Here is a 56,566-nt window from a genome sequence, read left to right on the forward strand (position 1 = left end):
ATGTTGCGCAACGCTGCGGGATCGGCTGTCGGGACGCAGGCTGCAACGCGTGCCGCTCATCAGGCTCCCTCGGCTCAGGATATTTTCGCGAACGACATTGCTGTCGCTCCTCCTGTTACCCGTCACGACGCTCAAGGCACCGCGCCTGCTGCACCGGCCGCTGTCTCCGAAGCGCGCGTGAATGTCGCCGACAAGCGCATCATCAACGGCCAGACTGACGTCAACCAGCTGGTGCCGTTCAAATACAAGTGGGCGTGGGAAAAATACCTGTCGGGCTGTGCGAACCACTGGATGCCCCAGGAAATCAACATGTCCCGCGACATCGCGCTCTGGAAAGACCCGAACGGGCTGACCGAAGACGAGCGCCGGATCGTCAAACGTAACCTCGGTTTCTTCGTGACGGCGGACTCGCTTGCCGCGAACAACATCGTGCTGGGCACCTACCGCCACATCACGGCGCCCGAATGCCGCCAGTTCCTGCTGCGCCAGGCGTTCGAAGAGGCGATCCATACCCACGCTTACCAGTACATCGTCGAATCGCTCGGCCTGGACGAAGGCGAGATCTTCAATGCGTATCACGAAGTCTCCTCGATCCGCGCGAAAGACGAATTCCTGATTCCGTACATCCACGTGCTGACCGATCCGGCCTTCAAGACCGGCACGGTTGAGGCCGATCAGACGCTGCTTCGCTCGCTGATCGTGTTCGCCTGTGTGATGGAAGGCCTCTTCTTCTATGTCGGCTTCACGCAGATTCTTGCACTAGGCCGCCAGAACAAGATGACCGGCGCTGCGGAACAGTACCAGTACATCCTGCGTGACGAATCGATGCACTGCAACTTCGGCATCGACCTCATCAACCAGATCAAACTCGAAAACCCGCACCTGTGGACGGTTGAGTTCCGCGCGGAAATCCGCGAAATCTTCAAGCAGGCTGTCGATCTCGAATATCGCTACGCAGAAGACACGATGCCGCGCGGGGTGCTCGGCCTCAATGCGTCGATGTTCAAGAGCTATCTGCGCTTCATCTGCAACCGCCGTTGCCAGCAGATCGGTCTCGATCCGCTGTACCCGAACGAGGAAAACCCGTTCCCGTGGATGAGCGAGATGATCGACCTGAAGAAGGAACGCAACTTCTTTGAGACGCGGGTCATTGAATATCAGACCGGCGGCGCACTCTCCTGGGAGTAACCGGGAACGCGTCGTAGACGAAATCGATGGGGATGCCGCTGGCAGTGGCCGCGGCAGACATGGTTAGGAGCATGATCGCCTGATGCAAAGCGTGCCCGGTGCCTTATCGGCCCACAACGACCACACGTACTTTGCGAACCCTTCAGTGGGATGGGCAAACTTCCCCCCGGAAAAAGCCGCTGGCTCAAGCGCCAGCGGCTCGATCAAGCGATTGCCGGCGTTGAAATCCAACGCCGACTGGATCTGGCGCGCGGTGCCTCGTGGCACGGCGCGCCTTACCGTATTCATTAGCGTAAGCACGCAGCATCTGCGTACGCCGATGAATAGCCCGCTTCGCAGCGCGCGCCGTGAGAAGCGTCAGCGGGAAGCGGGTTTTGACGAAGGGTGTTGTTTGAACTAACTCTCATCTGAACCTGAAGGAGAAAATGATGGCAATGGCAAAGAAAGCTGCGAAGAAAGCGGCTGTGAAGAAGGTTGCAGCCAAGAAGGCTGCTCCGGCGAAGAAAGCTGCACCGGCCAAGAAGGTCGCCGTGAAGAAGGTTGCTGCCAAGAAAGTGGCAGTGAAGAAGGTCGCAGCGAAGAAGGCTGCACCGGCGAAGAAGGTTGCAGCGAAGAAGGTTGCCGCCAAGAAAGTCGCTGTGAAGAAGGTTGCAGCGAAGAAGGCAGCACCGGCGAAGAAGGCCGCAGCGAAGAAGGTTGCTGTTAAGAAGGTCGCTGCGAAGAAGGCCGCGCCGGCCAAGAAGGCTGCACCGGCCAAGAAGGCTGCTGCGAAGAAGGCGCCTGCGAAAAAGGCTGCTGCCAAGAAGGCTGCCCCTGCGAAGAAGGCTGCCGCGAAGAAGGCTGCCGCGAAGAAGGCTGCCCCTGCCAAGAAGGCTGCCCCTGCGAAGAAGGCTGTCGCGAAGAAGGCTGCCCCTGCTCCGGCTGCCCCTGCTGCATCGAGCGCGCCGGCTGCGACGGTGAAGACTGCGTTGAATCCGGCTGCTGCATGGCCGTTTCCGACCGGCAGCCGTCCGTAATAGCTGAAGCGGTCATTCGGCACTTCGCAATGTGCCCGATGATTGGGTAGAACAGGACCCAATCACCGTCCCGTCACCGGTCTCCGGTGGCGGGATTTTTTTCGTCTGCCGGTTCGGCGGGTGTTGGGCCTGCGTTCGTCGAGCGGCCGATGATCGGGCGAGGCTGGACGCAGAGCCGGATCAACCACGACGTTTCCGACGGACGAAAAAAAGCGCATGCACAGGGGAGGGCATGCGCGTGAGGTCGCCGCAACGGCAATCCGTGCCGCGGCGGCTCAGGGGAAACGGATTTAGTGCGTGACGCGTGTCACGCCACCGCTGGAGAGCAGGCGAACGCGATCGCCTGCGCGGAAAATCTCGCCTGTGGCGGTTTGCGTGATGGCACGCATGTCGCCGTTATCGAGTCGCGCGGTAATTTCGACGCCGTCGCGCATGGCTGTGCCGTTTTCTACTGCATTGCCTGCTACCGCACCCGCCAGACCGCCGACGATACCCGTCAGGATCGAGCCACGGCCGCCGCCGATCGCGCTGCCAGCCACCGCCCCCAGCGCACCGCCGCCGATGGCGCCAATGCCGCTCGGCTGGCCGTTATTCGAGCTGATCTTGACCGCCCGTACGCTGTCGACGGTAGCCATCCGGACCGTCTCTTCGCGCTGCGCCTGCGACGCCGTGTAGACGTCCGCGGAGCTGCTGTTATACGCGCATCCAGTCATGATCAGCGAACCGCCGATCACCACTGCGACTGCTACGCGACTCATCGCTTTCATTTCCCGTTGCTCCAATTACGGCAGGTCATATCCAAACGCCTGCTTGAATCGTTCGTTGATTTCCCCGCGCGTCGGCGCGTAGTTTTGCGGCCCCTGATGCTCGATCTTGAGTGCGCCCATCAGGCTGGCCAGGCGGCCGGTTGTCGCCCAGCCCAGGTTCTTCTCCAGCCCGTAAAGCAGGCCGCCACGGAATGCATCGCCGCAACCGGTCGGGTCGAGGACCTGCCTGGCGGTTACCGCTGGAATTTCTTCGATGCCGCCAGCGTGATGAATCTGCGCGCCGTGCTCTCCGCGCGTCACGATCAGCGCATCGACGCGGCTCGCGATTTCCTCAATCGACCAGCCCGTCTTGTTGCTCACAAGTTTGGCTTCGTAATCGTTGACCGCTACGTAAGTGGCAAGTTCAATCATGCGCCGCAGCGACGCGCCGTCGAAGAGCGGCAGTCCCTGGCCCGGATCGAAGATGAACGCCACGCCGGCCGCCGCGAGTTGCTCCGAGTGCTGCACCATGCCGTCGTAGCCGTCCGGCGCGACGATGCCGAGCGTGATGTCCTTCGCCTGATCGGCGCGGTTCAGGTGCGACTGCATCATCGCGCCCGGATGGAACGCGGTGATCTGATTGTTCTCGAGATCGGTCGTGATCATCGCCTGCGCGGAGTACGTGTCCGGCAGAACGCGCACGTGTTCTTTCGACAGGCCGAGGCTGTCGAGCCGGTCGATATAAAGCTGCGCGTCGACGGCGCCGATCGTGGCCATGATGCGGGCGTCGCCGCCCAGCAGATTCAGCGCGTAACCGATGTTGCCGGCGCAGCCGCCGAATTCGCGGCGCATCGTCGGGACGAGAAAGCTCACGTTCAGGATGTGAACCTGCTCAGGCAGGATGTGTTCCCGAAAGCGACCCTCGAAGGTCATGATGTTGTCGTAGGCGAGCGAACCGCAAATGAGGGTGGCCAAGGCGAACGTTCCTGTAAATATCGATGGAAGAAAGGGCGCGGCGGGTTCAGGTCCGATGCATGGCGCCCGATATGTAATGTCCGATGCGAAAGCGCCGCGCAATCGCGCGGCGCGGACTAACGTGCGGCGGGGTTATTTCAGTGCGTTGAGCGCGGCGTCGTAGTTCGGCTCGTTCTTGATTTCGCTGACGAGTTCCGTATGCACGACGTTGTCGTTTTCGTCGATGACGACCACGGCGCGCGCCGTCAGGCCGGTCAGCGGGCCGCTCGTCACGTCGACGCCGTAGGCCTTCGCGAAGTCATGGCCGCGAAACGTCGACGCCGTGACGACGTTCTCGATGCCTTCGGTCGTGCAGAAGCGCGATGCGGCGAACGGCAGATCGCCGGACACGACGATCACAGCTGTGTTCGAGAGCTTCGCGGCTGCTTCGTTGAACTTGCGCGTCGACGTGGCGCAGGTCGGCGTGTCGAGGCTCGGGACGATGTTGAGCACCTTGCGCTTGCCGGCGAAATCCGCCAGCGAAACCGGCTTCAGATCCTTGCCAACGAGCGAGAACGCGGGCGCCTTCTGGCCCACGGACGGGAACGTGCCGGCTACTTCGATCGGGTTGCCACCCAGCGTGACTTGACTCATGTTGTGCTCCGGAAATGTGTCAGGGTTTGACGAGAATCGCGCCCGCTTCAGCCAGGGCGCGCGAGAGGACCGTTACGGATAAAAGATCTGTACGAGGAAATTAGAGGCGACCGCGTCCCCGGTGTCGAGGCGAACGATCATGGTTTGCGTCGTGTGTGGCGGCAGACCGGCCTCGATCGGCGTGCCGGGTGCGACGTAGTCCTTCGGCTGCAGCACGCGGCGCAGCACGACGTTGTTGTGCGTGTCGAGCAGCGTCAGTTCGACCCCGGGATAGGCCAGCGGGACGCCGAAACGGTTACGTAGCGGCATTCTCAGCTCGAGCTGATGCGGGCTGTCGACCTGCCGCAGATCCGACGCACCGAGCTGGAGGCCGTCCAGGTCGCGCGGCGGCGCGATCGTACAGCCCATCTGCGCACAGGCTTGTGCGAACAGCATCTGCGAGCGTGGCCAGTAGAGCATGACGGTTTCGCGCTGCCACCACGCAAGCTGGGCAAGCAGCACGACCAGCAGCACGAGCGCCACGAGCGTCCCGAGGATGCGCCAGCCGAGCCGGCGCGGTTCAGCCGCGCGCTCTTCGCGTACGACGGCAAACGGCTCTGTGCCGCTATCCGGCGTCATGGCGGCGAACGGTTCGGGCGAGGGCGTGCCGAAATGCGGTTCGCTGTCAGGTGGGACCTGGGCAGGGGCCGGCGTGTCCGCCGCGGGCGAACGTGAGAAAGCCGGTTCGATATGCTGCTCGGGAAGCGGTTCGGCTGCAACCGGCCCTTGTGCGACCGGTTCGACCGCGGGCCAGGCTGGCGCCTGACGCCCATTGATCTCATGATCGTGTGTCCGGTCGTGCGCGCTTTCGCCCGAGGCCTGGTGCACGGGTTCGTCAACGATCGGAACGTCGTGTTCCTGTGGGTGATCCGCTCCATTTTCGGCGTTGTGATGCCTGGCTTCGCGCTCCAGCGCCTGCTTCAGCACCGCTGTCGCAGATTCCGAGAGTGGACGGTAGGGGAGATTCTTCGTCGAGTGTTTGAGCCGCTCGTCGATGACGGCGTCCGGTACGGGTGCCCAGGGGTTCCAGGCGTCGGACATGAAGTTGGGTCGGCCTGATGGGCCATGGTGCGTTTCTTCGTCCGATGTTAGCGGCGCAGTGTTCGCCGCCGGGCCGTGCGGCTCGATTTCGTCCGCGGCCAGTCCGGCATCCGTCGTCACGTGCGGCTCGTTCGTGGGAAGCGCAGCCGCTTCGCCCGCTTGTTCACCGGACGTCAGCGTCGATATGACCTCGGGGATGACCGGCTTCGCCGTCGAGAAATCGCCGTTGGGGTCGACTTCGAACAGACTGCTCGAGGCGTCGAAGACTTCCTGGCAATGTCCACAACGCACAAGGCCACGCCGCGACGCGAGATGGGCCGGCTGAAGTCGGAAAACCGTTTCGCAAAAAGGGCAGCGAGTTGCCAGGAGCATATTGAGCCGGGACGCCAAAAGGCTGTTGAATGGACAATACGGCCTATTCTAATGGCTTTCGCGTCTGGTCCCCGTGAGGCAGACCCAGCCTTCGTGTTCGCGCCAGACCGAGATGTCGATCCACCGCTCGTAGACGCGTGCCACTTCTTCCGCCTGCCGCGCGAGAACGCCCGACAGGGCGATCCGGCCGCCAGGTTTTACCTTCGACGACAGCATCGACGCCATCAGTTTCAGCGGATTCGACAGGATATTCGCGACGACGATATCGAACTCGCCGTCCGGGCACTCATCGGGCAGGCCGTAAGTGACTTCCGCACGGTTGCGCTCGCTGTTGTGACGAGCCGATTCAACCGCCTGCGGGTCGATGTCGATGCCGATGACCGGGTTCGCGCCGCACTTCTTCGCGAGAATCGCAAGTATGCCGGAGCCGCAACCGTAATCGAGCACCGATTGATTGGGCTTCACGTTCTGCTCGAGCCATTCCATACAGAGACGCGTCGTCGGATGGCTGCCGGTGCCGAAAGCGAGACCCGGATCGAGTTCGAGAACGAGCGCGTCCGGATCCGGCGCATCGTGCCACGAGGGCACGACCCAGATCCGCTGACCAATCGAGATCGGATCGAACTGCGACTGCGTCAGCCGCACCCAGTCCTGCTCCTCCACTTCGCGCACGGCGAAGGTGGGCGTCGACGCGAGGCCGAGCTGGTTGGCCGCGGCGGCGAGCAGCACCGCCGGGTCATGTTCCGTTGCGAGCAGCGCGATCACGCGTGAGCGCTCCCACGCGGTGCGCTCAGGTATGAGACCGGGCTCGCCGAAGAGCGGCTGCTCGTCGGGTGTGTCCGCATCGGCGTCTTCAACCGACACGGACAGCGCGCCCAGATCGAGCAGCGCGTCGGAGAGATCCTCCGCGTGCGCGCGGTCCAGCTCGACGATCAGTTCCCGGTAGCTCATTCCTTACGCCTCTTCCGGTGCGGCCTGCAGCTTCGCGGCCAGCCGGTTTTCGAGGTAGTGAATGCTCGTGCCGCCCTCGACGAACTTCGCGTCGAGCATCAGCTCGCGATGCAGCGGGATGTTGGTCTGGATGCCTTCGACCACCATTTCCGACAACGCGATGCGCATCCGTTTGATCGCCTGCTCGCGCGTTGCGCCGTAGGCAATCAGCTTGCCGATCATTGAATCATAGTTCGGCGGCACGAAATAGCCGTTGTACACGTGCGAATCGACACGGATGCCCGGGCCGCCCGGCATATGCCATGACGTGAGACGCCCCGGCGACGGGATGAACTTGAACGGATCTTCAGCGTTGATCCGGCATTCGATCGCGTGACCCTTGAAGACGATGTCGCGCTGACGGAACGCGAGCTTTTCGCCGGCCGCAATGCGGATCTGCTCCTGCACGATGTCGACGCCGGTAATCAGTTCGGTCACCGGATGCTCGACCTGCACGCGCGTGTTCATTTCGATGAAGTAGAACTCGCCGTTTTCGTACAGGAATTCGAACGTGCCCGCGCCGAGGTAGCCCATCTTCTTGCAGGCGTCCGCACAGCGGTCGCCGATGCGCTCGATCAGGCGGCGCGCGATGCCCGGCGCCGGCGCTTCTTCGATCACCTTCTGGTGACGGCGCTGCATCGAGCAGTCACGTTCACCGAGCCAGACCGCGTTCTTGAACGAATCGGCCAGTACCTGGATTTCGATGTGCCGCGGGTTCTCCAGGAATTTTTCCATGTAGACCTGCGGGTTGCCGAACGCCCGGCCGGCTTCTTCGCGCGTCATGTTGACCGCGTTGACGAGCGCCGCTTCGGTGTGGACGACGCGCATGCCGCGCCCGCCGCCGCCGCCGGCTGCCTTGATGATCACCGGATAGCCGACCGCGCGGGCGATCTTGACGATTTCCTTCGGATCTTCCGGCAATGCGCCTTCCGAGCCCGGAACGCACGGCACGCCCGTCTTGATCATTGTCTGCTTGGCCGAGACCTTGTCGCCCATCAGGCGGATGGTCTCCGGACGCGGGCCGATGAACACGAAGCCCGACTGTTCGACGCGCTCTGCAAAATCGGCGTTTTCCGACAGGAAGCCGTAGCCGGGGTGAATCGCTTCGGCGTCGGTGACTTCGGCCGCGCTGATCAGCGCAGGCATGTTCAGATAGCTCAGGTTCGAAGGCGCCGGGCCGATACAGACCGCCTCGTCGGCGAGCTTCACATACTTGGCTTCCTTGTCGGCTTCTGAATAGACGACGACCGTCTTGACGCCGAGTTCGCGGCACGCGCGCTGGATACGGAGCGCGATTTCGCCGCGATTGGCAATGAGGATTTTTTCAAACATAGCGGATTTTCGACTCATCAATGGGCGCCGCGGCGCGGGGGTGACCACGACGCAGCGGCTGCCTCAGAGGATCGGTGGCGCACGCCGGGAGAGGCGCACGCGGGCGGCAGAAAAAAGACGCGCCGGTTAGCCGACCACGAAGAGCGGCTGACCGTACTCGACCGCCTGACCGTTTTCGACGAGGATTTCCTTGACCACGCCCGACATGTCGGATTCGATCTCATTCAGGAGCTTCATCGCTTCGATGATGCAGATGGTCTGGCCTTCCTTGACCGTGTCGCCCACCTGGACGAACGGCTCGGCGCCCGGCGACGGCGCGCGATAGAACGTGCCGACCATCGGCGAGGTCACGACGTGGCCCTGCGGTGCGGCCGGAGCCGGCGTGGCGGGCGCGCTGGCGGCGGGTGCTTCGAGCGCGCCGCCCGGTGCCGGAACCGGACCGGAGTACTGCGGTGCATATGAGGTGGACGGCTGCACGTAAACCGGCGGCGCATTCTTGACGATGCGGACCTTGCCTTCGCCTTCGGTGACTTCGAGTTCCGAAATGCCGGACTCGGAGACGAGGTCGATCAGAGTTTTCAGTTTACGTAGATCCATTGGGCATCCCCTTTCAATGCGTGAAGTGCCGGCGGTCGACGCCGACCGGCTCTGAATTGGTGTGTTGGTGTCAGCCGCGCGCTGAGCCGGCGGACAGCCGGTCAAGTGCGAATTCGAGTGCGTACAGATATCCCTTCCAGCCAAGGCCGCAAATCACGCCCTCAGCCTGGTCGGAGAAATACGAATGATGCCGGAACGGTTCGCGACGGTGCACGTTCGACAGATGAATCTCGACGAACGGGATGTCGACCCCCGCGAGTGCATCCCGAATCGCCACGCTGGTGTGCGTGTACACGGCGGGATTGATCAGGATGAAATCGGTTTTTTCGATCCGTGCGGACTGGATGCGATCGACCAGCGCTCCCTCATGGTTGCTCTGGAATGACGCAATTTCGGCGCCGGCGTCCGCTGCGCGATCGGCCAGTGCCTGATCGATCTGCGGCAGGGTCACGCGGCCATAGACCTCAGGTTCCCGGGTGCCGAGAAGATTGAGGTTGGGACCGTGCAGAACCAGCAGTCGCGTCATGGTCGCTTCTTTTTCCGTGGAATTGCGCGAACTTTAGCGCTGATTAGAGAAACTTGTCTAGTTTCCCGGTCGTACAGAGAGATCCGGCGCATCGCGTGCGCCAGATCGACATCAGGATGTTCGGGCAAGTTCGCTCAATCTACGCCGAAAAAAAGCGGTTCGGCGAATAAGTTGCATTCTTCCGGGATATTTCGCTCAGAGCGCGTCGAGCGTACGCTTCAGCTCGGCTGGCTGGATTTGTCCTAATTTTGTCGAAAGAACGGTGCCTTTCGCGTCAATAACGACCGTATAGGGTAGACCGCCTGCCGTGTTGCCGAAAGCTCGTGCGATATCCGCGCCGCCGAAACCGGCGACGTAGACCGGGTAGTCGACCTTCACTTTCTGAAGGAACGCCTTGATGTTTTTGTCCGAGTCGACGCCGAGCCCGACAAACTGGATGCCCTTCTTTGCGTACTCGCGATGAAGCTGCGAGAGCGCTGGCATTTCCTCGACGCACGGTCCGCACCACGAAGCCCAGAAATTGATCACGACCGGATGGCCCTTGAACATCTCGAGCGATTGCGGCTTGCCGTCAGGGTTCGTCACCGCGGCCGTCCACAACCGGGTTACCGCGTCATGCTCCGCAGGTGTGGCGGCATGCGCCGTTTCGGCGTCGTTGTCATGCATGAGCCAATGGCTTGCTGCTGCGCCGCCCGCTGCGGCGATGATGGCTACCGCCAGGCCTGCCAGAATCCGCTTCATCGTTCTCTGTCTGGTTACTAACTGGTTGAAGAAGCCGCGCCGCTGCCGTCGAGCAGCGTCTGGACCGCCTGCGCGTTCGCGCGTGCGAGGCGGCCGCGCGCATCGGCGCGCACAGCGCCGCGCAGATCGTCGGTATCGTATAGCGCGATGTGTACGCCAACCGGGTCCGCGTCGCGCCCTTCGCGCTCCGGCCGCCACATGAAACTCAGCGTCTCGACGTAACCGCGTCCGGCAAAATGGCGCGTCTCGGAGACGTCATACGGGATGTTCGCATTCAGCAGGTAAATGGCGACTTCCTTGGGGTTGTCGCAGAATGCCTGCAGATGCACGTCGGAATGTTCGCCTGCCGTGCCGCCCAGCACGGCGCCTGTCAGATAAGGATTGAACGGCGCGAGGCGCTGCATCCAGTCGAGTGCCACTTCGCGCAGACGGCGCAGTACCTGCGGCTGGCTGTCACCCTGGAACAGCACCTGATATTCGCGGATTTCCTCTTCTATCTGATCGTTGTCGGGCAGCCATTCGCCAGCGACACGCGTTTCCCCGACGACCTGGCGTGCAGCCTTGCGCTTGGCCGTCGAGTAGTCCAACCCGTCTTCGGCGATCATCCTCGCAGCCGCGATCGCGATTTCCTCGCGCACGCGCTGCGGATCGAAATGTGATTTGCGAACCATCCGTCAATCATACTAGAGAATGCCTGGCGGCTATTCTGGGGGGCTGCGGTACGCCGGCGCGCGGGCCTGCAAAGGGCGTCGGTTACAATAGCGTCCTTTGCAGACGGTCGCACAGACCCGTCCTGCGCAATCCTTCCCACGCAAAAAATACGCCCGCGCGGCACGACAGGCTTATGCACATCCACATCCTCGGCATCTGCGGCACCTTCATGGGCGGCCTCGCCGCGCTCGCGCGCACCGCGGGCCATAAGGTGACCGGCTGCGATGCCGGCGTCTATCCGCCGATGAGCACACAGCTCGAGGCGCTCGGCATCGAGCTTATTGAGGGTTACGGCGAGGAGCAGGTCGATCTGAAGCCTGATCTGTTCGTGATCGGCAATGTCGTGTCGCGCGGCAATCCCCTGATGGAAGCGATCCTCGATCGCGGCCTGCCGTACACATCCGGTCCCCAATGGCTCGGCGAGCACGTGCTAAACGGCAAATGGGTGCTTGCAGTGGCCGGTACGCACGGCAAGACCACGACGACGTCGATGCTGACCTGGCTACTCGAGGACGCCGGCATGAACCCCGGCTTTCTGATCGGTGGCGTGCCGCTGAATTTCGGCGTGTCGGCGCGGCTCACCGATTCGAGTTTCTTCGTGATCGAAGCGGACGAATATGACACGGCGTTCTTCGACAAGCGCTCGAAGTTCGTCCACTACCGGCCGCGCACGGCGATCCTGAATAACCTTGAATTCGATCACGCCGACATCTTTCCCGATCTGGCCGCGATCGAAACGCAATTTCATCATCTCGTCCGCACGGTTCCCGGCATTGGCAGGATCATCACCAACGGTCGCGAAGATGCGCTCGAGCGTGTCCTTGCGCGCGGCTGCTGGAGCGAAGTGGAGCGTTTCGGCGTCGAAGGCGGCTGGCAGGCGTTGCCGGCGGAAGACGGCGTGCCGGTCGACGAGCGTTTTGCCGTGTACCACAACGGCGAGCCCGCGGGCGTCGTCGAATGGATGGTGCAGGGCGATCACAACCGGATGAATGCGATCGCCGCGATCGCCGCGGCGCGCCACATCGGTGTGCCGCCCGCGCAAGCGGCGCGTTCGCTCGCGACTTTCCGCAACGTGAAGCGCCGGATGGAAGTGCGCGGCAGCGTCGACGGCGTGACCGTCTACGACGATTTCGCGCATCATCCGACCGCCATCGAAACCACGATCGCCGGTCTGCGCACGCGCGTCGGCCGTGAGCGCACGCGGATTCTGGCGGTGCTCGAGCCGCGTTCGAACACGATGAAGCTCGGCGTGATGAAGGCGCAATTGCCGGCGAGTCTCGCCGACGCCGACCTCGTTTTCGGCTATGGCGCGCCGACCGGCCGCGATGCGCTCGGCTGGGATCTGGGCGAAGCGCTTGCGCCGCTCGGCGACAAGGCGCAGGCGTTCAGCGATCTGGACGCGCTCGTCAAAGCCGTCGTTGCGCTCGCCCAGCCGGGCGATCAGGTGCTGGTAATGAGCAATGGCGGTTTCGGCGGCGTGCACCAGAAACTGCTCGATGCGTTGTCGGCACGGCCGGCTGTCCGCGAACGGGGCGTCGGGTGATTCTTTATCTGCACGGTTTCCGTTCGTCGCCGGGTTCGTTCAAGGCGCGTGTGCTGGCGGCGCGCCTCGCCGAACTGGGACGCAGCGACGAATGGTGCTGCCCGATGCTCCCGGTGTCGCCGGTCGAGACGGTAGCGCTTGCCGAATCATTCGCGGCCGGCGCGTCGAAGGTGACCGTGATCGGCAGTTCGCTCGGCGGCTATTTCGCGACGCATCTCGCCGAAAAGCACGGCTGGCCGGCGGTGCTGCTGAATCCCGCAATTGTGCCGCAGCGCGACCTGAGCCAGTACCTCGGCGAGCAGCCGCTGTGGCACGGCGGCGGCAGCATCGTCGTCGAGCCGTATCATCTGGATGAATTGCGGGCGCTCGGGGTTGAGGCGGTCACGCGGCCCGAACGCTATTATCTGATTGCCGCAACCGGCGACGAAGTGCTCGATTACCGCGAAATGCTCGCGCATTATCCGGGCGCACGGACCACACTGATACAAGGCAGCGACCACGCGATCAGCGAGTTTCCGCAGTACGTCGACGATGTGCTCGCATTTTGCGATGCATAGCCGGCGCGGCCGAAGGCGACATGATTCCTTATTCCGCGGGCGCACGCCAGGCACGCTGAGCCAGCTGGGCGGCGGCACGCGGACCACTACCACCACGAACACGAAGCCGGACGCGCGCGGCGATGCGCGCCGGTCGATGGAAGTCTGAACGAGAGTATTGAGTGAACGTTTTCTTTGAGGAATCGGGCAGTTTCAAGGCGGGCAGCGTGCTGTCGCGTCAAGGTGACGCGTTTCAGGTCGAATTGCCAGGCGGCCGGCGTGCGAAGGTGCGTGCCAAGGACGTATTGATCGAATTCGAAAAGCCCACCGCCGCCGAACTGATGCAGCAGGCCGACGCCGCCGCGCAGGACATCGACCTGGATTTCCTGTGGGAATGCGCGCCCGACGAGGAGTTTGCCTTCGCTGAACTCGGCAAGGAATACTTCGGCGACGCGTTCGGCGCCATCGAGCGCGCAGCGCTGGTGCTGCGCATGCATGGCGCGCCGGTGTATTTCCGCCGCAAGGGGCGCGGGCAATATCAGCGCGCGCCGCAGGAGCAGCTGAAGATGGCGCTCGCCGGTCTCGAGCGCAAGCGCCAGCAGGCGCTGGTGCAGGCCGGCTACGAAGACGAACTGAAGGCGGGTCGTTTGCCGGAGGCATTTGCCGGCAAGGCGCTCGGCCTCCTGACCAAGCCTGACAAGAACGCGATCGAATACAAGGCGCTCGAAGCGGCCGCCGCGGCGCGCGGCATTTCGATGGCGCGCCTGATGCTTGATTGCGGTGGCATTCCGTCGGCGCGTGCGCTGCACGAAGCGCGCTTTTTGTCCGAATATTTCCCGCACGGCACGGGATTCGCGCCGGTGACGGTCGGCGCATTGCCGGAGGATCTGCCGGAAGCCGAAGTCGAAGCCTTCTCGATCGACGACATCACCACGACTGAAATCGACGACGCCTTCTCTGTCGAGCATCTGTCCGATGGCCGTGTGCGGATCGGCGTGCACATCGCGGCGCCGGCGCTTGGCATCGAGCGCGGCGATGCGGTCGATGCGATCGCGCGCGGGCGTCTGTCCACGGTCTACATGCCCGGCGACAAGATTACGATGCTGCCGGACGACGTGGTCGATGCGTTCACGCTGAAGGAAGGCGGGCTGCGGCCGGCGCTGTCGCTGTATGTGATCGTCAATCGCGAAACACAGGACATCGTCGCGACCGAGACACGCGCCGAGTTCGTGTTCGTGAAGAACAACCTGCGTCACAACACGCTGGATGAGCTCGTCACCGAAGAGGCGCTCGCCGCCGGCACCGGCGACTATCCGCACAAGGACGACATCGCCGTGCTGTGGCCGTTTGCGCAGGCGCTGTTCGAAAAACGTCAGCAGGCGCGCGCCGGCTACGGTCTGAGGCGCGAAGTGCAGCGCAACACCGACTTCAACTTCTACGTCGAAGGCGAGCACATAACCATCACGCCGCGCCGGCGCGGCTCGCCGCTCGACACGATCGTCGCGGAACTGGCGATTCTCGCGAACTCGTCGTGGGGCGCGTTCCTGCACGACCACGGCGTACCGGGCATCTACCGGTCGCAACGCGCGTTCGGCGCGCCCACCGGGCCGAAGCGCACCCGCATGCAGACCTCCGCCGCCCCGCACGAAGGCCTCGGCGTCGCGCAGTACGCGTGGAGCACGTCGCCGCTGCGTCGCTATGTCGACCTCGTGAACCAGTGGCAGCTGCTCGCCTGCGTGCAGCACGGCGTGACCGCGAAACTCGCCGCACCGTTCAAGCCGAAGGACGCGGACCTGTACGCCGTCGTGCAGGGATTCGACGATACCTATACCGCCTACGCCGATCATCAGCGGCGCATGGAGTATTTCTGGTGCCTGCGCTGGATCCGTCAGGAAGGCCGCAAGCAGGTGGTCGCATCGGTGGTGAAGGGCGATCTGGTGCGGCTCGAAGAAGTGCCGTTGCTGCTGCATGTGCCGGGTCTCGGCGTGCACGCGCGGGGCACGCGGATCATGCTCGAAGTGATGTCGATCGATGAGCTGACGGTCGAAGCATCCGTGCGGCCGCTGCATGTGCTCGATGCGCCGCAGGTGACGAGCGGCGCCGAAGCCGAAGAAGCGGACGAAGCCGAAGAAGAGCTGATCGACGCCGCCGACGAATCCGCGGAAAGCGAAGCCGAAGCTCAGGCCGAAGCCGACGGTGCGAACGGTGAAGGCGAAGAGGACAACGAAAGCGAAGCCGCTGGTGACAGTGCCTCGGCCGACCAGCAAGTGACGGAGCCCGGACGATGAGCGAGTCGAACGCGCCACGCGACCGTTATGCGGTCATCGGCAATCCGATAGCGCATAGCAAGTCGCCGCTCATCCATGCGCGGTTTGCCGAGCAAACGGGTGAACCCATTGAATACACCCATCTGCTGGCGCCCGTCGATGGGTTCGTGCCGCATGTGCGAGCGTTCATCGAAGCGGGCGGCCGCGGCATGAACGTGACCGTCCCGTTCAAGCTCGAAGCGCACGCGCTGGCCGACACCCTGTCGCCGCGCGCCGCGGCGGCGGGCGCAGTCAACACGCTGCGCTTTGGCGCGGACGGCATCTATGGCGATAACACGGACGGTGTCGGCCTCGTGAGCGACATCGAGCGCAATCTCGGCGTATCGCTGAAGGGCGCGCGCATTTTGCTGCTCGGTGCCGGCGGCGCGGCGCGTGGCGTCGTGTTGCCGATGCTCGAACGCCTGCCGCACACGCTGACCATCGTGAACCGCACCCAAGCCAAAGCCGAAGAGCTCGTCGCGCAATTTGCCGGGGCGGCGCGCGAGGCTGGCTGTCGTCTGACAGGCGGTGGCGTACGCGCGATCGAACCGGGCGCTTACGACGTGATCGTCAATGCGACGGCGGGCAGTCTCGATGCGTCGCTGCCGGATTGCGACGACCGCGCATTCGGTGCGGGCACGCTTGCATACGACATGATGTACGGCGCACAAGCTACAATTTTCATGCGTCACGCTCAGACATTTGGCGCACGCACGGCGGACGGTCTGGGCATGCTCGTCGAGCAGGCGGCGGAATCATTCTATGTATGGCGCGGCGTGCGTCCGGACGGTGCGCCGGTACTGGCGGCACTGCGCGAGATGATGCGGGCGTCGGCGGCCTGACGATGTTCGTGCCCGAAGTGCAGAGGGCGCAGAGGGCGCGGAGGGCGCAGCGGGCGTGACATACGTGGCAGATGCGGTGCGAGCCGGCCAGAACATTTCAGAATCAGGCGAACCGGGGACTTCGACGATGACACGAGCGAGGCGCGCGGGCCGGGGCGGCATCCGTTGGGTTGTCTACGTGTTCGCGGTATTTGCGTGCGCGTGGGTGGCGACGCAACTGTTCTACTTCGCGCAGATCGCGATCTGGACGACGGTGAATCCCCAGTCGACTGCGTTTATGCGCTCGGATGCGTGGCGCCTGTCTGAAGACAGGCCGGATCTGTCGGTGCAGCACACGTGGGTGCCGTATGACCAGATCTCGCGCAATCTGAAGCGGGCGATCATTGCGTCCGAGGATGCGAATTTCGTTAGCAACAACGGCTACGAGACCGACGCCATCCTGCAGGCGTGGGAGAAGAACAAGGCGCGCGGAAAGATCGTTCGGGGCGGATCGACGATTACGCAGCAGCTGGCGCGCAACCTCTTTCTGTCGCGGGAGAAGAGCTACATCCGCAAGGGGCAGGAGCTGATCATCACGTGGATGCTCGAAACGTTGATGGACAAGGAACGGATCTTTGAGATTTATCTCAACTCCGTCGAATGGGGCAATGGCGTGTATGGCGCCGAGGCGGCGGCTCATTACTATTACAGGACTTCGGCCGCGAAGCTTGGTGCGGCGCAGTCCGCGAGGCTTGCTGTGATGTTGCCGAGGCCTAAGTATTTCGACGAGCATCGGGGGTCTGGGTATCTTGCCCAGCGGGCCGGGGTGATTGCACGTCGGATGGGGGCGGCTGAATTGCCGCAGTGAATTTCTTTTTTTTTGCGTTTCCTGGGTTTGGTTGTTTGCCTGGTTCTTTCCTTGCCTTTCCTTGCCTTTCCTTGTTTTGCTTGTGGTTTATTGGCGTTGCCCCTGTGCGGGGCGGCACCTACTTTTCTTTGTCTTGCCAAAGAAAAGTAGGCAAAAGAAAGGCGCCGAAGACGCGTCTTTTCCTGATGTGTCGCTGACCGGGAATGGCAACCCGCGAAGTGTCGCCCTCGCAAGGGAAACGACATCGGTCCGACGCCAGACCGTCCCTCGCACAGTACCGCTTGTGACAAAGGGCTCATCCATCCGACTCCGCACTGCGTGCGTCGCCGTGCGGCACCGCGCCCCGCAGCTTTGACTTTTATGGCTTCGGTTCTGGCTCGGGCTCAGGCTGTGATTCTGGCTCAGGCTCTGCAAATATCCCTGGCCGTGGCCTGGCGTGGCCTTTGGCTTCGCAATTTCTCGGGTAGCACAACCGAGCGCTATTCGCCCCGCTGGTTCATCTACGCTGAGTAGTCTGGATTGACGCGCGCGGAACGACGACTGGTTCAAGCGGAAAGGCGCGCGGCGGTGCTTCGGGAGTGTAAGCGCGTGAGCACCGTAACGTCGCGAAACCGCTCCGCGACGCACGCAGTGCGGAGTGGGATGGATGAGCCCTTTGTCACGGGCGCTACTGCGCGAGGGACGGTCTGGCGTCGGACCAATGCCACCTCCGTGCGAGGGCGACACTTCATGGGTGGCCATTCCCCATTGGCCGCAGACCAGGAAAAGACGAGCTTTCGGCGCCTTTCTTTTGCCTACTTTTCTTTGGCAAGACAAAGAAAAGTAGGTGCCGCCCCGCACAGGGGCAACGCTAATAAACCAAAAGCAAAACAAGGAAAGGCCAAAAAAACACCCAGCCCGCGCAGCAAAAAATCCCAATATATGAATCCGGCACTCACATATTGGAGATTTCAAAAAAACCGCCCTACAATCCAGACCAGCAAAGCCGCGAGGCGAAAAGTACCGCCAGCTGCCCCGCAGCGAGAAAGGGCAGGTACAAAAACGAATCGGAGACAAAACCAGCCATGTCCGTCATCGATAGGCGAGAAGAGACGCGCGACGCCGACGCGCATACGCCGCATACGCCGCATCCGTCGTCGCCCCACACGGCAGCGAGATCTAACGGCGCCGCCGCGCCGCACTCCGGGCAGGCGGAACAATCCGACTCCATCGGTTTGCCGAGCACGCTCCTCGACGTCACGCCGCAGCAGGCGGGCACGCAAACGCTACTACGCGGTCTCGCGATCCTTGAAGCCGCCGCCGCCGGCGTGCGCGACCTGCGTACCTTCGGCGCCGCGCTCGGCACGACCCGCAGCACGACGCATCGTCTGGTCAGCAGCCTTGTCCAGGCGCGCTACCTGCGTCAGGTGCAGGGCGGCTACCTCCTCGGACCCAAGCTGATCGAACTCGGCACCATCGCGCTGGAACAGATGCCGCTCACCGCCGTCGCGCATCCGCATCTCGAAGCGCTCGCCGAGCAAACCCTCGACACGATTCACCTCGGCGTGCGCGACGGCGATGACGTGCTCTATATCGACAAGATCCCCGGCACCCGCGGCCTCGAAATGCGCTCGCGCGTCGGTCACCGGATGCCGCTCGCGTCGACCGGCATCGGCAAGGCGATGATGCTAGACCTCACGCCGGACGCGTGGCGTTCGCTCTTCGAGGCATCGCGGCGCGCGCTCGCCGGCGTCACCTTCAAGCCGGACAACCGTCCCGATTCGCTGACTTTCATGCAGCGCATGACCAACTACTCGACGGGCGGCTATACCTTCGACCTCGAAGAGAACGAAGCGTCGATCCGCTGCGTCGCCGCGCCCGTGCGCGATGCGTCGGGTGCGATTGTCGCGGCGCTCTCGGTGGCGAGCACGATTCCCTATATGTCGCTCGAACGCATGGATGAACTGATTCCGGTCGTGCAGCGCGAAGCGCGCGCGATCTCTGAAGAACTCGGCTGGCGTGCGCCGCAACCCGCCACACGCAGGTTCAAGCGATGACCCAGTCGAGGAGCGCGCCCGTCGCCCGCACAGGTGGCGCGTCTGCCGCAGACGCTGCCGCTGCAATGGACGTCGCAGGCGCGGCGAACACGTCGTCAGGTACGTCAAACGCCCCGTATGCCGCCGACGTCGCGAACCTCGGGCATGCCGCGCTGATCGCGCTCGACTGGGGCACGACGTCACTGCGTGCGTATCTGTTCGATGCGTCGGGCGGGGTGCTCGCGACGCGCGCATCGTCGGCCGGCGTCATGAATCTGCCGCGTCCGGCCGCCGAAGGCGGCTTCGATGCCGCGTTCGAGGCGGTCTGCGGTGCGTGGCTCGAATACCGGCCGGATCTGCCTGTCATCGCAGCGGGCATGGTCGGCAGTGCGCAAGGCTGGCTCGAAGCGCCGTACGTCGACACGCCAGCCAGTGCCGACGCGCTCGTCGCCGGCATCGTCCGCGTGCAGACCGCGCGCGGGGTCACCCTGCACATCGTGCCGGGCGTGCTCGAACACGGCGAACTGCCGAATGTGATGCGCGGCGAGGAAACGCAGATCTTCGGGGCGCTGAGCGCCCGGCCTGCAGCGCCGGATGACCCCGGCGTACTGATTGGCCTGCCCGGCACGCACGCCAAGTGGGCGGTTGCGCGCGATGACCGCATCGAACGCTTTCACACGTTCATGACGGGCGAAGTGTTCGCCGCGTTGCGCGATCACACGATACTTGGCCGCACGATGGTCGCACCGGATCTTCCCGACACCGAAGCCTTTCTCCGGGGTGTGAACGTCGCGCGAACCAGGGGCCGCGTCGGTGTGCTCGCGACGATTTTCAGCACGCGCACGCTCGGCCTGACCGGGCAGCTTCCGGCCGACCAGCAGCCGGACTATCTGTCCGGGCTCCTGATCGGCCATGAACTGGCTGGTCTCGACACGTTACTCACACAGCAGGGAACGACGCTCGCCAGCAAGTCACTGCTGCTCATCGGCAACGACGCGCTTTGCGAACGCTACCGGCTTGCACTGGCGCAGTTCGGCTGCACCCAGGCGGTACTCGTCCAGCAGGCGACCGAACACGGCCTGTGGCGCATCGCTACCCAGGCGGGTCTGGTCGACGCGCCGGCCATGGCCGCCGTGCCCTCAGCAGACAACGCGAAAGCGAACGCAGCAGGCGCGGGCAACACCACGCGCACCGCCGGCTGACGCAGCCCACGACACGCACAAGGATTCGACATGCAACCTCACATCAATCTGCCCGCACCGTATATGCCGCACGCGGGGCTGATCGCGGCGTTCGAGGCGTGCCCGCTGATCGCGATCATGCGCGGCGTCACGCCGGCCGATGCCGCCGATCACGGCCGCGCGCTGTACGAAGCGGGCTTCCGGATCGTCGAAGTGCCGCTTAACTCGCCGCAACCTTTCGACAGCATTGCCGCGATCCGTCAGGCGTTGCCCGCCGATGCGATTGTCGGCGCGGGGACGGTGTTGCACCCGAGCTTCGTCGCCGACGTCAAGGCGGCCGGCGGCGAAGTGATCGTGATGCCGCACAGCGACCCGGAAGTCGTCTGCGCCGCGAAAGCGCAGGGCCTCGCCTGCGCGCCGGGCGTCGCGACGCCAACCGAAGCCTTCATCGCGCTGAAGAACGGCGCGGACGTGCTGAAGATGTTCCCGGCTGAACAGCTCGGCGCGCACGTCGTGAAGGCGTGGCGCGCGGTGATCGCGGCGGAAGTGCCGCTCGTGCCGGTCGGTGGCGTCACGCCCGACAACATGGGCCCGTTCCTGTCCGCCGGCGCAAACGGCTTCGGCCTCGGTTCGGCGCTCTACAAGCCGGGCCAGAGCGCAGCGGTCACGGCGGCGCACGCGAAGGCGTTCATCAACGGCCTGCGCATCGCGAAGGCAGGCGCAAATCGATGAACCGGCTCGCCGACAAGGTCGCGTTGATCACCGGCGCCGGTCGCGGCATCGGTGCGGCGATAGCGCATGCGTTCGCTCGCGAAGGCGCGGCGGTCGTGCTGGCGGAACTGGATATCGAGACGGCGCAGCGCACCGCACGCGAGATCGCCGCACGACACGGGCAACACGGCGGGAAAGTGCTGGCGGTAGAGACGGACGTGACGCAGTCCGCGTCGGTCCAGCGCGCAGTGAGCGAAGCCGAGCGCGCTTTCGGTCCGCTCTCCGTGCTGGTGAACAACGCGGGCATCAACGTGTTCTGCGATCCGCTGACGATGACCGACGACGACTGGCGCCGCTGCTTCGCGGTCGATCTGGACGGCGTCTGGAACGGCTGTCGGGCGGTATTGCCGGGCATGGTCGAGCGCGGCGCGGGCAGCATCGTGAATATCGCCTCGACGCATGCATTCAAGATCATTCCGGGCTGCTTTCCGTACCCGGTTGCGAAACACGGCGTGCTGGGTCTCACGCGCGCGCTCGGCATCGAATACGCGCCACGCAATGTGCGGGTGAATGCGATCGCGCCGGGCTATGTCGAAACCCAGCTGACGCGCGACTGGTGGGACGCGCAAGCGGACCCGGCCGCAGCGCAACAGGCGACGCTCGATCTGCAGCCGATGAAACGCATCGGCCGCCCGGAGGAGGTGGCGATGACGGCGGTGTTCCTCGCGTCGGACGAGGCGCCGTTTATCAACGCGAGTTGCATCACGGTCGATGGCGGGCGCTCGGCGCTTTACCACGACTGAGCGGGGCGCAGCTGAGCTGGGGGCACGAAGGGCGAACGGATAGTTTCAGTCGGGTGACGCACTGGCCGCGTGTGTCGCAGAAAACCGATAAAAGAAGACGCGGCCACTACCTTCTCGTTATCAACGAATTAGTCAGGAGACACGCATCATGAAACGTAGAATTTTCCTCACGCTGGCAGCAGCGGCGGCGGGTGTGCTCTTCAGCGCAACGGCTGCGCAGGCCGCCGACCCGGTCAAAATCGGCTTTCTGGTGAAGCAGCCGGAAGAGCCGTGGTTCCAGGACGAATGGAAGTTTGCCGAGGTCGCTGCAAAAGAAAAGGGTTTCACGCTGGTGAAGATCGGCGCGCCGTCGGGCGAGAAGGTAATGAGTGCAATCGACAACCTCGCGGCACAGAAGGCGCAGGGCTTCGTGATCTGCACGCCGGACGTGAAGCTCGGGCCGGGCATCGTCGCGAAGGCGAAGGCTGACGGGCTGAAGATGATGACGGTCGACGACCGCCTCGTCGACGGTGCGGGCAAGCCGATCGAATCCGTGCCGCACATGGGCATTTCGGCCTACAACATCGGCAAGCAGGTCGGCGATGGTCTCGCGGCTGAAATCAAGAAGCGCGGCTGGGACATGAAGGACGTCGGCGCGATCGATGTCACCTACGAGCAGCTGCCGACCGCGCATGACCGCACGACCGGCGCGACCGACGCGCTCGTCGCCGCCGGCTTCCCGAAGGCGAACATCGTCACGGCGCCGCAGGCGAAGACCGACACGGAAAACGCCTTCAACGCCGCCAACATCGCGCTCACGAAGAACCCGCAGTACAAGCACTGGGTGGCCTATGCGCTGAACGACGAAGGCGTGCTCGGCGCGGTGCGCGCAGCGGAAGGCCGCGGCTTCAAGGCCGACAACATGATCGGCATCGGTATCGGCGGCTCGGAATCGGCCTTGAACGAGTTCAAGAAGCCGAACCCGACGGGCTTCTTCGGTACCGTGATCATCAGCCCGAAGCGCCACGGCGAAGAAACCTCGGCGCTGATGTATACCTGGATCACGCAAGGCAAGGAGCCGCCGATGCTCACGCTGACGTCCGGCATGCTGGCTACGCGCGATAACGTCGGTGAAGTGCGCGAAAAGATGGGTCTCGCATCGAAGTAAACGAAGCAGGTAACAGGCAGCAGCGGATGGGCGGCCGGATGCGTGACGCATCGGGCCGCCCATGCCGGTATCAGGCGGCATCCGTTGGACCCAGGTCCACGGTCGCCAGGAGGATGACAGGGCTTTCGCCCGCGCGTGACGGCCCGTACGCGCGGGAAGTGTCCATCAAGTGAGGGGAAGCGAAGTGTCAGCGACGCTGCGTTTTGACAATATCGGCAAGGTGTTTCCAGGCGTGCGCGCGCTCGACGGTGTGTCCTTCGAGGTCAACGTCGGCCAGGTGCACGGCCTGATGGGCGAGAACGGTGCGGGGAAATCGACCCTGCTGAAGATTCTCGGTGGCGAGTATCAGCCGGACGCCGGCCAGATCATGATCGACGGCAAGGAGGTGCACTTTTCGAGCGCTGCCTCGTCGATTGCGGCCGGGATCGCCGTGATTCACCAGGAACTGCAGTACGTGCCCGATCTGACCGTGGCAGAAAACCTGCTGCTCGGACGGTTGCCGAATTCGCTCGGCTGGGTGAACAAGCGCGAAGGGAAGCGCTTCGTGCGCGAGCGGCTCGCCGCGATGGGCGTCAATCTCGATCCCAACGCGAAGCTGCGCAAACTGTCCATTGCCCAGAGGCAGATGGTCGAAATCTGCAAGGCGTTGCTGCGCAACGCCCGTGTGATCGCGCTCGACGAACCGACCAGTTCGCTGTCGCACCGTGAAACGGAAGTGCTGTTCAAGCTCGTGCGCGACCTGCGCGCGGACAACCGCGCGCTGATCTACATCTCGCACCGGATGGACGAGATCTATCAGCTGTGCGACGCGTGCACGATTTTCCGCGATGGTCGCAAGGTCGCGTCGCACCCCACACTCGAAGGCGTCACGCGCGACACGATCGTGAGCGAGATGGTCGGCCGCGAAATCTCGGATATCTACAACTATTCGCCGCGTCCGCTCGGCGAAGTGCGTTTTGCGGCGAAGGCGATCGAAGGTCACGCGTTGAAGGAACCGACGAGCTTCGAAGTGCGCCGTGGTGAGATCGTCGGCTTTTTCGGGCTGGTGGGCGCCGGGCGCAGCGAACTGATGCACCTCGTCTACGGCGCCGATCACAGGAAGAGCGGCGAACTGCTGCTCGACGGCAAGCCGATCAAGGTGCGTAGCGCAGGCGAAGCGATTCGCCACGGCATTGTGCTGTGCCCGGAAGATCGCAAGGAAGAGGGCATCGTCGCGATGGCGACCGTGTCGGAAAACATCAACATCAGCTGCCGCCGGCACTATCTGCACGCGGGCGTCTTCCTTGATCGCAAGAAGGAAGCCGAAACCGCCGACCGCTTCATCAAGCTGCTGAAGATCAAGACACCGAGCCGCCGGCAGAAGATCCGTTTTCTGTCGGGCGGCAATCAGCAGAAAGCGATTCTGTCGCGCTGGCTCGCGGAGCCGGATCTGAAAGTCGTGATTCTCGACGAGCCGACGCGTGGCATCGATGTCGGTGCAAAGCACGAGATCTATAACGTGATTTATCAGCTCGCCGAACGCGGCTGCGCGATCGTGATGATCTCCTCGGAGTTGCCGGAGGTGCTTGGCGTATCCGATCGCATCGTCGTCATGCGACAGGGCCGGATCTCTGGCGAGCTGAAGCGCAGCGAGGCCACCGAACAGACCGTCTTGAGCCTTGCGCTGCCGCAAAGCGCGACCGAACCCGCCGCTCAGGCGGCCTGAATTCACCGGACAGATCGTTCCATCATCCGTCCGACAACCCGTAGGTAACGGGAGGAGCCAGCAAAATGCAAGCCAGAGAAAACCTCGCGCAACAGGGCGCCAAGAGCGCCGCTGACGCACTCATTCCACAGGGCAACGACAGGCAGAAATGGTGGCAGCACGTCACCGAGTACAGCCTGATCGTGATCTTTGTCGTGATGTTCATCACGATGTCCCTGACCGTCGATCACTTCTTCTCGATCGAGAACATGCTGGGTCTCGCACTGTCGATCTCGCAGATCGGCATGGTCGCGTGCACGATGATGTTCTGTCTCGCGTCACGTGACTTCGATCTTTCCGTCGGCTCGACTGTCGCGTTCGCCGGCGTGCTGTGCGCGATGGTGCTCAATGCGACCGGCAACACGTTCATCGCGATTGTCGCGGCGGTCGCCGCAGGCGGCGTGATCGGTTTCGTGAACGGCGCGGTCATCGCGTATTTGCGCATCAACGCGCTGATCACGACGCTGGCGACGATGGAGATCGTCCGCGGGCTCGGCTTCATCGTGTCGCACGGGCAGGCGGTTGGCGTGTCGTCGGATTCGTTTATCGCGTTGGGCGGTTTGACGTTCTTTGGCGTATCGCTGCCGATCTGGGTCACGCTGCTGTGCTTCATCGTGTTCGGCGTGATGCTCAACCAGACCGTGTATGGCCGCAACACGCTCGCCATCGGCGGCAATCCGGAGGCGTCGCGTCTTGCCGGTATCAATGTGGAGCGCACGCGCGTCTATATCTTCCTGGTCCAGGGCGCGGTGACCGCGCTTGCCGGCGTGATCCTCGCATCGCGTATCACGTCGGGTCAGCCGAATGCCGCCGAAGGCTTCGAGCTGAACGTGATCTCGGCGTGCGTGCTGGGCGGCGTGTCGCTGCTCGGCGGCCGCGCGACGATTTCCGGCGTCGTGATCGGCGTGCTGATCATGGGCACGGTCGAGAACGTGATGAACCTGATGAACATCGACGCGTTCTACCAGTACCTCGTGCGCGGCGCGATCCTGCTCGCCGCTGTGCTGCTCGACCAGTTGAAGAACCGCGGTTCGCGCGATTAAGCTGCCGAAACGGCGCCCCAACCCATCTGCTCATAAAGGAATCGAACGATGTCGTCTCCTGCCAATGCGAATGAACGCGAGGCCAATAGTGTCTACGCGCGCTATCCGAGTCTGACCGACCGCACGGTGTTGATCACAGGCGGCGCAACCGGCATCGGTGCATCGTTCGTCGAGCATTTCGCGGCGCAGGGCGCGCGCGTTGCATTCTTCGATATTGACGCGAGCGCGGGCGAAGCGCTCGCCGATGAACTGGGCGATTCGCGTCACAAGCCGCTTTTTCTGCCGTGCGACCTCACCGATATCGACGCGCTCAGGAAAGCGATCGCCGATGTGCGCGCGGCGCTCGGGCCGATCGCCGCGCTGGTGAACAACGCGGCGAACGACCGCCGTCACACGATCGCCGACGTCACGCCGGAATCGTTCGATGCGGGTATCGCGGTGAACATCCGTCACCAGTTTTTCGCGGCGCAGGCTGTGATGGACGACATGAAAGCAGCGGGCGGTGGCTCGATCATCAATCTCGGCTCGATCAGCTGGATGCTGAAGAACGGCGGTTATCCGGTGTACGTGGTGTCGAAAGCAGCGGTTCAGGGACTCACGCGCGGGCTCGCGCGCGATCTCGGGCCGTTCAGTATCCGCGTCAATTCGCTGGTGCCCGGCTGGGTGATGACCGAGAAACAGAAGCGCCTGTGGCTCGACGACGCCGGCCGGCGTTCGATCAAGGAAGGCCAGTGCATCGACAGCGAATTGCTGCCGGAGGATCTGGCGCGCATGGCGCTCTTCCTCGCCGCGGATGACAGCCGCATGATCACCGCGCAGGATGTGATCGTCGACGGAGGCTGGGCATGAGCGTGGCGGCGCGAGAGGTGCAGGCCGCGCTCCTCATCGACTCGAAATGCACGCTGGGCGAAGGCGCGACGTGGTGCGCGCGGACGGGCCGTTTCTACTGGACCGATATCGAAGGCGCGCGCCTGTGGCGCTACGATCCGCGTGATGGCAGCAGCACGTGCTGGCCGATGCCCGAGCGGCTCGCGACGTTCGCGCTGTGCGCCGATCCGCACTATCTGCTGCTGGGTCTCGCGACGCACCTTGCGTTCTTCGATCTGTCGACCGGTGAAACGCAGAAGATCGTCGATGTCGAACCGGGCATGAACACGCGCGTCAACGATGGGCGCTGCGACCGCCAGGGGCGTTTCGTCTTCGGTACGAAGGATGAAGCGTCGCCCGTGAAGGCGATCGGCGGCTTCTACCGGCTGAATCCTGATCTGACACTTGAGCGTTTACCATTGCCAGCGCCCGCGATTGCGAACAGTATTGCGTTCAGCCCGGACGGCGCGACGATGTACTACTGCGATTCGCCGACCCGCACGATCCGTACCTGCGAATATGATGCCGCGGGTGGGAGCATCACGAACGATCGCGTGTTTGCGACGCTCACCGACGCGACCGGCGAACCGGATGGTTCGACAGTCGACCGTGACGGCGGCCTGTGGAATGCGCAGTGGGGCGGCGGGCGGGTTGTGCGTTATGACCCGGACGGCGTCGAAACCGCGCGAGTGTCGGTGCCGACTGCGCAGCCGAGTTGCGTTGCGCTGGGCGGCGCGCAGCTGGGTACGCTGTACATCACGAGTGCGCGTGTCGGTCTTGACGCCGCGGCGCTCGCTAAGGATTCGCGCGCCGGTGGCGTTTTCATCGCCACGCCGGGCGCACGCGGTTTGCAGGAACCGTTTTTTCAGGGCGCGCCTGCGCGTCGCCGGGTTTTTTCCTCCTCTTATCAGTAGGGACGCAGGGCAGAGGGACGCAGGGCAGTGAGCAGCACGCGGTACGACGCAGTAGACGCCAATGAGGCGGCCGGCTCGCCGAGTCGCCCAGAACGAAACTTCCGTCATCCATGACGGCAACGTTTTACGCCTCTCGAGGAGACTGACATGACCGTCACGAATTCCGTTGGCTCGTCTTCATCGCAATCGCGCCGCGCAAGACTCTCCGCGGCAGCAAATCCCGTGCTGGCGGGTCCGGGCACATCCGCCGTGGCGGTGGGTACGGCGCTGACGGGCGATGTCGCCGCGATCACGCTCGCCAACGCACAACTCAGGCTCGACGTCGCGCCGACGCTCGGCGGCGGCATCACACGCTTCGACTGGCGCAGCGACGGCGGCCTCACGCCGATCTTTCGACGCTGCCGGCACGTCACCAGCGACACCGATCCGAACGAACTTGCGTGTTATCCGCTGCTGCCGTATTCGAACCGGATCGGCGGCGGACAGTTCAGCTTTTCCGGACGCGCAATCGATGTGCCCCGCAATCGCAGCTGCGAGCCGTTGCCGATTCACGGCGACGGCTGGCTCGCGCCCTGGCAGGTCGCGAATGCGGATCACGAGAGCGTGCGTCTGACGCTCGATCGCAGCCGCCACAAGCCGTACGCGTATCACGCGACGCAAACTTATACGCTCGACGGTCCGACGTTGATTGTCACGCTCGAAATCGAGAACACCGGACGCGAGATGCTGCCGTTCGGTCTCGGCATTCATCCGTTCTTGCCGCGCGATGCCGTTACGGAGCTGTCGGCGGCCGCGGGCGGCCTGTGGCTCGCCGACGACGAGTGGCTGCCCGTACGACACGTGCCGGCCCCGCCCGCCTGGCAATTCGGTGTCGCCTATCCGCTGCCGAAGACCGTCGTCAATCACGCCTTCACCGGCTGGAGCGGACGTTCGGCGGTCGTGTGGCCGAAGCGGCACCTGTCGTTGACGATCGCGGCGGACACCGACTACTACGTGCTGTACACGCCCGCGGGCAAGGACTTCTTTTGTTTCGAGCCGGTCGATCATCCGATCAACGCGATGAATCTGCCCGGCGGCGCAACGGCGAACGGCATGACGGTGTTGACCCGAGGCGAGCGTCTGACGCGGCAATTCACGTTCACGGTTGAACGCACCGGCATGCGCGCGGCCGCGGGTGGGCGAGGGAGCAAGCGATCGTAGAACCGGCGCCGGGAAGGCAGAGGCGTCAGCGCGAGGCGGTGACAAGGGGTTGCATGGGGTGGCAAGCCTGCCGCCGGTTAAAATACGCGCCTCATCCGCTTACGGCTCGTCGCGAGTACTTCATCATGACCTCTTTTATCAAGACGCTTAACGACGCGTGGCAGCGCACGAATTCGCTGCTGTGCGTCGGCCTCGACCCTGAGCCCACGAAGTTTCCGGGCGCACTCGCGAACCGGCCTGAGGCGATTTTCGAATTCTGCCGTGCAATCGTCGATGCGACCGCACCGTACGCGTCGTCGTTCAAGCCGCAGATTGCCTACTTTGCCGCTCATCGTGCGGAAGACCAGCTAGAACAGTTGATCGCGCACATTCATGCGCAGCATCCTGGTCTGCCGGTGATTCTCGATGCCAAGCGCGGCGATATCGGCAGCACGGCCGAGCAGTACGCGCGCGAGGCGTTCGAACGCTACCGTGCGGACGCCGTGACGGTGAACCCGTATATGGGCTTCGATTCGATCGAGCCGTATCTCGAGCATCACGGCAAGGGCGTGATCGTGCTTTGCCGGACGTCGAACGCGGGCGGCTCGGATCTGCAGTTTCTCGAGACCGGCGGACGTCCGCTGTATCAGGTCGTCGCACGGCTTGCTGCGGAAAAGTGGAACGCTAGCGGCCAGCTCGGCCTCGTGGTCGGCGCGACGTTTCCGAAGGAAATCGAAGTCGTGCGCGGGATTGTCGGCGACATGCCTTTGCTGATTCCTGGCATCGGCGCCCAGGGCGGCGATGTCGAATCGACGGTACGGGCTGGCGCCACGGCAGCGGGCACGGGGATGCTGATCAATTCGTCGCGCGCGATCATCTATGCCGGCAAGGGCGATGACTTTGTGGATGCCGCGGCAAAGGCGGCCCAGGATACGCGGGACCGGATCAATCAGTATCGTTGAGATGAGCGTTCCGGCGCAGGTCGAACCGGTTGCCGCATAACGTTGCGGCGTGTGGGAAAGGCCTGCGGTTCAGACGCGTTGATCGGGCATGGTACGCAGGCGTGCAGCCGCGGGATGTTACTTCGGCGAGCCCGTGTCCGAACCCATCCGCGTAATGATCTCCCGATGCGCCGGCCAGGCCTCCACCAGCGCATCCACGCTGGCCAGTTCGAATTCGCTGAACTCGAATCCCGGCGCAACCGTACAGCCGACAAGCGCAAAGCTTGTCGGATCGGCACATTCAGCGGCAAACCACAGCCCCGCCGGCACGACGGCCTGAAATGCCGCGCCGGGATGCGTGAGCGCGTTGCCGAGCCTGTGCGACGTCAGGTTTCCGGCGTGATCGAGCACGTGAACCAGCAACGGTTCGCCCGCGTAGAAGTGCCAGACCTCGTCGGACTTGATCCGGTGCCAGGCTGAGTGGGCGCCATCGGCGAGCAGGTAGTAGATCGCTGTCGAGGCGGACCTCGTCCCTTCCGAACCTTCGCGGCAAACCGCCGCTTCCGAACGATACGTTTCGCGAAAGAATCCGCCTTCCGGATGCGGAAGCAGATCGAAGCGGCGAATCAGTTCGTCTTTTTGAGCGTTGGTCGTAGGCATCGGGAATGCGTTTGTCGGAGGGTTCACGGGCGTGACGCTTCAGCGCTCACGTTCGTCGAGCAACGCCAGCACGCCGCGCAGCGCGTGGGCGGCGGCCTGCACACGGATCTGCTCGCGGCCGCCCTTGAACACAACGGTCTCGACTGTCGTGTGCAACCGGTTGCTCCAGCTGAACGACACCATGCCGACTGGCTTCGTTTCCGTCCCACCGCCCGGGCCGGCCACCCCCGTGACGGCCAGCGACACCTGAGCGCGGCTATTGCGCAGCGCGCCCTCGGCCATCGCACGGGCGACGGGCTCGCTCACTGCGCCGTGTTTTTCGATCAGTTCGGCAGGGACGCCGATCATTTCGCTTTTTGCCACGTTCGAGTAAGTGACGAAGCCGCGCTCGAACCAGCCGCTGCTGCCGGAAATATCGGTCAGGGCCGTGGCGACCATGCCGCCGGTGCAGGACTCGGCGGTCGTGAGCATCAGGTGTTCGTCGCGCAAGCGATTGCCGACGCGGATGGCGAGTTGATGGACGACGGAGTCGGTAGGCATAGGGGGTCCGTGAGCGTGCGAGAACGTGCGTTGCTTCGATATACGTCGGTCAGACCGACATGCGCCACAGCGCAATCACGAGCAACGTGAAAAACGCAGCGACCAGATCGTCGAACATGATGCCAAAGCCGCCCTTCAGTCTGCGGTCGAAGTAACGGATCGGCGGCGGTTTTACCATGTCGAAGAAGCGGAACACGACGAACGCCCATAGCTGGCCGGTGAACGTCACTGGCGTGACCATCAGGAGCACAAGCCAGAACGCGACGATTTCGTCCCACACCACAGGCGACGGGTCGTCGATGCCGAGCTTCGTTGCCGTGAAGCCCGTGATGCTGATTCCGGCAACAAAACCGACAGCGATCAGAATGCCCCACTCGAGCACGGTCAAATAGTGATTGAAGACCGCGAACGACGCCCATGCGAACAGCGTGCCGACGGTGCCCGGTGCGATTGGCGACAGGCCGCTGCCAAAGCCGAGCGAGATCAGGTGCAGCGGATGCGACAGCATGAAGCGCGCGGTGGCGCGGCGCGGCCGCGGCGGTTGCGGATCGGGGCCAGGATCGAAGTCGCCGGCGGGGCCGAGCGGGGGTTCAGTTCGCATGGAAGTGATCGAAGCCTTGCAATGTCAGGGTGAGTGGCATGCCTGCGGCGTCGTGCCAGCTGATGGCAGGTTCGGCCGCCGCATTCTGGAGAGCGCTTATTGTACCGATGCGCGTCACCGGTACGGCGACGCTGTAGCCCGCCGCTTCGATCGCCGCGCGTGCGGCAGCCGGAGCGGTGAAGCACAGTTCGTAGTCGTCGCCGCCGGCAAGCGTGCAGCGGCGCTGCAGGTCCGACGGCAGGCGGCGCAGTGCGGCGGAGCGCGGTACCGCGTCGACATCGACGGTGGCGTTGACGCGTGAGCGTTCGAGGATGTGCAGCAGGTCGCCGGCGAGTCCGTCGGAGATGTCGAGCGCGGAGCGCGCGTGGCCGCGAAGCGCGAGGCCGAGCGCGACGCGCGGCTCGGGCCGCTCGAGCGCGCGACAGAATGTCGCAGCATCGCCGGCATCGACGGACCACTCCTGCCGCAGCACGCCAAGGCCTGCGCGGGCGTCGCCAAGTGTGCCGGAGACCCAGATGTCGTCGCCAGGTTGTGCGGCGTCGCGGCGCAACGCCAACTGGGGCGGCACCTCGCCGAACACGGTGATGCAGATATTCAGCGGGCCGCCCGTCGTATCGCCTCCCACCAGTTCGCAGTCGAAGCGCTCCGCGATCTCGAACATACCTTCGCTGAACGCGGCGAGCCATTCCTCGCGCGCCTGTGGCAGCGCGAGCGCCAGCGTGAACGCCTGCGGTTTTGCACCCATTGCGGCGAGATCGGAGAGGTTGACCGCGAGAGCCTTGTGGCCGAGCGCGTGCGGATCGACATCTGCAAGGAAGTGCCGGCCTTCGACCAGCATGTCCGTTGATATCGCCAGCATCTCGCCGGCGCTCGGCGCAAATAGCGCGCAGTCGTCGCCGATGCCGAGTACGGCGCGTGGCGTGATGCGCGCGCGGCGCGCAAAGAAGCGGTCGATCAACGAAAACTCGGAAAGCATGGTGTGGGTCCGTTGCGCGGAAAGGCGGATGAAGGCAAGTGAGCGGTGACGGGTAAAGGTCAACCGGCGGGGTAACCGGCGCCAGCGGGCAAGCGACATTGTCGTACCGCGACGCTGAGCCGGAAAAGCACGCCAGGCACGCGCAAGCCCCAGGAGCGCGAGCCGACAGGCAAATTGTACGGGCGCCAGTGTGCGCGGACGACCTGGCCATTCGGCGGATTCGCTGCCGTTTGCGTTGTTTCTGTCGCGGCAGTTGTACCCTGATTGAAGGAATTGGCCTCGGGATTGGCGCTACAATGCGTCGAACATCTATTCTAATCTGCACTTCCAAGCCCGCCTTATGTCGACTCCCGCCAATACCAAACTTCGCGAAGCCGCTCTCGACTACCACGAGTACCCGACCCCGGGGAAGATCGCGATCGCGCCGACCAAACAGATGATCAACCAGCGCGATCTCGCGCTGGCGTATTCACCCGGCGTGGCCTTCGCGTGCGAGGAGATCGTCGAGAACCCGCTGAACGCGGCGCGCTTCACCGCGCGCAGCAACCTCGTCGGCGTCGTGACGAACGGCACCGCGGTGCTGGGCCTCGGCAACATCGGGCCGCTCGCGTCGAAGCCGGTGATGGAAGGCAAGGCGGTGCTGTTCAAGAAGTTCGCCGGCATCGATGTGTTCGACATCGAGCTGAACGAGTCCGACCCGCACAAGCTGGTTGACGTGATTGCCGCGCTCGAGCCGACCTTCGGCGGCATCAACCTTGAAGACATCAAGGCGCCGGACTGCTTCATCGTCGAGCGCGAATGCCGCAAGCGCATGAAGATTCCGGTGTTCCACGACGACCAGCACGGTACCGCGATCGTCGTTGCAGCCGCGATCTCGAACGGCCTGAAGGTGGTCGGCAAGGACATCTCGAAGGTGAAGCTGGTCGCATCGGGCGCGGGCGCCGCCGCGCTCGCCTGCCTGGATTTGCTCGTCGACCTCGGCCTGCCGCTCGAAAACATCCTCGTGACCGACCTTGCGGGCGTGGTCTACAAGGGCCGCGTCGAGCTGATGGATCCGGACAAGGAGCGCTTTGCGCGCGAAACGTCCGCCCGCACGCTCGCCGAGGCGATCGAAGGCACGGACATTTTCCTTGGCCTGTCGGCGGGCGGCGTCCTGAAACAGGACATGGTCAGGAAGATGGCCGACAAGCCGCTGATCCTCGCGCTTGCCAATCCGACGCCGGAAATCCTGCCGGAACTGGCGCTGGAAGTGCGCCCGGACGCCGTGCTGTGCACCGGCCGAACCGATTATCCGAATCAGGTCAATAACGTCCTGTGCTTTCCGTTCATTTTCCGCGGCGCGCTGGATGCCGGCGCGACGACGGTCACGCGTGAAATGGAAATCGCCACGGTGAACGCGATTGCCGAGCTGGCCCGTCAGGAGCAGAGCGATATCGTCGCCACGGCGTACGGTATCCAGGATTTGTCGTTCGGGCCGGAATACCTGATCCCGAAGCCGTTCGATCCGCGTCTGATCGTGAAGATCGCGCCGGCCGTCGCGAAGGCGGCGATGGATTCGGGCGTCGCGACCCGTCCGATCGAGGACATGGACGCGTACGAGCAGCATCTGCAGCAGTTCGTGTACCACAGCGGCACGACGATGAAGCCGATCTTCCAGGTCGCGCGCAGCGTCGAGGCGGAGAAAAAGCGCATCGTGTTCGCGGAAGGCGAAGAGGAGCGCGTGCTGCGTGCCGTGCAGATCGTCGTCGACGAAAAGCTCGCGACGCCGATCCTGATCGGCCGGCCGGCGGTGATCGAGCAGCGCATCACACGTTATGGCCTGCGCCTCGTCGCGGGTCAGGACTACACGGTCGTCAACACCGACCACGACGAGCGCTATCGCGACTTCTGGAAGACCTATTACAAGATGATGGTCCGAAAGGGCATCAGCGAGCAGATGGCCAAGCTCGAAATGCGCCGCCGCACGACGCTGATCGGCGCGATGCTGGTGAAGAAGGGCGAGGCCGACGGCATGATCTGCGGCACGGTTTCCACCACGCATCGCCATCTGCACTTCATCGATCAGGTGATCGGCAAGCGCGAAGGCTGCTGCACCTATGCTGCCATGAACGCGCTGGTGCTGCCGGGCCGGCAGATTTTCATCGTCGATACGCACGTGAACGTCGACCCGACGCCGGAACAGCTTGCCGAGATCACGGTCATGGCGGCTGAAGAAGTGCGCCGCTTCGGCATCGAGCCGAAGATCGCGCTTGTGTCGCATTCGAACTTCGGCACGAGCCATGCACCGTCGGCGCAGAAGATGCGCGATGTGCTCGCGCTCCTGAAGGAGCGTGCTCCGGATCTGCAGGTGGACGGCGAAATGCACGGCGACGTCGCGCTCGACGCGAATCTGCGCCGCGAGATACTGCCGGATTCGACGCTCGAAGGCGATGCGAACCTGCTGATCCTGCCGAACATCGATGCAGCGAACATCTCGTACAACCTGCTCAAGACGGCCGCGGGTAACAACATTGCGATCGGCCCGATGCTGCTGGGCGCGGCGCAGCCGGTGCACGTGCTGACGGCGTCGGCGACCGTGCGCCGGATCGTCAACATGACCGCGCTGCTGGTGGCGGACGTGGTCGCATCGCGTTAAGCGGTGTTTTGAAGCGGCAGGGCGTTTCCACTGTGGGAATGCCCTGCCGAAGTCTCTCCTCGGGCAATCCTGCCCGGAATATTGCAATTTCCTTTCGTTTTGGGATTAGGGCGGCATTCCGGCCCCTTTTGCCGTCGATCTACCCCCAGATCATTGCTCCCCAAAAGATAAATTCATCGTCGAAAAGCCGCCGGGACGCCCGCCCGTGGTACGTGGACAGCTCAGTGGAGCCTCAGATTGGCCTGACGAACATTGATTCCAGGGGCCATTAGCGATACCCTTACACCTTTCATGGTCGTCGAACTCGTGATCTAACAGCGGGAACCTTGGTTCATGGCGCGCAAGTGGCTCCGCAACGGCGTGCTTCCGGCCGCCCTGATAGTCGTCAGCCTGCTTGGGAATGTCGTTCCCGGCGCCTTCGCACGGGAAACCGCAGCGGCCACCGATCGGGCGCAGGGCACCATCGCGGTGGCACAACTGCCGCCAGAAGCAGTCAATACTTTGAACTTGATTGCAGCAGGCGGGCCTTACCCGTATGAGAAGGACGGCATCGTATTCGGCAATCGCGAGCGGTTGCTGACGCCGCATAAGCGCGGCTATTACCACGAATACACCGTCCCTACGCCACGTGCCCGCAATCGGGGCGCGCGCCGCATAGTCTGCGGCGGTCCGTCCGGGCGAACCGACAACTGTTATTACTCCGACGACCACTACACGAGTTTTAAACGTATTGTTGAATGACATCGGGATGAACGGCATGAGCGACAACGTCTACGCGCACGACTCCGGGGTCGCGACGGATCTTTTCGCGGCTGGTGACGGCAAACTGTTCCAGCGCGTCATGCAGATGCGCAGTGCCACGCCTGGCGGGGACAACCAGAACGAAGCCAGCACTGTGCTTTCATCGAACGAGGGCCCCATGAGTCTTTTCAAGACCGTACGACCGAACATCGTACAGTCGATCCGCGCGTTCCGCGTGCAGGATCTTGCTGACGAAGCGCAGCAGCTCGGGCAGCATTTTCTTTACGCCTGCTGTGGAAATGCGCAATCAAAGCAGGAAGTGATGGAAACGATCGCGACGTCGTTCATGTTTCCGAAGCACTTCGGCAAGAATTACGACGCGCTATACGATTGTCTGACCGATCTGGTCGCGAAAGCAGGCCCGCAACCGGGTTTCGTGATCGTGCTCGAAGCGTTGCCGGTGGCGCAGAAGTTCGACAAGGAAGGCCGTGAGACCTTGCTCGACGTGTTCCGTGAAGCTGCCGAGTTCTGGGCTGAGCGCAAGGTGGCGTTCCGCGTGTTCTATTCGTTCGCGTAATGTGTGATTGACGCGCCTGAACGGGCGCGAAGAAAGAGCAAAGCCCGCCGATCGGCGGGCTTTGTTGTTTTTTGCGCCAGCGAGAAAACCAGCGAACTACCATCCACCCCAGCGTGCCGCCAGCGCGGCAAGAATCGCGATGCCCGCTGTTTCGGTGCGCAGCACGCGCGGCCCGAGCCCGATCCCGCTGAAGCCATGACTCAGCGCCAGCCCTTCTTCTTCGGTGGACAGGCCGCCTTCCGGTCCGATCAGGATCGTCACCGGGCCTTTCGGCGGGACCGTCGGCAGAGCGGAAAATTCGATGCTCGCGCGCGGCGACAGCAGCAGCCGCAGTTCATCGTCGTTGGGCGTGGCGGGGAGATGTGCGAGCCAGCTGGTCAGGTCGACGGCCGGTGCAACGTCCGGCACACGGTTGCGACCGCACTGTTCGCACGACGCCCGCACGATCCCTTGCCAGTGCGCCTGACGGCGCACTGACCGCTCTCCGGACAGGCGCACGACGCTGCGCGCAGCCGTCAGTGGCACGAACGCGGAGGCGCCGAGTTCGACCGCTTTCTCGATCAGCCAGTCCATCTTGTCGCCGCCGGCGACGCCCTGCGCGAGCGTCACGTGATAGGGCGGCTCCACTTCGATCGATCTGAACTCCCCGACCTTCACCCGAACCGAGCGCCGTTCGACTTCGACGAGTTCGGCGCTGAACTCGCCGCCTTCGCCGTTGAAAAGCGCGATCGAGTCGCCGGGTTGCAGACGGAGGACCTGAACGTGTCGCATGACATCGTCGGGAAGAACCAGCAGGTCGCCGCCCAGAAGAGGTGCGCCGACGAAAAAGCGAGGCATCGTGGAAAGGCTCATCGAATCAGGAAAGGTGACGGGCAAGCGCCCAACGGTAGCCGTCGAGATCCTCGATCTGGGCGAAACGGTCGCCCCAGAACTGATCCTGCGGCTCACTCAGCGATTTTGCGCCTGCGGCCAGCGCGCGCGCGTAGACGGCATCGACGTCGTCCACGTAAAGATAGAACGACTGCGGCGCGATCGCACCTGCGCTCCTCGGTGTCTTTGCGGTCGAACCGAAAGCGCCCTCCGGTGCGAACATCACGATCAACTGATCTTGCCACGTCATTTCGACGTGCATCATCGCGCCGTCGTCGTGCACGCTGTCGCGAACCCTGAAGCCGAAGGCGGCTTCGAAGAAGTCGGTAGCGGCGCGCGCGTCGCGCACGGTCAGATACGGCGTCAACCACGGCACACCGGCTGGTCGTGGGGCAGTCATTGAATTCTCCTGGTCCTTTGGTTTATCAACACGTCGTGAGAGCGGCCTGTTTGCGGCGGACGGGCAGCCCGTTCGTCGTCATGGCTCTGTTAGTCGCTTAAGGATCGACCTGGTTTATCACGCGCGGCATGCGGCGCGGCGAAGAGTGCGAAACGCACCGCGTCGTACCAGAGTGGGTCTTCGATACCTCGCTTCGCGAGTCGTGCCGTAGTTCTCGATGGGCCGATTATAAAGGGCGACTCACGCGCGATGCGGGGCGAACCCGGCACTGCCCGGACGGTCGAATCCAGGGCAAAACGTGGCTGGCCGGGCCGTTTGCGGCCGGGGATGCGGTTGACGATCTGTTAGAATGTCACGCTTTGCAGCCTTGTCCGATTGCTCTGCCCGTTTCGCGTCTCCCGGCGCCGCATCGTGCGCCGGAGCACTCTGGCCGCCGAGCTTCCGGACCGCCGCCCCCGCTTTTTTGGACTCGTTCTCCGGACTCGACATGACGACCCCGTCTCCCGCTCCCACCTCCCTGATGGCCAATGCGATCCGCGCATTGTCGATGGATGCCGTTCAGAAGGCCAATTCCGGTCACCCCGGCATGCCGATGGGCATGGCTGAAATTGGCGTTGCGCTGTGGTCGCGACATTTGCGCCACAACCCGAAGAACCCGCAATGGGCCGATCGCGACCGTTTCGTTCTGTCGAACGGTCACGGTTCGATGCTGCTGTATTCGCTGCTGCATCTGACCGGCTACGACCTGCCGATGGAAGAACTGAAGAACTTCCGTCAGCTTCATTCGAAGACGCCGGGCCACCCGGAATACGGCATCACGCCGGGCGTCGAAACGACGACCGGTCCGCTGGGTCAAGGTCTGGCGAACGCGGTCGGCATGGCGCTCGCCGAAGCGCTGCTCGCCTCCGAATTCAACAGGTCCGACGCGAAGATCGTCGATCACCACACGTATGTGTTCGTCGGCGACGGCTGCCTGATGGAAGGCATCTCGCACGAGGCCTGCTCGCTCGCGGGCGTGCTGAAGCTGAACAAGCTGATCGCGTTCTACGACGATAACGGCATCTCGATCGATGGCGAAGTGGTCCACTGGTTCCGCGACGACACGCCAAAGCGCTTCGAAGCCTATGGCTGGAACGTGATTCCTGGCGTCAACGGCCACAACGTCGATGCAGTCGATGCGGCCATCGTCAAGGCGAAGCAGTCGGACAGGCCGACGCTGATCTGCTGCAAGACGGTGATCGGCGAAGGCGCGCCGACCAAGGCGGGTGGCCACGACGCGCACGGCGCGCCGCTCGGCGACAAGGAAATCGCCGCGACCCGCGAGGCGATCGGCTGGAAGTGGGAACCGTTCGTGATCCCGTCGGAAGTCTACGCAGCATGGGACGCGAAGGAAGCGGGAGCACGCGTCGAGTCCGACTGGGACAAGGCGTTCGCGGCATACCGCGCGAAGTATCCGCAGGAAGCAGCCGAATTCGAACGCCGCATGGCGAAGAAGCTGCCGGCTGAGTGGGCGGAAAAGGCCCAGGCCATCATCGCCGGTGCAAACGCACGCGCAGAAACGGTCGCGACCCGCAAGGCTTCGCAACAGGCCATCGAAGGTCTGTCGACGGTGTTGCCTGAACTGTTCGGCGGCTCAGCCGACCTGACCGGCTCGAACCTGACCAACTGGAAGGCTTCGAAGCCAGTCGGCATCGACGCCGACGGTGTCCTGCGCGGCAATTACCTCAGCTACGGCGTGCGCGAATTCGGCATGAGCGCAGCGATCAACGGCGTCGCGCTGCATGGCGGCCTGAAGGCATTCGGCGGCACCTTCCTGACCTTCTCCGACTACAGCCGCAACGCACTGCGCGTCGCCGCGCTGATGAAGGCGCCGTCGATTTTCGTGTTCACGCACGATTCGATCGGCCTCGGCGAAGACGGTCCGACGCACCAGTCGATCGAGCACGTGGCGAGCCTGCGCCTGATTCCGCAAATGGAGGTCTGGCGCCCGGCGGATACGGTCGAAACGGCTGTCGCGTGGACGCAGGCTGTCGAGCATCACGGCCCGTCGTGCCTGATCTTCACCCGCCAGAACCTCGCGTTCTCGGAGCGCACCGATGCGCAGATCGCAAACGTCGCGAAGGGCGGCTACGTGCTGCGCGACTGGAACGACGAAATCGTCGCGCGCAAGGTCATCCTGATCGCGACCGGCTCGGAAGTCGAACTGGCGTTGAAGGCGATCGAGCCGCTCGCGCAGGAAGGCATTGCGGCGCGCGTGGTGTCGATGCCGTCGACGACGGTGTTCGACAGGCAGGACGCCGAATACCGCGAGCGCGTGCTGCCGCACGGCGTGCGGCGCGTGGCGATCGAAGCGGGCGTGACCGATTACTGGCGCAAGTATGTGGGCCTGGAAGGCGGCGTGGTCGGTATCGACACGTTCGGCGAATCCGCCCCGGCTGGCGTACTGTTCAAGCATTTCGGCTTCACCGTCGAGCATGTTGTAGAGACGGCAAAGGCCGCCCTCGGCTGAGCGGCAACCGGTTCTGCCGGACGCGCCCCACGCTCCGGCAGAATTCGCCCGCCCGACCAAACCGAACGTATTTTTTCAGCCATCAGGAGATAGACAATGACGATTCGCGTCGCAATCAACGGCTACGGCCGGATCGGCCGCAATACGCTGCGCGCCTTTTATGAAAACGGCAAGAAGCACGATATCGAAATCGTCGCCATCAACGACCTCGGCGATGCCAAAACCAACGCCCACCTGACGCAGTACGACACCGCGCACGGCAAGTTCCCGGGCGAAGTGTCGGTCGACGGCGACTTCCTCGTCGTGAACGGCGACAGGATCCGCGTGCTGGCAAACCGCAACCCGGCTGAACTGCCGTGGGGTGAGCTTGGCGTCGACGTCGTGATGGAATGCACAGGCTTTTTCACGACCAAGGAAAAGGCCAGCGCGCACATCAAGGGCGGCGCGAAGAAGGTGATCATCTCGGCACCGGGCGGCAAGGATGTCGATGCAACGATCGTCTACGGCGTGAACCATCACACGCTGAAGGCTGAGCACACGGTCATCTCGAATGCCTCGTGCACGACCAACTGCCTCGCACCGCTCGTCAAACCGCTGAACGACAAAATCGGCCTCGAAACGGGCCTGATGACGACGATCCACGCCTACACGAACGACCAGGTTCTGACCGACGTGTATCACGAAGACCTGCGCCGCGCTCGCTCCGCCACGCACAGCCAGATCCCCACGAAGACGGGTGCAGCATCGGCTGTCGGCCTCGTGTTGCCGGAACTGAACGGCAAGCTGGACGGTTACGCGATTCGCGTCCCGACGATCAACGTGTCGATCGTCGACCTGTCGTTCATCGCGAAGCGCGACACCACGGTGGACGAAGTGAACGCGATCATGAAGGAAGCATCGGAAGGCGCGCTGAAGGGCATCCTCGGCTATAACACGGCGCCGCTGGTTTCGATCGACTTCAACCACAACCCGGCTTCGTCGACGTTCGATGCAACGCTGACGAAGGTGTCGGGCCGTCTCGTGAAGGTGTCGAGCTGGTACGACAACGAATGGGGTTTCTCGAACCGCATGCTGGATACGGCAGTGGCGCTCGCCAACGCGAAGTAAGTTATCGGCGCGTTTACGCTGAACAGGAAAGCGGCCTTCGGGCCGCTTTTTTTATGCAATGTCCTGGCGGTTCAATCTCTACGACCGCGGCGTCGGAAAGTACACACCTGCGCGCTGCGCTGCGTTCGAGATGTGCGTTTCGATGGCCTTGCCGGCGGCCTCGGGATCGCGCGCCTTCAGCGCATCGAGAATGGCCCGATGCTCGTGCCAGGTGGTCAGAACGAGTTCGCGCCTGTAGAACGGCATTCGCTGGCTTTCCTTCATGATGTCGGCGCTGCTGCGCAGGATCGATTCGATCGCCGCGTTGCCGGCGATGCTGACAATCCGCATATGAAAATCGAAGTCGAGCTGCGCGGCTTCGTCGAGCTCAGCCGCGACCAGCGCGCCGTGCAACGCAGCGATGTTGTCCTCGAGCCAGCCGATGTCACTGTCGCTGATCGCAAGCGCTGCCATTCTCGCGACGAAGCCCTCCAGCGCGAAGCGCATCTGATAGGTATCCGGTAGCGATGACTGATCGGCGAACCGCCATGGATGGCCGGCCGACGCCTGCGCGCTCTCCACATAGACGCCCTTGCCAGGCCGGATGGTCAGCAGGCCGAGCGCTTCAAGCGTCGACAGCGCCTCACGCAGCGACGCGCGGCTGATCTCCAGCTCCTCGGAAAGCTGGCGTTGCGCCGGAAGAAGACTTCCGACCGGATACGCGCCGCCTTCGATCCGTTCACGAATCGTGGCGATTGCGGCGTCAGTGACAGTGTGCGGGACGTTTTTCATCTTACTTTTGATCGGCGTGGTCTGACCGGCATTGTAATCCGCGTTCGCGGCCGCTGCACCGCATGCTTGCAAAGCAGTGAAAAGCGGGCCGAAGGATTCAACAAACGCAACGGGTAAACCCCGTCAAATCGGTCCTTGACTCCACTATATCGGCTTCCTACTATTTGCCATAACAGTACTGGTCGGACCAGTATGAACAGATGAACCCTGGAACCAGGAGAAAGCCGTGTTGAAGTTTTTCAATTCGCTGTTTGGCCGGGTGGTGATCGCTCTCGTAGCGGGCATTGTGATCGGCGCGCTGTTCCCCCATTTCGCCCAGTCGCTGCGGCCGCTTGGCGACGGCTTTCTCAAGCTGATCAAGATGGTGATCGGGCCTATCGTGTTCTGCGTGGTTGTTGGCGGCATGGCGCACGCGGGTGACCTGAAGAAGGTCGGGCGCGTCGGGCTGAAGGCGGTGGTCTACTTCGAAATCATGACGACGATCGCGCTCGTGATCGGCGCCGTGCTTGCGTACCTGACGAAGCCGGGCGTCGGGATGAACATCGACCTGCATTCGCTCGATGCCGCGTCGCTCGCGACCTACACGGAGCACGCGAAGAGCCTGAAGGACACGGCCGGGTTTCTGCTGAAGATCATCCCCGAGACGGCCATCGACGCCTTCGCCAAGGGCGACATCCTGCAGATCCTCGTGTTCTCGGTGCTGTTCGGCTCGGCGCTGTCGCTGCTCGGTGAGAAGGCGCAGCGCGTAAGCAGCCTGATCGACGAACTGGCGCAGGTGTTTTTCCGCGTGATGAGCTTCATCATCAAGCTCGCGCCGCTTGGCGTGCTCGGCGCGATCGCCTTCACGACGGGCACGTACGGCGTGGAGTCGCTCAAGCAACTCGGCATGCTGGTGCTCGTGTTCTACGCAAGCTGCATCGTGTTCGTCGCGGTGGTGCTTGGCGTGGTGATGCGTCTGGCCGGTTTCAATGTGTTCAAGCTGATCCGCTACCTGCGCGAAGAGCTGTCGATCGTGCTTGGCACGGCATCGTCGGACGCCGTGCTGCCGCAGATCATGCGCAAGCTCGAATGGATGGGTGTGAAGGATTCGACCGTCGGCCTCGTGATTCCGACAGGCTACTCGTTCAACCTCGACGGTTTCTCGATCTACCTGACGCTGGCTGTGATCTTCATCGCGCAGGCCACGAATACGCCGCTGTCGATGCACGATCTGATCGTGGTTGTGCTGGTGTCGCTGGTGACGTCGAAGGGCGCGCACGGCATTCCCGGTTCCGCGATCGTGATTCTTGCCGCGACCCTTTCCGCGATTCCCGCGATTCCGGTGCTGGGGCTCGTGCTGATCCTGCCGGTCGACTGGTTCGTGGGCATCGCGCGGGCACTGACCAACCTGATCGGCAACTGCGTGGCGACGGTGGTGGTCGCCGTGTGGGAAAACGATATCGACAAGGTGCGCGCCCGTCGCGTGCTGAATCAGGATGCCGAACTGCGCTACGTCCCGGCCGGCGCTGAGAAAGCCGGACCGAAGGCCGCAGGCGAGCACGCTCACGCAATCTGACGACGAAACCCTTACCGACGCATTCTCAGGCGGGCCGCAACGCCCGCCGCCTTCACCGACCCTACCAACACCGACAGACCGACATCATGGCTAATCCGACTCTCGACCCCAACGCTCCCGCCTTCACGCGCCGCTATATGAATCTCGCCGATCCGCGTCTGGGCGCGAAAGCGCTCTTCGCCAGCGATGAATTCTTCGCACCGAAGGAACGCATGCTCGACCCTCAGCCGGCGGTGTTCATCCCCGGCAAGTACGATGACCATGGCAAATGGATGGACGGTTGGGAAACCCGCCGCAAGCGCACGACCGGCCACGACTCCTGTGTGATCCGGCTCGCCCGCCCGGGCGTCGTGCATGGGGTCGATCTCGACACGAGCCACTTCACCGGCAATTTCCCGCCTGCCGCGTCGATCGAAGCGTGCTACGCCGAAAGCGATTTGCCGCCGGACAACGCAGACTGGCAAACACTCGTGCCCGCCACGACGCTGCAGGGCAACCAGCACCATTACGTCGAGGTCGACGACGCGCGCGCCTTTACGCATCTGCGCGTGAACCTTTATCCGGACGGCGGCCTGGCGCGCCTGCGTGTGTACGGTCAACCGAAGCGCGACTGGACCAACCTTGCACGTGGCGAGCTGATCGATCTTGCAGCGATCGAAAACGGCGCGTATCTCGTCACCGCGAACAACCAGCATTTCGGGCCGGCCTCGCAGATACTGATGCCGGGTCGCGGCGTGAACATGGGCGACGGCTGGGAAACGCGGCGTCGTCGCGAGCCGGGCAACGACTGGGCCATCATCGCGCTTGCCCGGCCGGGTACGATCCGCAAGGTCGAAGTCGATACGGCGCACTTCAAGGGCAATTTCCCGGATCGCTGTTCGCTGCAGGCGGCGTCCGTTGTGGGCGGCACGGACGAATCGCTCGTCACGCAGGCGATGTTCTGGCCCGTGCTGATGCCCGAACAGTCGCTCAAAATGGATCACGTGCACACGTTCAGCGAGCAGCTCGCGTCCCTCGGGCCTGTGACACACGTGCGATTCAATATCTACCCGGACGGCGGCGTGTCGCGTTTGCGTCTGTGGGGCGAGACCGAGTAACGGAGCCGCCGCCATGAAAACACTGAAGATGGAACGGCTGACGCGCGAAGCCTTCGCGCCCTTCGGCGATGTGATCGAACTGGAAGGCGCGCGCCATTTTCCGATCAATGGCGGCACGACCGAGCGCTTTCACGACCTTGCCACGATCGACGTGTGCCGCGACGGCGGCCGGCCGCTCGTCAACGTGTTTCGCGCTCAGCCGCGCAGTCTGCCGCTGGAGATCGCGATGATGGAGCGTCATCCGCTCGGCAGCCAGGCGTTTCTGCCGCTTGCCGGCGCGCGCTACCTGGTCGTCGTCGCGCCGGCGGGCGAGTTCGATCCGTCGCGCATGCGCGCCTTCCGGGCGGAAGGCTGGCAGGGCGTCAATTACGCTCCAGGGGTATGGCATCATCCGCTGCTGGCGCTCGAGCGGGTCAGCGATTTCGTGGTGATCGATCGCGGCGGCGAACAGCCGAATTGCGATGAAGTGGCCTTGCAGGAGCCGTGGCGGCTGGAATCGTCAGGCCTGGTCGCGGAAATCACGACGACTTGACCTTCAGGTCGCACGAAGTAAAAGACCCGGTCAGCCTCCGCTGACCGGGTCTTTTTGTTGTTGATGTTCGCGTGCTGGAAAGCGCTCTTCCGCGAACTGCCGTCCGCTCAGTGTTTGCGATGGGGACAGTTTTCCTTGGTGCAGGCACCGTACAGTGCAAGCGCGTGTTCCTGCAGCTTGAAGCCGCGTTCCTTCGCGATTGACTGCTGGCGGCTTTCGATTTCGGGGTCGAAAAACTCTTCGACGAGCCCGCAGTCGAGGCACACCAGGTGGTCGTGGTGAGTTCCTTCGTTCAGCTCGAAGACGGCTTTGCCGGATTCGAAATTACTACGCGACAGGAGCCCCGCCTGCTCGAACTGCGTGAGCACGCGATACACCGTGGCGAGACCGATATCGAGTTCCTCGTGCAGCAGATTGCGGTACACATCTTCTGCCGTCAGATGGCGGACCGCGCTATGCTGGAAAATTTCGAGGATTTTGAGGCGCGGAAGGGTCGCCTTGAGCCCGATATTCTTGAGATCGGTTGGATTGGTCATGACAAGGGATCCCTAGAGTACAATGCAGGGTTCTAATAGTAATGTGAATTGCTGTTCAGGTCATCTTCGATGGAATGAAACTCGCGCGGCTTGTCAGCAAGCCCGCACGGTGAGTGAAATGATTTCAAAATCTCAATTGATCTACCGGGGGAGCCGCATGCGGGGTACCTTGATCGCTGCTGCGGCTGTTGCGGTTCTTGCTGGATGTTCCACTTACGACAGCCTGACGCAACGTATTGCCCAGAGCATTACGCCGTATCGGATTACTGTCGTGCAGGGCAACTTCGTCTCGGCGGAAATGGCCGCACAGATGAAGGTAGGCATGTCGCGTGCGGAAGTGAAGCAGGTGCTCGGCACGCCGTTGCTGACGGACCTGTTCCACGACAATCGCTGGGACTATATCTTCTATTTCCGGCGCGGTTCACGCCAGATCGTGGAGCAGCGCGACTTCATCGTGAATTTCGAGAGTGACCGCGTCGCGAGCTGGACGGGGGGCGAAGATCTGCCGTCCAACCTCGAATTGCTTGCCCAGATCGACGGTGACAGAACCGGCCGGAGAAGGGCTGCAACGGCAGTTGCGGCGAGCGGCGCCAGCGCGCCGGTTGCCGCGGCTTCCGCGACCGCGCCCGCCGAGGCGGCGGCTGCGATCGATAAGGCGCGTTCGCCGTCAGCCGAAGCGGCCGCTGCTGCGGCGCCGTCGACGGATCCGAATGCGCAGGCCGCCCAGGCTGCGAACCGCGCAACCGAAGCCGTGCCGGCACCGGCTCGCAATGCGACGCCGTCGGTGCGCGCCAACCGGCCGCCGTCGGCAGGCCTGCCGCCGAACACCAACGCGCCGGGTCAGCCGCAGTTCCAGTTCAGACGCCCGCCACCGCCCGCGACGAATGGTCCGGAGGAGAACCCGGTTGGGCCAGTCGGGCCGGAAAGCAGCGCCCCGGCGTCGGCGCCGTCGCAGACTTCGACTGGCGCCTCGACGGGAACAGGCGACTAAACCCGCTGTCCGTTTCTCTGTGGGTCGCGCGCGGGCGTGAGCGAAGTGCGTGCGCAAGCGGGCCCGCTACTCTCGCGCGTTGGCGCGCGTCGACATCGACGCGCGCTTGAGTTGTTTCTGCGTTGCCTGTGAGTTGGCTGAGTGTCTCGGTTGCCTCAGTTGCCTGTGAGTTGCCCATGAAAATCGCTATTGCCGGAGCATCGGGCCGTATGGGCCGGATGCTCATCGAAACTGTCCTGAACGACCCTGAAGCAACGCTTGTCGGCGCACTTGGCCGGGCAGATTCGCCGCAACTGGGTCGGGATGCCGGAGCGTTCCTCGGCAAAGAGACCGGTGTCGCACTGACGGACGACATCGAACGCGTCTTCGCGCAAGCCGACTATCTGATCGACTTCACGCGTCCCGAAGGCACGATGGTGCATCTCGAAGCCGCGCTGCGCCATAACGTGAAGCTCGTGATCGGCACCACCGGTTTCGACAATGCGCAGAAGGCGCAACTGCGTGCCGCCGGCGAGAAAATCGCCATCATGGCCGCGGGAAACATGAGCGTCGGCGTGAACGTCACGCTGAAGCTGCTCGAATTCGCGGCACGCCATTTTGCAGCCGGTTACGACATCGAAATCATCGAGGCGCATCACCGGCACAAGGTCGACGCGCCGTCCGGCACAGCGCTGATGATGGGCGAAGTGATCGCCGACGCGCTCGGGCGCAATCTCGATGAGTGCGCCGTGTATGGCCGCGAAGGCGTGACGGGCGAGCGCGATCCGTCGACGATCGGTTTTTCCGCGATCCGCGGCGGCGATATCGTGGGCGATCATACGGTGCTGTTTGCGGGCATCGGCGAGCGCATCGAGATCACGCACAAATCCGCGAGCCGGCTCGCTTATGCGCAGGGCGCGCTGCGTGCGGTGCGTTTCCTCGCAGGCCACCCGACTGGTTTCTTCGATATGCAGGACGTGCTCGGCCTGCGGTAACCCCCAAGCATCTTTCGACGGCGAGGCTCGATGGCGACCACCGGCATCCTCCACTATCTGCAGACGAGCGACCCGATTACGCATGGCGTAGCGTGGGTGTTGCTGGCGATGTCGGTGGCGAGCTGGTGTTTTCTGATCGTGAAAGGCTGGATGCTCGGCCGTGCGAAGCGCCAGGGGCCGCGCGCGGTTGCGCTGTTCTGGCAGGCGCAGACGCTGTCGGACGGGGTGGTGGCGTTGCGTCTTGCCGATCGCGAGCGCGTGTTTGCGCCGCTGGCGGAAGCGGCGCTTCATGCCGCGGAAGCCGACATGCCGAACGCGCTGCTTGCGCGTGTCGAGCGCAGTGAGCGCGTGCTGCGCGCGTTGCGTCAGGCGCTCAGCGCGTCGCAGCGGCGGCTCGAATTCGGGCAGGTGCTGCTGGCATCGGTGGGCAGCACGGCGCCGTTTGTGGGCTTGCTCGGCACCGTCTGGGGTATCTATCACGCGCTCGGCAGTATCGCGGCGAGCGGGCAGGCGATGATCGAAAACGTCGCCGGGCCGGTTGGCGAGGCGCTCATCATGACGGCCTTCGGTCTGGTCGTCGCCATTCCGGCGGTGCTTGCCTACAACGTGCTCGGACGCATGGTGCGTCAGCTCTCCGAAGAACTGGACGGCTTCGCTCACGACCTGCACGCCTACGTGTGCGCGCCCGCCAACTGAGCGGCGCCGGAACATCCTTCGCGGAGGTCGACATGGCATTCGGCGGACTCGAAAAGAAGCAGACGGCCCCGCCAATGGCGGACATCAATATGACGCCGCTGATCGACGTGATGCTCGTGCTGCTCGTCATCTTCATCATTACTGCGCCGCTCTTGACGCACGCGATCCGGCTGGATCTGCCGAAGGTCGCCTCGGCCCCCGCGCGCCAGACACCGCAAACCATTTCGCTGTCGATCGACGCTGCCGGCAGACTTTACTGGGACACCAAACCCATTACGCTCGACCAGATGCGCGCCAGGTTTGCCGAGGAAGGCAAGCGCGCAGACCAGCCCGAGATCCATCTGCGCGCCGAGCGGTCGACGCGCTATGAGGTGATTGCCCAGGTGATGGGCGCGGCGCAGCAGGCAGGGCTGGAGCGGATCGGTTTCGTGACGGATCCGCCGCCTGCCTCACCGGCCGTAGCAGGTCATCCGTGAGGTGAGAGGGCGGCAGAACGGGCGGTGCCACAACCCGCCAACAGCCGGAGCCGCAGCGGGTCGGCATGGCAGTGATTCACGCGTAACAGCCTGCCGCCAGGCGGGGTAACCGGAAGGAAGCGCAAATCCCGGCTCACGACCCGGGCACGGCGGCGTCGGACGGTATAATCAGCCCTTTCCCCCGCAAGGGGGCAATCGATTCCATCCAGCAAAGCACCAGGCCCGGTGCGAAAGCACCGAACCCAGCGACTCACCACACCATGCACGAAAAATACGTTCCCTCCGACGTTGAATCCGCCGCGCAAGGGCAATGGCGCGCCAGCGACGCCTACAAGACGACGGAAGCCACAGACAAGCCCAAGTTCTATTGCGTCTCGATGCTGCCGTACCCGTCGGGCAAGCTGCACATGGGTCACGTGCGCAACTACACGATCAACGACGTGATGTACCGCTATCTGCGGATGAACGGCTATAACGTGCTGATGCCGATGGGTTGGGACGCGTTCGGCATGCCTGCCGAAAACGCGGCAATGGCCAACAACGTGCCGCCGGCGAAGTGGACGTACGACAACATCGCGTACATGAAGGGGCAGATGCAGTCGATGGGTCTCGCGATCGACTGGTCGCGCGAAGTCGCCACGTGCAGCCCCGATTACTACAAGTGGAACCAGTGGCTGTTCCTGAAGATGCTCGAAAAGGGCATCGCGTACAAAAAAACCGGCACCGTGAACTGGGACCCGGTCGACCAGACCGTGCTCGCCAACGAACAGGTGATCGACGGGCGCGGCTGGCGCTCGGGCGCGCTCGTCGAGAAGCGCGAAATCCCGATGTACTACATGCGCATCACGCAATACGCGGATGAACTGCTGAACGACCTCGAAGGCCTCGGCTGGCCCGAGCGCGTCAAGGTGATGCAGCAGAACTGGATCGGCAAGAGCTTCGGTGTGAACTTCGGCTTCCCGTATGCAATCGACGGCGAAGACAAGCTGCTGCGCGTCTTCACGACGCGTGCCGATACGATCATGGGCGTCACGTTCTGCGCCGTCGCTGCCGAGCATCCGCTCGCGACACGCCTCGCGCAGGACAAGCCCGAACTGCAGGCGTTCATCGAAGAATGCAAGCGCGGCGGCGTGGCGGAAGCCGACATCGCGACGATGGAAAAGAAGGGCATGGCCACTGGCTTCTTCGTCACGCATCCGCTGACGCAGGAGAAGGTCGAAGTGTGGATCGGCAACTACGTGCTGATGAGCTACGGCGAAGGCGCGGTGATGGGCGTGCCGGCGCACGACGAACGCGACTTTGCGTTCGCGAAGAAATACGACCTCGCGATCAAACAGGTCGTCGCCGCCGCAGGCAAGACCTATTCGACCGACGCATGGCAGGAATGGTACAGCGACAAGGAAGGCGCCACCTGCGTGAACAGCGGGAAATACGACGGTCTCGACTATGCGGCCGCCGTCGACGCGATCGCGGCCGATCTGAAGCAACTGGGCCTCGGTGACAAGCAGGTCACGTGGCGTCTGCGCGACTGGGGCATTTCGCGCCAGCGCTACTGGGGCACGCCGATTCCGATCATCCACTGCGCCACCTGCGGCGACGTGCCGGTGCCGGAACAGGACCTGCCCGTCGTGCTCCCCGAAGATCTCGTGCCGGACGGCACGGGCAATCCGCTTGCGAAGTCCGAGGCGTTCCTGAACTGCACATGTCCGACCTGCGGCGCGCCCGCGAAGCGCGAAACCGACACGATGGACACGTTTGTCGATTCGGCCTGGTACTTCTATCGCTATGCGGCGCCCGATGCGAAAACGATGGTCGACGCGCGCACCGATTACTGGATGCCGATGGATCAGTACATCGGCGGCATCGAGCACGCGATCCTGCATCTGTTGTATTCGCGCTTCTGGGCGAAGGTGTCGCGCGACCTCGGTATTGTGAAGTTCGGCGAGCCGGCGAAGAATCTGCTTACGCAGGGCATGGTGCTCAACGAAACGTATTACCGCGAAAACGAAGCGGGCAAGAAGACCTGGTGCAACCCGGCCGACGTCACCGTCACGTTCGACGACAAGGGTCGCCCGGTCGGCGCGGTGCTGAACGCGGACGGCCAGCCGGTCGTGCTGGGCGGCGTCGAGAAGATGTCGAAGTCGAAGAACAACGGCGTCGATCCGCAGCTTCTGATCGACCAGTACGGCGCCGATACCGCACGTCTCTTCACGATGTTCGCCGCGCCCCCTGAGCAGCAACTCGAGTGGTCGGGCGCCGGCGTCGAAGGGGCGAGCCGCTTCCTGCGCCGTGTGTGGGCCTTCGGCCACGCCAACGAAGCGGCGTTGCGCGAATGCGCATCGCTGGATGTCGCGCGGCTCGCCGACACGGACAAGGCCCTGCGCCGTGAGATCTACAGCGTGCTGAAGCAGGCCGACTACGACTATCAGCGTTTGCAGTACAACACGGTGGTGTCGGCGGCGATGAAGATGCTCAACGCAATCGAAGGCGCGAAGGGTGCAATGCCGGCCGTGTTGCGTGAAACGTATGGCGTGTTGCTGCGGGTGCTGTATCCGGTTGTGCCGCACGCGACGTTCCAGTTGTGGCAGGAACTCGGATACGCAGACGAACTTGGCACGCTGCTCGATGCGCCGTGGCCGAAGGTCGACGAAAAGGCGCTCGAGCAGTCCGAGATCGAACTCGTGCTGCAGGTGAACGGCAAGGTGCGTGGCGCCGTGACAATCGCAAAGGACGCACCGCGCGAAGCGATCGAACAGGCTGCGGTCGCACACGAGATGTTCGCAAAGTTTGGTGAAGGCAAGACGCCGAAGAAGATCATCGTCGTGCCGGGGCGTCTCGTGAATGTTGTCGTTTGACGCTGGCGACAGAGCCAGGCGCAACTACGCAATAGCAGACGGGAGTGTGCAGGAGGCCGACGCGTCGAGCGACAGCATCCTGCGCTTGTTGAAGAATCAGGAGCCAATGTGACTCGCAGAACGTTTTTGACGCTTGCGTGTGGCGTGATGATGTTGTCCGCGTGCGGCTTTCAGCTGCGCGGCCAGCAGGACTACGCGTTCAAGCGTCTCGCCATCGCGGGTGCACCGCCGCCGTTCGTTGCACGCCTTACCCGGCAGATCGAAGGCGGCAGCGATACGGTGATCGTCAATGTGCCAACCTACGCGGACGCGGTGCTGCATATCTCCGAGGCGCGCGGCACGAGTACATTGACGCTGAATTCGTTCGGTGTCGTCGCCGAGTACCAGTTGAACTACTCGCTGAACTACACGCTCACCGGGGCGGACGGCACGTTGCTGATTCCTCCCAGCGCGATCTCGTTGAACCGCGCAATGACGTATAGCGACCAGTTCTCGCTGGCCAAGTCCGCGGAATCGGAGTTGCTGTTCGCCGACATGCAGAACGATGCGGTCGACCAGCTGACGCGGCGCCTGGCCGTTGTGCGCTCGCTGCATCCGGGGCCGGGCGAACAGGTCCCAGCCGTCGCGCCGCGCGCACCGTTGCCGCCGCCGCCGCTGTGAGCGTCGCGCGACAACATGTTCACTACGTTTATCCGTAATCATGCAACTGCGACTTGACGCGCTCGAACCGCATCTCGCGAAAGGGCTCGCCGGCCTGTACGTCGTGTACGGCGACGAGCATCTGCTCGCGCAGGAAGCGTGCGACCGCATTCGTGCGACCGCGCGCGCGGCGGGCTTTACCGACCGCTCGGTGTTCACCGTCGAGCGCGGTTTCGACTGGAGTTCGCTGCTTGGCGCGAGCCAGTCGATGTCGCTGTTCGGCGACCGTCAACTGGTCGAATTGCGGATTCCATCGGGCAAGCCAGGCAAGGAAGGCGCGGACGCCCTGAGAACGCTCGCCGCAGCCGCGAATCCCGATGTGCTGACGCTCATCACGTTGCCTCGCCTCGATGCGGCCACGCAGAAGGCGGCGTGGTTCACCGCGCTGGGCGATGCCGGTGTCGCACTGAAGATCGATCCGGTCGAACGCGCGCAGTTGCCGAACTGGGTTGGCCAGCGGCTCGCCCAGCAGGGCCAGCGTGTCGCGGCTGGCGAAGAAGGGCGGCGCGCATTGCAGTTCATCGCCGAGCGTGTGGAGGGCAATCTGCTCGCGGCACACCAGGAAATCCAGAAACTGGGGCTGCTGTATCCCCAAGGCGTATTGAGTTTCGAGCAGATCCAGGATGCCGTGCTGAACGTCGCGCGCTACGACGTGTTCAAGCTGAACGAAGCGATGCTCGCGGGCGATGTCGGCCGGCTTTCGCGGATGCTCGACGGTCTGCGTGGCGAAGGCGAAGCCGCGGTGCTGGTACTGTGGGCGGTGGTCGAGGAAGTGCGCACGCTGCTGCGCATCAAGCGCGGTGTCGCAGCGGGCAAGCCGCTTGCGATCCTGCTGCGTGAGAACCGGGTCTGGGGGCCGCGCGAGCGCCTCGTCGGGCCGGCACTTTCGCGCGTGACCGAGGCTGCGCTCGAAAAGGGGCTGGCGCTCGCCGCGCGGCTCGATCGCCAGGTGAAGGGCTTGTCCGGCGGGACACCAGGCAACCATCGGCATGATCCGCCACCCGATCCATGGAGCGGACTGTTCGAGCTGGCCATGACCGTCGCCTCGCCAGCGAAGTCCGCAGCTGTTGCGCCCGCGAGGCCAGCACGGCGGCCAGCCTGAAGCGTCCGCGGCGCGTGCCGGCGTAGTTCCTGAAGCGGCGAAGCTATGTGCGCCAGGCAAGGCGGTTTTGCAGCACGTTAGCCGGTGCCGGAAAGATCGTCGTATTGACGCCCCCGCCCGCTCGCAATGAACCAGAGCCGACGCGACCAAGCCCCAGACAAGCAAAGCCGCCGCACCCGACTTACAATCGACGCTTACTTCCGCTAATCCTGCCTGTCCGCCGCGCGTGAATCAGGCGCGACATCACGAGAATCAAGATGGATATCGACCAGTACATGACCGACCTCGGCCGCCGCGCGCGTCACGCATCGCGCGCGATGGCGCGAGCCTCGACGGCGGCGAAGAACGCCGCGCTCGAAGCGGTCGCGCGCGCAATCGAACGCGACGCGGCGACGCTCCAGGAAGCGAACGCGCGCGACGTCGCACGGGCGCGCGATAAAGGCCTCGACGCAGCCTTTATCGACCGTTTGACGCTGTCCGACAAGGCGTTGAAGACGATGGTCGAAGGCCTGCGGCAGGTCGCGGCGCTGCCGGATCCGATCGGTGAGATCAGCAACCTGAAGTACCGCCCGAGCGGCATCCAGGTCGGGCAGATGCGCGTGCCGCTCGGCGTGATCGGCATCATCTACGAATCGCGTCCGAATGTGACGATCGATGCGGCCGCGTTGTGCCTGAAGTCCGGCAACGCGACGATCCTGCGCGGCGGCTCGGAAGCACTCGAATGCAATACGGCACTGTCGAAGCTGATCGGCGAAGGGCTGGAAGCCGCCGGTTTGCCGCAGGACGCCGTTCAGGTTGTCGAGACGCGCGATCGCGCGGCGGTTGGCGCGTTGATCACGATGACCGAATACGTCGACGTGATCGTGCCGCGGGGCGGCAAGAGCCTGATCGCGCGCCTGATGGAAGATGCGCGCGTGCCGATGATCAAGCATCTCGACGGCATCTGCCATGTGTACGTCGACGACCGCGCGGATCTGACGAAGGCGCTCACCGTCTGCGACAACGCGAAGACGCATCGGTACGGCACCTGCAACACGATGGAAACGCTGCTCGTCGCGCGTGGCGTCGCGCATGCAGTGCTGCCGCCGCTCGGCAAGCTGTATCGCAGCAAGGAAGTCGAATTGCGCGTCGATCCGGCGGCGCGCGCGGTGCTCGAAGCGGCAGGGGTCGGCCCGCTCGTCGATGCGACCGAAGAAGACTGGCGCACCGAATATCTCGCGCCGGTGCTGGCGATCAAGGTGGTGGACGGCATCGACATGGCGATCGAGCACATCAACACCTACAGTTCAGCGCACACGGACGCGATCGTCACCGAAGACCACGACCGCGCCATGCGCTTCCTGCGCGAAGTCGATTCGGCGAGCGTGATGGTCAACGCATCGACGCGTTTCGCTGACGGCTTCGAATTCGGCCTCGGCGCGGAAATCGGCATTTCGAACGACAAGCTGCACGCGCGCGGGCCGGTCGGTCTGGAAGGACTGACGTCGATGAAGTACGTCGTGCTGGGGCACGGGGAAGGCCGTCAATAAGCGCGAAGCGTCACGCTAGGGCCTGTTCACGCTAATAACGGGCCCTTCTGGCGGCCAGCCCCGCGAAAGTTTTTTTAATCAGGGGAACGTGCCTTTCCGCCCGCATTGCGGCGTCGGGCATCGCTTGTTTGGCTCGGCCAAACGGCGCTCCTTCCTCCTTGCACTGCGGGCGGAAAGGCACGTTCGCAAGCCCGTTATTAGCGTGAACAGGCCCTAACAACATCAACAATTCGCACGAGGACCGCCGATGCTCTGGGTGAAGACGTTTCACATTGTTCTGATTGCTGCCTGGTTTGCCGGACTGTTTTATCTGCCGCGCATCTTCGTCAATCTGGCGATGGAAACGGAGCCTGCCGCAGTGAGCAGGCTGCTCATCATGGCGCGCAAGCTGTTTCGCTTCATGACCTTCATCGCCGTGCCGGCGCTCGCATGCGGTCTGTGGTTGTGGCTCGGAGTCGGCATCGGCCAGGGCCAGGGCTGGATTCACGCGAAGGTCGGCGTGGTGCTGCTGCTCATCGTGTATCACGCTTACTGCGGCAAGCTGCTCAAGACCTTCGAGCGTGGTCAGAACAGGCGCTCGGACAAGTGGTACCGGATGTTCAACGAACTCCCGGTGCTCGGCATGCTGGCCGCGGTCGCGCTCGTGGTGATCAAGCCGTTCTGATCAACGCTTCAACGCGCCCGTTCCCTTTTTCTCCGCACCCGCGCCCGCAGGCGCGTCTTCAATCCGCCGGCGCCGCAGCACATCCTTCGCCTGCGCCAGCTTGCCGACAAGGTCCGGCCCCAGCTTGAGCGCCACGCCCACCGCCAGAATGTCGCCGATCGCGAGATGCGATACGCGCGAGGTCATCGGCGAAAAGATATCGGTGTCCTCATCCACGTTCGCAAAGAGCCCGACGGTGGCGACGCGCGCGAGCGGCGAATTGCCATGCGTGATCGCGATCACCTGTGCACCCGCCGCGAGCGCCGATTTCGCCGCCTCGACGATATCGCGCGTGCGCCCGGTGTTCGAAATCGCGACCACCACGTCGCCCTTGCCCAGTAGCGCGGCCGACATCAGGAACGTGTGCGGGTCCGAATAGGCAACGCTCGGCATCCCGAGGCGGAAAAATTTGTGTTGCACGTCGAGCGCCGCGACGCCGGAACCTCCCGCGCCATAGAACTCGATGCGGCGCGCCCCGGCAAGCAACGCAATCGCCGCCGCGACGCTGTCCGACGACAGGTTGTTGCGGACCTGAATCAGCGCGCCGATCGTCCGGTCGAGTACTTTTGCCGCCACGCCGGGCGTGGGTTCGTCGGGGCGCACGTCGCGATACACAGCCGGGACTTCGGCTGCGATGCCTTGGGCGAGCCGGATCTTGAACTCCCGGAAGCCTGAAAAGCCGAGCGCGTGACAGAAGCGCGCGATCGTCGGCTGGCTCACCCCTGCGCGTGCCGCCACTTCGGTCATTGACAGATCGAGCACCTCGCGCGGCGCCTCGATCACGTAATCGGCCAGCTTCCGCTCGGAAGGGCGCAGCTGGTCGCGCATGGCTTCCATTTGGGACAGCATCATCGGAAAACTCGCACTATGCTGAAGAATGCGTGGACTATATCCGATCGTACAGGAAT

56 protein-coding genes (1 of these 56 running past the window's edge) are annotated in these 56,566 nt (G+C 63.6%); 37 read left to right on the plus strand and 19 right to left on the minus strand.

The window, feature by feature from the left end; translation table 11 throughout:
• The 3 genes from P3T23_RS18300 to P3T23_RS18310 all read left to right on the plus strand — a co-directional run.
• Positions 1-1,188: the 3' portion of a ribonucleotide-diphosphate reductase subunit beta gene (locus tag P3T23_RS18300; protein ID WP_429317562.1), read on the plus strand. Its footprint begins 60 nt before the window's first position; only the last 1,188 of its 1,248 coding nucleotides appear in the window; its start codon lies beyond the left edge, outside the window; the stop codon is at positions 1,186-1,188.
• An 82-nt stretch (positions 1,189-1,270) separates the two neighbouring features.
• Positions 1,271-1,588, plus strand: a complete 318-nt coding sequence (locus P3T23_RS18305) for a hypothetical protein (protein WP_429317563.1) — start codon at positions 1,271-1,273, stop codon at positions 1,586-1,588.
• A 28-nt stretch (positions 1,589-1,616) separates the two neighbouring features.
• The gene (locus P3T23_RS18310; RefSeq protein WP_429317564.1) at positions 1,617-2,204 is read left to right on the plus strand and encodes a histone H1-like DNA-binding protein; all 588 of its coding nucleotides are present in this window, start codon (positions 1,617-1,619) and stop codon (positions 2,202-2,204) included.
• A 290-nt stretch (positions 2,205-2,494) separates the two neighbouring features.
• Here P3T23_RS18310 and P3T23_RS18315 read toward each other — a convergent pair whose 3' ends face one another.
• From P3T23_RS18315 to P3T23_RS18360, 10 genes are all read right to left on the minus strand, one after another.
• Positions 2,495-2,971, minus strand: coding sequence for a glycine zipper 2TM domain-containing protein (locus tag P3T23_RS18315; RefSeq protein ID WP_429317565.1), 477 nt, complete (start codon positions 2,969-2,971; stop codon positions 2,495-2,497).
• 15 nt (positions 2,972-2,986) lie between these two features.
• On the minus strand, positions 2,987-3,925 hold the full coding sequence (locus P3T23_RS18320) for a carbohydrate kinase family protein (protein WP_429317566.1): 939 nt from the start codon (positions 3,923-3,925) through the stop codon (positions 2,987-2,989).
• 132 nt (positions 3,926-4,057) lie between these two features.
• On the minus strand, positions 4,058-4,558 hold the full coding sequence (gene tpx / locus P3T23_RS18325; protein WP_429317567.1) for a thiol peroxidase: 501 nt from the start codon (positions 4,556-4,558) through the stop codon (positions 4,058-4,060).
• A 72-nt stretch (positions 4,559-4,630) separates the two neighbouring features.
• Positions 4,631-6,010 carry a DUF3426 domain-containing protein gene (locus P3T23_RS18330; RefSeq protein WP_429317568.1) on the minus strand — a complete coding sequence of 460 codons (1,380 nt, stop codon included), beginning with the start codon at positions 6,008-6,010 and terminating at the stop codon, positions 4,631-4,633.
• Between the two features lie 48 nt (positions 6,011-6,058).
• Positions 6,059-6,961 carry a 50S ribosomal protein L11 methyltransferase gene (gene prmA / locus P3T23_RS18335; RefSeq protein ID WP_429317569.1) on the minus strand — a complete coding sequence of 301 codons (903 nt, stop codon included), beginning with the start codon at positions 6,959-6,961 and terminating at the stop codon, positions 6,059-6,061.
• Positions 6,962-6,964: 3 nt separating this feature from the next.
• The gene (gene accC, locus P3T23_RS18340) at positions 6,965-8,332 is read right to left on the minus strand and encodes an acetyl-CoA carboxylase biotin carboxylase subunit (protein ID WP_429317570.1); all 1,368 of its coding nucleotides are present in this window, start codon (positions 8,330-8,332) and stop codon (positions 6,965-6,967) included.
• A gap of 126 nt (positions 8,333-8,458) precedes the next feature.
• A complete protein-coding gene (accB, locus tag P3T23_RS18345) occupies positions 8,459-8,929 on the minus strand; it encodes an acetyl-CoA carboxylase biotin carboxyl carrier protein (protein ID WP_429317571.1) in 471 nt (156 codons plus the stop codon).
• A gap of 70 nt (positions 8,930-8,999) precedes the next feature.
• The gene (gene aroQ / locus P3T23_RS18350) at positions 9,000-9,455 is read right to left on the minus strand and encodes a type II 3-dehydroquinate dehydratase (protein WP_429317572.1); all 456 of its coding nucleotides are present in this window, start codon (positions 9,453-9,455) and stop codon (positions 9,000-9,002) included.
• A gap of 195 nt (positions 9,456-9,650) precedes the next feature.
• Positions 9,651-10,196, minus strand: coding sequence for a TlpA family protein disulfide reductase (locus tag P3T23_RS18355; RefSeq protein ID WP_429317573.1), 546 nt, complete (start codon positions 10,194-10,196; stop codon positions 9,651-9,653).
• Between the two features lie 17 nt (positions 10,197-10,213).
• Entirely contained in the window at positions 10,214-10,867 is a 654-nt protein-coding gene (locus P3T23_RS18360) for a UDP-N-acetylmuramate--alanine ligase (protein WP_429317574.1), read from the minus strand.
• A 173-nt stretch (positions 10,868-11,040) separates the two neighbouring features.
• On the opposite strand from P3T23_RS18360, the gene mpl reads away from it, so the two are divergent.
• The 17 genes from mpl to pyrF all read left to right on the plus strand — a co-directional run bounded on the left by mpl (position 11,041) and on the right by pyrF (position 29,547).
• On the plus strand, positions 11,041-12,450 hold the full coding sequence (gene mpl / locus P3T23_RS18365) for a UDP-N-acetylmuramate:L-alanyl-gamma-D-glutamyl-meso-diaminopimelate ligase (RefSeq protein ID WP_429317575.1): 1,410 nt from the start codon (positions 11,041-11,043) through the stop codon (positions 12,448-12,450).
• Entirely contained in the window at positions 12,447-13,007 is a 561-nt protein-coding gene (locus tag P3T23_RS18370; RefSeq protein WP_429317576.1) for a YqiA/YcfP family alpha/beta fold hydrolase, read from the plus strand. The genes mpl and P3T23_RS18370 overlap by 4 nt, the downstream gene beginning before the upstream one ends.
• A gap of 161 nt (positions 13,008-13,168) precedes the next feature.
• Positions 13,169-15,274 (plus strand): ribonuclease catalytic domain-containing protein, encoded by a 2,106-nt coding sequence (locus P3T23_RS18375; protein WP_429317577.1) that lies wholly within the window; start codon positions 13,169-13,171, stop codon positions 15,272-15,274.
• Positions 15,271-16,134 carry a shikimate dehydrogenase gene (gene aroE / locus P3T23_RS18380; protein ID WP_429317578.1) on the plus strand — a complete coding sequence of 288 codons (864 nt, stop codon included), beginning with the start codon at positions 15,271-15,273 and terminating at the stop codon, positions 16,132-16,134. Before P3T23_RS18375 ends, aroE begins: the two co-directional genes overlap by 4 nt.
• A gap of 127 nt (positions 16,135-16,261) precedes the next feature.
• On the plus strand, positions 16,262-16,981 hold the full coding sequence (gene mtgA / locus P3T23_RS18385) for a monofunctional biosynthetic peptidoglycan transglycosylase (RefSeq protein ID WP_429317579.1): 720 nt from the start codon (positions 16,262-16,264) through the stop codon (positions 16,979-16,981).
• Positions 16,982-17,042: 61 nt separating this feature from the next.
• A complete protein-coding gene (locus P3T23_RS18390; RefSeq protein WP_429317748.1) occupies positions 17,043-17,336 on the plus strand; it encodes a hypothetical protein in 294 nt (97 codons plus the stop codon).
• A gap of 709 nt (positions 17,337-18,045) precedes the next feature.
• The gene (locus P3T23_RS18395; protein ID WP_429317580.1) at positions 18,046-19,017 is read left to right on the plus strand and encodes an IclR family transcriptional regulator; all 972 of its coding nucleotides are present in this window, start codon (positions 18,046-18,048) and stop codon (positions 19,015-19,017) included.
• Positions 19,014-20,198, plus strand: a complete 1,185-nt coding sequence (locus P3T23_RS18400; RefSeq protein ID WP_429317581.1) for a 2-dehydro-3-deoxygalactonokinase — start codon at positions 19,014-19,016, stop codon at positions 20,196-20,198. Before P3T23_RS18395 ends, P3T23_RS18400 begins: the two co-directional genes overlap by 4 nt.
• Before the next feature lie 30 nt (positions 20,199-20,228).
• Positions 20,229-20,909 carry a 2-dehydro-3-deoxy-6-phosphogalactonate aldolase gene (locus P3T23_RS18405; protein WP_429317582.1) on the plus strand — a complete coding sequence of 227 codons (681 nt, stop codon included), beginning with the start codon at positions 20,229-20,231 and terminating at the stop codon, positions 20,907-20,909.
• Positions 20,906-21,691, plus strand: a complete 786-nt coding sequence (locus P3T23_RS18410; protein WP_429317583.1) for an SDR family oxidoreductase — start codon at positions 20,906-20,908, stop codon at positions 21,689-21,691. Before P3T23_RS18405 ends, P3T23_RS18410 begins: the two co-directional genes overlap by 4 nt.
• Positions 21,692-21,839: 148 nt before the next feature.
• Positions 21,840-22,838: an arabinose ABC transporter substrate-binding protein gene (locus P3T23_RS18415; protein WP_429317584.1), complete on the plus strand. Its 999-nt coding sequence runs from the start codon at positions 21,840-21,842 to the stop codon at positions 22,836-22,838.
• A gap of 184 nt (positions 22,839-23,022) precedes the next feature.
• Positions 23,023-24,543 (plus strand): L-arabinose ABC transporter ATP-binding protein AraG, encoded by a 1,521-nt coding sequence (araG, locus tag P3T23_RS18420; protein ID WP_429317585.1) that lies wholly within the window; start codon positions 23,023-23,025, stop codon positions 24,541-24,543.
• Positions 24,544-24,608: 65 nt separating this feature from the next.
• Positions 24,609-25,625 carry an L-arabinose ABC transporter permease AraH gene (gene araH / locus P3T23_RS18425; protein ID WP_429317586.1) on the plus strand — a complete coding sequence of 339 codons (1,017 nt, stop codon included), beginning with the start codon at positions 24,609-24,611 and terminating at the stop codon, positions 25,623-25,625.
• Between the two features lie 48 nt (positions 25,626-25,673).
• On the plus strand, positions 25,674-26,474 hold the full coding sequence (locus P3T23_RS18430) for an SDR family NAD(P)-dependent oxidoreductase (RefSeq protein ID WP_429317587.1): 801 nt from the start codon (positions 25,674-25,676) through the stop codon (positions 26,472-26,474).
• Entirely contained in the window at positions 26,471-27,406 is a 936-nt protein-coding gene (locus tag P3T23_RS18435; RefSeq protein ID WP_429317588.1) for an SMP-30/gluconolactonase/LRE family protein, read from the plus strand. The genes P3T23_RS18430 and P3T23_RS18435 overlap by 4 nt, the downstream gene beginning before the upstream one ends.
• A gap of 147 nt (positions 27,407-27,553) precedes the next feature.
• Entirely contained in the window at positions 27,554-28,606 is a 1,053-nt protein-coding gene (locus P3T23_RS18440; RefSeq protein ID WP_429317589.1) for an aldose 1-epimerase, read from the plus strand.
• 125 nt (positions 28,607-28,731) lie between these two features.
• Complete coding sequence (gene pyrF, locus P3T23_RS18445) at positions 28,732-29,547, plus strand: orotidine-5'-phosphate decarboxylase (protein WP_429317590.1); 816 nt, start codon at positions 28,732-28,734, stop codon at positions 29,545-29,547.
• 117 nt (positions 29,548-29,664) lie between these two features.
• Here the strand turns inward: pyrF and P3T23_RS18450 are convergent, their stop codons facing one another.
• Genes P3T23_RS18450 through thiL form a run of 4 tightly spaced genes read right to left on the minus strand, consistent with a single transcriptional unit; the run spans position 29,665 to position 32,303 of the window.
• Positions 29,665-30,186 (minus strand): cupin domain-containing protein, encoded by a 522-nt coding sequence (locus P3T23_RS18450; protein ID WP_429317591.1) that lies wholly within the window; start codon positions 30,184-30,186, stop codon positions 29,665-29,667.
• 39 nt (positions 30,187-30,225) lie between these two features.
• Entirely contained in the window at positions 30,226-30,726 is a 501-nt protein-coding gene (locus P3T23_RS18455; RefSeq protein ID WP_429317592.1) for a CinA family protein, read from the minus strand.
• Between the two features lie 49 nt (positions 30,727-30,775).
• Complete coding sequence (locus tag P3T23_RS18460; RefSeq protein ID WP_429317593.1) at positions 30,776-31,327, minus strand: phosphatidylglycerophosphatase A family protein; 552 nt, start codon at positions 31,325-31,327, stop codon at positions 30,776-30,778.
• Complete coding sequence (gene thiL / locus P3T23_RS18465; RefSeq protein WP_429317594.1) at positions 31,317-32,303, minus strand: thiamine-phosphate kinase; 987 nt, start codon at positions 32,301-32,303, stop codon at positions 31,317-31,319. The genes P3T23_RS18460 and thiL overlap by 11 nt, the downstream gene beginning before the upstream one ends.
• Before the next feature lie 340 nt (positions 32,304-32,643).
• Here thiL and P3T23_RS18470 point away from each other — a divergent pair, with 340 nt between their 5' ends.
• The 3 genes from P3T23_RS18470 (at position 32,644) to P3T23_RS18480 (ending at position 36,256) form a co-directional block, all read left to right on the plus strand.
• A complete protein-coding gene (locus P3T23_RS18470) occupies positions 32,644-34,938 on the plus strand; it encodes an NADP-dependent malic enzyme (RefSeq protein ID WP_429317595.1) in 2,295 nt (764 codons plus the stop codon).
• A gap of 333 nt (positions 34,939-35,271) precedes the next feature.
• Complete coding sequence (locus P3T23_RS18475) at positions 35,272-35,679, plus strand: ribonuclease (RefSeq protein ID WP_429317596.1); 408 nt, start codon at positions 35,272-35,274, stop codon at positions 35,677-35,679.
• Between the two features lie 7 nt (positions 35,680-35,686).
• Complete coding sequence (locus P3T23_RS18480; protein WP_429317597.1) at positions 35,687-36,256, plus strand: barstar family protein; 570 nt, start codon at positions 35,687-35,689, stop codon at positions 36,254-36,256.
• Positions 36,257-36,352: 96 nt separating this feature from the next.
• Here the strand turns inward: P3T23_RS18480 and P3T23_RS18485 are convergent, their stop codons facing one another.
• The gene (locus P3T23_RS18485; protein ID WP_429317598.1) at positions 36,353-37,093 is read right to left on the minus strand and encodes a 16S rRNA (uracil(1498)-N(3))-methyltransferase; all 741 of its coding nucleotides are present in this window, start codon (positions 37,091-37,093) and stop codon (positions 36,353-36,355) included.
• Positions 37,094-37,112: 19 nt separating this feature from the next.
• Entirely contained in the window at positions 37,113-37,526 is a 414-nt protein-coding gene (locus tag P3T23_RS18490; RefSeq protein WP_429317599.1) for a VOC family protein, read from the minus strand.
• A 487-nt stretch (positions 37,527-38,013) separates the two neighbouring features.
• On the opposite strand from P3T23_RS18490, the gene tkt reads away from it, so the two are divergent.
• Together tkt and gap are read left to right on the plus strand one after the other, a co-directional pair.
• Positions 38,014-40,035 carry a transketolase gene (gene tkt / locus P3T23_RS18495; protein WP_429317600.1) on the plus strand — a complete coding sequence of 674 codons (2,022 nt, stop codon included), beginning with the start codon at positions 38,014-38,016 and terminating at the stop codon, positions 40,033-40,035.
• Between the two features lie 96 nt (positions 40,036-40,131).
• A complete protein-coding gene (gene gap, locus P3T23_RS18500; protein WP_429317601.1) occupies positions 40,132-41,142 on the plus strand; it encodes a type I glyceraldehyde-3-phosphate dehydrogenase in 1,011 nt (336 codons plus the stop codon).
• Positions 41,143-41,220: 78 nt separating this feature from the next.
• Here gap and P3T23_RS18505 read toward each other — a convergent pair whose 3' ends face one another.
• Positions 41,221-41,913: a FadR/GntR family transcriptional regulator gene (locus P3T23_RS18505; RefSeq protein WP_429317602.1), complete on the minus strand. Its 693-nt coding sequence runs from the start codon at positions 41,911-41,913 to the stop codon at positions 41,221-41,223.
• A gap of 226 nt (positions 41,914-42,139) precedes the next feature.
• Here P3T23_RS18505 and P3T23_RS18510 point away from each other — a divergent pair, with 226 nt between their 5' ends.
• The 3 genes from P3T23_RS18510 to P3T23_RS18520 all read left to right on the plus strand — a co-directional run bounded on the left by P3T23_RS18510 (position 42,140) and on the right by P3T23_RS18520 (position 45,097).
• On the plus strand, positions 42,140-43,468 hold the full coding sequence (locus tag P3T23_RS18510; protein ID WP_429317603.1) for a C4-dicarboxylate transporter DctA: 1,329 nt from the start codon (positions 42,140-42,142) through the stop codon (positions 43,466-43,468).
• 86 nt (positions 43,469-43,554) lie between these two features.
• Positions 43,555-44,565 (plus strand): allantoicase, encoded by a 1,011-nt coding sequence (alc, locus tag P3T23_RS18515; RefSeq protein WP_429317604.1) that lies wholly within the window; start codon positions 43,555-43,557, stop codon positions 44,563-44,565.
• Between the two features lie 13 nt (positions 44,566-44,578).
• Positions 44,579-45,097 carry an ureidoglycolate lyase gene (locus tag P3T23_RS18520; protein ID WP_429317605.1) on the plus strand — a complete coding sequence of 173 codons (519 nt, stop codon included), beginning with the start codon at positions 44,579-44,581 and terminating at the stop codon, positions 45,095-45,097.
• Between the two features lie 107 nt (positions 45,098-45,204).
• Here P3T23_RS18520 and fur read toward each other — a convergent pair whose 3' ends face one another.
• On the minus strand, positions 45,205-45,633 hold the full coding sequence (gene fur / locus P3T23_RS18525) for a ferric iron uptake transcriptional regulator (protein WP_429317606.1): 429 nt from the start codon (positions 45,631-45,633) through the stop codon (positions 45,205-45,207).
• Between the two features lie 118 nt (positions 45,634-45,751).
• Here fur and bamE point away from each other — a divergent pair, with 118 nt between their 5' ends.
• From bamE to P3T23_RS18570, 9 genes are all read left to right on the plus strand, one after another.
• Positions 45,752-46,624: an outer membrane protein assembly factor BamE domain-containing protein gene (bamE, locus tag P3T23_RS18530; RefSeq protein WP_429317607.1), complete on the plus strand. Its 873-nt coding sequence runs from the start codon at positions 45,752-45,754 to the stop codon at positions 46,622-46,624.
• Positions 46,625-46,800: 176 nt separating this feature from the next.
• On the plus strand, positions 46,801-47,598 hold the full coding sequence (gene dapB / locus P3T23_RS18535; protein ID WP_429317608.1) for a 4-hydroxy-tetrahydrodipicolinate reductase: 798 nt from the start codon (positions 46,801-46,803) through the stop codon (positions 47,596-47,598).
• Between the two features lie 30 nt (positions 47,599-47,628).
• Entirely contained in the window at positions 47,629-48,294 is a 666-nt protein-coding gene (locus P3T23_RS18540) for a MotA/TolQ/ExbB proton channel family protein (protein WP_429317609.1), read from the plus strand.
• 32 nt (positions 48,295-48,326) lie between these two features.
• Positions 48,327-48,770 (plus strand): ExbD/TolR family protein, encoded by a 444-nt coding sequence (locus P3T23_RS18545; protein WP_429317610.1) that lies wholly within the window; start codon positions 48,327-48,329, stop codon positions 48,768-48,770.
• A 260-nt stretch (positions 48,771-49,030) separates the two neighbouring features.
• Positions 49,031-51,625: a leucine--tRNA ligase gene (gene leuS / locus P3T23_RS18550; RefSeq protein ID WP_429317611.1), complete on the plus strand. Its 2,595-nt coding sequence runs from the start codon at positions 49,031-49,033 to the stop codon at positions 51,623-51,625.
• 108 nt (positions 51,626-51,733) lie between these two features.
• Complete coding sequence (lptE, locus tag P3T23_RS18555; protein WP_429317612.1) at positions 51,734-52,285, plus strand: LPS assembly lipoprotein LptE; 552 nt, start codon at positions 51,734-51,736, stop codon at positions 52,283-52,285.
• Between the two features lie 40 nt (positions 52,286-52,325).
• On the plus strand, positions 52,326-53,426 hold the full coding sequence (holA, locus tag P3T23_RS18560) for a DNA polymerase III subunit delta (RefSeq protein ID WP_429317613.1): 1,101 nt from the start codon (positions 52,326-52,328) through the stop codon (positions 53,424-53,426).
• Positions 53,427-53,683: 257 nt separating this feature from the next.
• A complete protein-coding gene (locus P3T23_RS18565; protein WP_429317614.1) occupies positions 53,684-54,955 on the plus strand; it encodes a glutamate-5-semialdehyde dehydrogenase in 1,272 nt (423 codons plus the stop codon).
• 247 nt (positions 54,956-55,202) lie between these two features.
• Positions 55,203-55,619 (plus strand): CopD family protein, encoded by a 417-nt coding sequence (locus P3T23_RS18570; RefSeq protein ID WP_429317615.1) that lies wholly within the window; start codon positions 55,203-55,205, stop codon positions 55,617-55,619.
• Here the strand turns inward: P3T23_RS18570 and P3T23_RS18575 are convergent, their stop codons facing one another.
• Complete coding sequence (locus tag P3T23_RS18575; RefSeq protein WP_429317616.1) at positions 55,620-56,510, minus strand: MurR/RpiR family transcriptional regulator; 891 nt, start codon at positions 56,508-56,510, stop codon at positions 55,620-55,622.
• Positions 56,511-56,566 lie beyond the last annotated feature (56 nt).

Source organism: Paraburkholderia sp. GAS448, from assembly GCF_050435685.1.
Lineage (GTDB): Bacteria > Pseudomonadota > Gammaproteobacteria > Burkholderiales > Burkholderiaceae > Paraburkholderia.

Coding starts and splice junctions, on each gene's coding strand:
- P3T23_RS18480 (WP_429317597.1), top strand. CDS start 35,687: ATGAACGGCATGAGCGACAACGTCTACGCGCACGACTCCGGGGTCGCG.
- aroE (WP_429317578.1), top strand. CDS start 15,271: ATGAGCGAGTCGAACGCGCCACGCGACCGTTATGCGGTCATCGGCAAT.
- P3T23_RS18415 (WP_429317584.1), top strand. CDS start 21,840: ATGAAACGTAGAATTTTCCTCACGCTGGCAGCAGCGGCGGCGGGTGTG.
- prmA (WP_429317569.1), bottom strand. CDS start 6,961: ATGAGCTACCGGGAACTGATCGTCGAGCTGGACCGCGCGCACGCGGAG.
- P3T23_RS18570 (WP_429317615.1), top strand. CDS start 55,203: ATGCTCTGGGTGAAGACGTTTCACATTGTTCTGATTGCTGCCTGGTTT.
- aroQ (WP_429317572.1), bottom strand. CDS start 9,455: ATGACGCGACTGCTGGTTCTGCACGGTCCCAACCTCAATCTTCTCGGC.
- dapB (WP_429317608.1), top strand. CDS start 46,801: ATGAAAATCGCTATTGCCGGAGCATCGGGCCGTATGGGCCGGATGCTC.
- P3T23_RS18430 (WP_429317587.1), top strand. CDS start 25,674: ATGTCGTCTCCTGCCAATGCGAATGAACGCGAGGCCAATAGTGTCTAC.
- P3T23_RS18395 (WP_429317580.1), top strand. CDS start 18,046: ATGTCCGTCATCGATAGGCGAGAAGAGACGCGCGACGCCGACGCGCAT.
- accC (WP_429317570.1), bottom strand. CDS start 8,332: ATGTTTGAAAAAATCCTCATTGCCAATCGCGGCGAAATCGCGCTCCGT.
- P3T23_RS18435 (WP_429317588.1), top strand. CDS start 26,471: ATGAGCGTGGCGGCGCGAGAGGTGCAGGCCGCGCTCCTCATCGACTCG.
- P3T23_RS18455 (WP_429317592.1), bottom strand. CDS start 30,726: ATGCCTACCGACTCCGTCGTCCATCAACTCGCCATCCGCGTCGGCAAT.
- P3T23_RS18310 (WP_429317564.1), top strand. CDS start 1,617: ATGGCAATGGCAAAGAAAGCTGCGAAGAAAGCGGCTGTGAAGAAGGTT.
- holA (WP_429317613.1), top strand. CDS start 52,326: ATGCAACTGCGACTTGACGCGCTCGAACCGCATCTCGCGAAAGGGCTC.
- P3T23_RS18450 (WP_429317591.1), bottom strand. CDS start 30,186: ATGCCTACGACCAACGCTCAAAAAGACGAACTGATTCGCCGCTTCGAT.
- fur (WP_429317606.1), bottom strand. CDS start 45,633: ATGACCAATCCAACCGATCTCAAGAATATCGGGCTCAAGGCGACCCTT.
- tkt (WP_429317600.1), top strand. CDS start 38,014: ATGACGACCCCGTCTCCCGCTCCCACCTCCCTGATGGCCAATGCGATC.
- accB (WP_429317571.1), bottom strand. CDS start 8,929: ATGGATCTACGTAAACTGAAAACTCTGATCGACCTCGTCTCCGAGTCC.
- pyrF (WP_429317590.1), top strand. CDS start 28,732: ATGACCTCTTTTATCAAGACGCTTAACGACGCGTGGCAGCGCACGAAT.
- P3T23_RS18400 (WP_429317581.1), top strand. CDS start 19,014: ATGACCCAGTCGAGGAGCGCGCCCGTCGCCCGCACAGGTGGCGCGTCT.
- P3T23_RS18485 (WP_429317598.1), bottom strand. CDS start 37,093: ATGCCTCGCTTTTTCGTCGGCGCACCTCTTCTGGGCGGCGACCTGCTG.
- P3T23_RS18490 (WP_429317599.1), bottom strand. CDS start 37,526: ATGACTGCCCCACGACCAGCCGGTGTGCCGTGGTTGACGCCGTATCTG.
- P3T23_RS18545 (WP_429317610.1), top strand. CDS start 48,327: ATGGCATTCGGCGGACTCGAAAAGAAGCAGACGGCCCCGCCAATGGCG.
- mtgA (WP_429317579.1), top strand. CDS start 16,262: ATGACACGAGCGAGGCGCGCGGGCCGGGGCGGCATCCGTTGGGTTGTC.
- P3T23_RS18520 (WP_429317605.1), top strand. CDS start 44,579: ATGAAAACACTGAAGATGGAACGGCTGACGCGCGAAGCCTTCGCGCCC.
- alc (WP_429317604.1), top strand. CDS start 43,555: ATGGCTAATCCGACTCTCGACCCCAACGCTCCCGCCTTCACGCGCCGC.
- P3T23_RS18355 (WP_429317573.1), bottom strand. CDS start 10,196: ATGAAGCGGATTCTGGCAGGCCTGGCGGTAGCCATCATCGCCGCAGCG.
- P3T23_RS18540 (WP_429317609.1), top strand. CDS start 47,629: ATGGCGACCACCGGCATCCTCCACTATCTGCAGACGAGCGACCCGATT.
- araH (WP_429317586.1), top strand. CDS start 24,609: ATGCAAGCCAGAGAAAACCTCGCGCAACAGGGCGCCAAGAGCGCCGCT.
- P3T23_RS18470 (WP_429317595.1), top strand. CDS start 32,644: ATGTCGACTCCCGCCAATACCAAACTTCGCGAAGCCGCTCTCGACTAC.
- P3T23_RS18315 (WP_429317565.1), bottom strand. CDS start 2,971: ATGAAAGCGATGAGTCGCGTAGCAGTCGCAGTGGTGATCGGCGGTTCG.
- P3T23_RS18405 (WP_429317582.1), top strand. CDS start 20,229: ATGCAACCTCACATCAATCTGCCCGCACCGTATATGCCGCACGCGGGG.
- P3T23_RS18330 (WP_429317568.1), bottom strand. CDS start 6,010: ATGCTCCTGGCAACTCGCTGCCCTTTTTGCGAAACGGTTTTCCGACTT.
- P3T23_RS18360 (WP_429317574.1), bottom strand. CDS start 10,867: ATGGTTCGCAAATCACATTTCGATCCGCAGCGCGTGCGCGAGGAAATC.
- P3T23_RS18505 (WP_429317602.1), bottom strand. CDS start 41,913: ATGAAAAACGTCCCGCACACTGTCACTGACGCCGCAATCGCCACGATT.
- P3T23_RS18440 (WP_429317589.1), top strand. CDS start 27,554: ATGACCGTCACGAATTCCGTTGGCTCGTCTTCATCGCAATCGCGCCGC.
- P3T23_RS18460 (WP_429317593.1), bottom strand. CDS start 31,327: ATGCGAACTGAACCCCCGCTCGGCCCCGCCGGCGACTTCGATCCTGGC.
- leuS (WP_429317611.1), top strand. CDS start 49,031: ATGCACGAAAAATACGTTCCCTCCGACGTTGAATCCGCCGCGCAAGGG.
- thiL (WP_429317594.1), bottom strand. CDS start 32,303: ATGCTTTCCGAGTTTTCGTTGATCGACCGCTTCTTTGCGCGCCGCGCG.
- P3T23_RS18475 (WP_429317596.1), top strand. CDS start 35,272: ATGGCGCGCAAGTGGCTCCGCAACGGCGTGCTTCCGGCCGCCCTGATA.
- tpx (WP_429317567.1), bottom strand. CDS start 4,558: ATGAGTCAAGTCACGCTGGGTGGCAACCCGATCGAAGTAGCCGGCACG.
- gap (WP_429317601.1), top strand. CDS start 40,132: ATGACGATTCGCGTCGCAATCAACGGCTACGGCCGGATCGGCCGCAAT.
- P3T23_RS18575 (WP_429317616.1), bottom strand. CDS start 56,510: ATGATGCTGTCCCAAATGGAAGCCATGCGCGACCAGCTGCGCCCTTCC.
- P3T23_RS18565 (WP_429317614.1), top strand. CDS start 53,684: ATGGATATCGACCAGTACATGACCGACCTCGGCCGCCGCGCGCGTCAC.
- mpl (WP_429317575.1), top strand. CDS start 11,041: ATGCACATCCACATCCTCGGCATCTGCGGCACCTTCATGGGCGGCCTC.
- bamE (WP_429317607.1), top strand. CDS start 45,752: ATGATTTCAAAATCTCAATTGATCTACCGGGGGAGCCGCATGCGGGGT.
- P3T23_RS18410 (WP_429317583.1), top strand. CDS start 20,906: ATGAACCGGCTCGCCGACAAGGTCGCGTTGATCACCGGCGCCGGTCGC.
- P3T23_RS18305 (WP_429317563.1), top strand. CDS start 1,271: ATGCAAAGCGTGCCCGGTGCCTTATCGGCCCACAACGACCACACGTAC.